Origin of the sequence: Sinomicrobium sp., from assembly GCA_029266035.1 — a bacterium.
Taxonomy (GTDB): domain Bacteria; phylum Bacteroidota; class Bacteroidia; order Flavobacteriales; family Flavobacteriaceae; genus Sinomicrobium.
Genome location: JAJUFH010000011.1, coordinates 1 through 57,671 on the forward strand (window position 1 = coordinate 1; position 57,671 = coordinate 57,671).

49 protein-coding genes, 1 tRNA gene and 1 pseudogene (1 of these 51 running past the window's edge) are annotated in these 57,671 nt (G+C 43.0%); 24 read left to right on the plus strand and 27 right to left on the minus strand.

Annotated features, from left to right (window positions below; genetic code table 11):
- Together ACYZZR_RS06930 and lnu(I) are read left to right on the plus strand one after the other, a co-directional pair.
- A pseudogene (locus ACYZZR_RS06930) lies at positions 1-132 on the plus strand (IS1595 family transposase); the annotation flags it as partial.
- A 19-nt stretch (positions 133-151) separates the two neighbouring features.
- A complete protein-coding gene (gene lnu(I), locus ACYZZR_RS06935; protein WP_461533274.1) occupies positions 152-922 on the plus strand; it encodes a lincosamide nucleotidyltransferase Lnu(I) in 771 nt (256 codons plus the stop codon).
- 225 nt (positions 923-1,147) lie between these two features.
- On the opposite strand, the gene ACYZZR_RS06940 is transcribed toward lnu(I), so the two are convergent.
- From ACYZZR_RS06940 to ACYZZR_RS06955, 4 genes are all read right to left on the minus strand, one after another.
- Positions 1,148-2,257 (minus strand): IS91 family transposase, encoded by a 1,110-nt coding sequence (locus tag ACYZZR_RS06940; RefSeq protein WP_461533275.1) that lies wholly within the window; start codon positions 2,255-2,257, stop codon positions 1,148-1,150.
- On the minus strand, positions 2,236-3,111 hold the full coding sequence (locus tag ACYZZR_RS06945) for a tyrosine-type recombinase/integrase (protein ID WP_461533276.1): 876 nt from the start codon (positions 3,109-3,111) through the stop codon (positions 2,236-2,238). The genes ACYZZR_RS06940 and ACYZZR_RS06945 overlap by 22 nt, the downstream gene beginning before the upstream one ends.
- Positions 3,112-3,639: 528 nt before the next feature.
- Positions 3,640-3,721, minus strand: a tRNA-Leu gene (locus ACYZZR_RS06950).
- A gap of 453 nt (positions 3,722-4,174) precedes the next feature.
- Positions 4,175-7,624: a methylmalonyl-CoA mutase family protein gene (locus ACYZZR_RS06955; protein WP_461533277.1), complete on the minus strand. Its 3,450-nt coding sequence runs from the start codon at positions 7,622-7,624 to the stop codon at positions 4,175-4,177.
- Between the two features lie 250 nt (positions 7,625-7,874).
- On the opposite strand from ACYZZR_RS06955, the gene purU reads away from it, so the two are divergent.
- The 7 genes from purU to ACYZZR_RS06990 all read left to right on the plus strand — a co-directional run bounded on the left by purU (position 7,875) and on the right by ACYZZR_RS06990 (position 13,313).
- Entirely contained in the window at positions 7,875-8,729 is an 855-nt protein-coding gene (gene purU, locus ACYZZR_RS06960; protein ID WP_461533278.1) for a formyltetrahydrofolate deformylase, read from the plus strand.
- Positions 8,730-8,877: 148 nt separating this feature from the next.
- Positions 8,878-9,687: an AraC family transcriptional regulator gene (locus ACYZZR_RS06965; RefSeq protein ID WP_161554537.1), complete on the plus strand. Its 810-nt coding sequence runs from the start codon at positions 8,878-8,880 to the stop codon at positions 9,685-9,687.
- Between the two features lie 257 nt (positions 9,688-9,944).
- On the plus strand, positions 9,945-10,325 hold the full coding sequence (locus tag ACYZZR_RS06970; protein ID WP_112371771.1) for a hypothetical protein: 381 nt from the start codon (positions 9,945-9,947) through the stop codon (positions 10,323-10,325).
- Positions 10,326-10,431: 106 nt separating this feature from the next.
- Positions 10,432-11,508 carry a Kelch repeat-containing protein gene (locus ACYZZR_RS06975; protein ID WP_112371772.1) on the plus strand — a complete coding sequence of 359 codons (1,077 nt, stop codon included), beginning with the start codon at positions 10,432-10,434 and terminating at the stop codon, positions 11,506-11,508.
- Positions 11,509-11,521: 13 nt separating this feature from the next.
- Positions 11,522-11,998: a hypothetical protein gene (locus ACYZZR_RS06980; RefSeq protein WP_112371773.1), complete on the plus strand. Its 477-nt coding sequence runs from the start codon at positions 11,522-11,524 to the stop codon at positions 11,996-11,998.
- Positions 11,999-12,075: 77 nt separating this feature from the next.
- Complete coding sequence (locus ACYZZR_RS06985) at positions 12,076-12,516, plus strand: lipocalin-like domain-containing protein (protein WP_161554538.1); 441 nt, start codon at positions 12,076-12,078, stop codon at positions 12,514-12,516.
- A gap of 80 nt (positions 12,517-12,596) precedes the next feature.
- Positions 12,597-13,313, plus strand: a complete 717-nt coding sequence (locus tag ACYZZR_RS06990; RefSeq protein WP_461533279.1) for a DUF4197 domain-containing protein — start codon at positions 12,597-12,599, stop codon at positions 13,311-13,313.
- A 260-nt stretch (positions 13,314-13,573) separates the two neighbouring features.
- On the opposite strand, the gene ACYZZR_RS06995 is transcribed toward ACYZZR_RS06990, so the two are convergent.
- The 6 genes from ACYZZR_RS06995 to ACYZZR_RS07020 form a co-directional block, all read right to left on the minus strand.
- The gene (locus tag ACYZZR_RS06995; protein WP_461533280.1) at positions 13,574-14,374 is read right to left on the minus strand and encodes an ABC transporter substrate-binding protein; all 801 of its coding nucleotides are present in this window, start codon (positions 14,372-14,374) and stop codon (positions 13,574-13,576) included.
- A gap of 33 nt (positions 14,375-14,407) precedes the next feature.
- Complete coding sequence (gene pyrF / locus ACYZZR_RS07000; RefSeq protein ID WP_461533281.1) at positions 14,408-15,223, minus strand: orotidine-5'-phosphate decarboxylase; 816 nt, start codon at positions 15,221-15,223, stop codon at positions 14,408-14,410.
- Between the two features lie 53 nt (positions 15,224-15,276).
- Complete coding sequence (gene prfA / locus ACYZZR_RS07005) at positions 15,277-16,350, minus strand: peptide chain release factor 1 (RefSeq protein WP_461533282.1); 1,074 nt, start codon at positions 16,348-16,350, stop codon at positions 15,277-15,279.
- A gap of 59 nt (positions 16,351-16,409) precedes the next feature.
- Positions 16,410-17,588, minus strand: coding sequence for an AIR synthase related protein (locus ACYZZR_RS07010; protein ID WP_461533283.1), 1,179 nt, complete (start codon positions 17,586-17,588; stop codon positions 16,410-16,412).
- Positions 17,589-17,729: 141 nt separating this feature from the next.
- Complete coding sequence (locus ACYZZR_RS07015; protein WP_461533284.1) at positions 17,730-18,314, minus strand: DUF3332 domain-containing protein; 585 nt, start codon at positions 18,312-18,314, stop codon at positions 17,730-17,732.
- A gap of 198 nt (positions 18,315-18,512) precedes the next feature.
- Positions 18,513-20,699, minus strand: a complete 2,187-nt coding sequence (locus tag ACYZZR_RS07020) for a glutamine synthetase III family protein (protein WP_461533285.1) — start codon at positions 20,697-20,699, stop codon at positions 18,513-18,515.
- 361 nt (positions 20,700-21,060) lie between these two features.
- Here ACYZZR_RS07020 and ACYZZR_RS07025 point away from each other — a divergent pair, with 361 nt between their 5' ends.
- Positions 21,061-22,041: a bile acid:sodium symporter family protein gene (locus ACYZZR_RS07025; protein WP_461533286.1), complete on the plus strand. Its 981-nt coding sequence runs from the start codon at positions 21,061-21,063 to the stop codon at positions 22,039-22,041.
- A 29-nt stretch (positions 22,042-22,070) separates the two neighbouring features.
- Positions 22,071-22,940: a hypothetical protein gene (locus ACYZZR_RS07030; protein WP_461533287.1), complete on the plus strand. Its 870-nt coding sequence runs from the start codon at positions 22,071-22,073 to the stop codon at positions 22,938-22,940.
- Here the strand turns inward: ACYZZR_RS07030 and ACYZZR_RS07035 are convergent.
- Positions 22,930-26,619, minus strand: coding sequence for a ShlB/FhaC/HecB family hemolysin secretion/activation protein (locus tag ACYZZR_RS07035; RefSeq protein ID WP_461533288.1), 3,690 nt, complete (start codon positions 26,617-26,619; stop codon positions 22,930-22,932). The two genes, ACYZZR_RS07030 and ACYZZR_RS07035, sit on opposite strands and share 11 nt — an antisense overlap.
- Before the next feature lie 50 nt (positions 26,620-26,669).
- Between ACYZZR_RS07035 and ACYZZR_RS07040 the strand changes: the two genes are divergently transcribed.
- A complete protein-coding gene (locus ACYZZR_RS07040) occupies positions 26,670-27,875 on the plus strand; it encodes a Pycsar system effector family protein (protein ID WP_461533289.1) in 1,206 nt (401 codons plus the stop codon).
- Positions 27,876-27,901: 26 nt separating this feature from the next.
- Here the strand turns inward: ACYZZR_RS07040 and ACYZZR_RS07045 are convergent, their stop codons facing one another.
- On the minus strand, positions 27,902-30,280 hold the full coding sequence (locus ACYZZR_RS07045) for a GAF domain-containing protein (RefSeq protein ID WP_461533290.1): 2,379 nt from the start codon (positions 30,278-30,280) through the stop codon (positions 27,902-27,904).
- Positions 30,281-30,416: 136 nt separating this feature from the next.
- Between ACYZZR_RS07045 and ACYZZR_RS07050 the strand changes: the two genes are divergently transcribed.
- Positions 30,417-31,217, plus strand: a complete 801-nt coding sequence (locus ACYZZR_RS07050; protein ID WP_461533291.1) for a DUF3050 domain-containing protein — start codon at positions 30,417-30,419, stop codon at positions 31,215-31,217.
- A 9-nt stretch (positions 31,218-31,226) separates the two neighbouring features.
- Here ACYZZR_RS07050 and ACYZZR_RS07055 read toward each other — a convergent pair whose 3' ends face one another.
- The 6 genes from ACYZZR_RS07055 to ACYZZR_RS07080 form a co-directional block, all read right to left on the minus strand.
- Positions 31,227-31,547 carry a 2Fe-2S iron-sulfur cluster-binding family protein gene (locus ACYZZR_RS07055; RefSeq protein WP_461533292.1) on the minus strand — a complete coding sequence of 107 codons (321 nt, stop codon included), beginning with the start codon at positions 31,545-31,547 and terminating at the stop codon, positions 31,227-31,229.
- Between the two features lie 148 nt (positions 31,548-31,695).
- Positions 31,696-32,757: a pectinesterase family protein gene (locus ACYZZR_RS07060; RefSeq protein ID WP_461533293.1), complete on the minus strand. Its 1,062-nt coding sequence runs from the start codon at positions 32,755-32,757 to the stop codon at positions 31,696-31,698.
- Between the two features lie 415 nt (positions 32,758-33,172).
- On the minus strand, positions 33,173-34,540 hold the full coding sequence (locus ACYZZR_RS07065; protein ID WP_461533294.1) for a M20/M25/M40 family metallo-hydrolase: 1,368 nt from the start codon (positions 34,538-34,540) through the stop codon (positions 33,173-33,175).
- Positions 34,541-34,626: 86 nt separating this feature from the next.
- A complete protein-coding gene (locus ACYZZR_RS07070; RefSeq protein WP_461533295.1) occupies positions 34,627-35,520 on the minus strand; it encodes a PPK2 family polyphosphate kinase in 894 nt (297 codons plus the stop codon).
- 93 nt (positions 35,521-35,613) lie between these two features.
- Positions 35,614-36,894, minus strand: coding sequence for an alkaline phosphatase family protein (locus ACYZZR_RS07075; protein WP_461533296.1), 1,281 nt, complete (start codon positions 36,892-36,894; stop codon positions 35,614-35,616).
- A 110-nt stretch (positions 36,895-37,004) separates the two neighbouring features.
- On the minus strand, positions 37,005-38,141 hold the full coding sequence (locus ACYZZR_RS07080; protein WP_461533297.1) for a retropepsin-like aspartic protease: 1,137 nt from the start codon (positions 38,139-38,141) through the stop codon (positions 37,005-37,007).
- Positions 38,142-38,690: 549 nt separating this feature from the next.
- Here ACYZZR_RS07080 and map point away from each other — a divergent pair.
- The 4 genes from map to ACYZZR_RS07100 all read left to right on the plus strand — a co-directional run bounded on the left by map (position 38,691) and on the right by ACYZZR_RS07100 (position 41,027).
- On the plus strand, positions 38,691-39,509 hold the full coding sequence (gene map, locus ACYZZR_RS07085) for a type I methionyl aminopeptidase (RefSeq protein ID WP_461533298.1): 819 nt from the start codon (positions 38,691-38,693) through the stop codon (positions 39,507-39,509).
- Positions 39,510-40,274 (plus strand): class I SAM-dependent methyltransferase, encoded by a 765-nt coding sequence (locus tag ACYZZR_RS07090; RefSeq protein ID WP_461533299.1) that lies wholly within the window; start codon positions 39,510-39,512, stop codon positions 40,272-40,274.
- 94 nt (positions 40,275-40,368) lie between these two features.
- Positions 40,369-40,665, plus strand: coding sequence for a type II toxin-antitoxin system HigB family toxin (locus ACYZZR_RS07095; RefSeq protein ID WP_461533300.1), 297 nt, complete (start codon positions 40,369-40,371; stop codon positions 40,663-40,665).
- Between the two features lie 2 nt (positions 40,666-40,667).
- Complete coding sequence (locus ACYZZR_RS07100) at positions 40,668-41,027, plus strand: helix-turn-helix domain-containing protein (protein ID WP_461533301.1); 360 nt, start codon at positions 40,668-40,670, stop codon at positions 41,025-41,027.
- A gap of 31 nt (positions 41,028-41,058) precedes the next feature.
- On the opposite strand, the gene ACYZZR_RS07105 is transcribed toward ACYZZR_RS07100, so the two are convergent.
- On the minus strand, positions 41,059-42,093 hold the full coding sequence (locus tag ACYZZR_RS07105; protein ID WP_461533302.1) for an FAD:protein FMN transferase: 1,035 nt from the start codon (positions 42,091-42,093) through the stop codon (positions 41,059-41,061).
- Entirely contained in the window at positions 42,071-42,430 is a 360-nt protein-coding gene (locus ACYZZR_RS07110; protein ID WP_461533303.1) for a Na(+)-translocating NADH-quinone reductase subunit F, read from the minus strand. Before ACYZZR_RS07110 ends, ACYZZR_RS07105 begins: the two co-directional genes overlap by 23 nt.
- 181 nt (positions 42,431-42,611) lie before the next feature.
- Between ACYZZR_RS07110 and ACYZZR_RS07115 the strand changes: the two genes are divergently transcribed.
- Complete coding sequence (locus ACYZZR_RS07115; protein WP_461533304.1) at positions 42,612-43,169, plus strand: YeeE/YedE family protein; 558 nt, start codon at positions 42,612-42,614, stop codon at positions 43,167-43,169.
- Positions 43,170-43,211: 42 nt separating this feature from the next.
- On the plus strand, positions 43,212-43,625 hold the full coding sequence (locus ACYZZR_RS07120; protein WP_461533305.1) for a DUF6691 family protein: 414 nt from the start codon (positions 43,212-43,214) through the stop codon (positions 43,623-43,625).
- Here the strand turns inward: ACYZZR_RS07120 and ACYZZR_RS07125 are convergent.
- The 7 genes from ACYZZR_RS07125 to ACYZZR_RS07155 form a co-directional block, all read right to left on the minus strand.
- Positions 43,622-45,658, minus strand: coding sequence for a dipeptidyl-peptidase 3 family protein (locus ACYZZR_RS07125; RefSeq protein WP_461533306.1), 2,037 nt, complete (start codon positions 45,656-45,658; stop codon positions 43,622-43,624). The two genes, ACYZZR_RS07120 and ACYZZR_RS07125, sit on opposite strands and share 4 nt — an antisense overlap.
- Before the next feature lie 143 nt (positions 45,659-45,801).
- A complete protein-coding gene (gene nqrF / locus ACYZZR_RS07130) occupies positions 45,802-47,100 on the minus strand; it encodes an NADH:ubiquinone reductase (Na(+)-transporting) subunit F (RefSeq protein ID WP_461533307.1) in 1,299 nt (432 codons plus the stop codon).
- Positions 47,101-47,118: 18 nt separating this feature from the next.
- Positions 47,119-47,733: an NADH:ubiquinone reductase (Na(+)-transporting) subunit E gene (nqrE, locus tag ACYZZR_RS07135; RefSeq protein ID WP_461533308.1), complete on the minus strand. Its 615-nt coding sequence runs from the start codon at positions 47,731-47,733 to the stop codon at positions 47,119-47,121.
- 31 nt (positions 47,734-47,764) lie between these two features.
- Entirely contained in the window at positions 47,765-48,478 is a 714-nt protein-coding gene (locus ACYZZR_RS07140; protein WP_461533309.1) for an NADH:ubiquinone reductase (Na(+)-transporting) subunit D, read from the minus strand.
- Positions 48,479-48,484: 6 nt separating this feature from the next.
- Positions 48,485-49,204, minus strand: coding sequence for an NADH:ubiquinone reductase (Na(+)-transporting) subunit C (gene nqrC / locus ACYZZR_RS07145; RefSeq protein ID WP_461533310.1), 720 nt, complete (start codon positions 49,202-49,204; stop codon positions 48,485-48,487).
- Positions 49,205-49,206: 2 nt separating this feature from the next.
- Complete coding sequence (locus tag ACYZZR_RS07150) at positions 49,207-50,370, minus strand: NADH:ubiquinone reductase (Na(+)-transporting) subunit B (RefSeq protein WP_461533311.1); 1,164 nt, start codon at positions 50,368-50,370, stop codon at positions 49,207-49,209.
- Between the two features lie 10 nt (positions 50,371-50,380).
- Entirely contained in the window at positions 50,381-51,724 is a 1,344-nt protein-coding gene (locus ACYZZR_RS07155; protein WP_461533312.1) for a Na(+)-translocating NADH-quinone reductase subunit A, read from the minus strand.
- A gap of 265 nt (positions 51,725-51,989) precedes the next feature.
- Between ACYZZR_RS07155 and ACYZZR_RS07160 the strand changes: the two genes are divergently transcribed.
- From ACYZZR_RS07160 to ACYZZR_RS07180, 5 genes are all read left to right on the plus strand, one after another.
- Positions 51,990-53,270 carry a type IX secretion system plug protein gene (locus tag ACYZZR_RS07160; protein WP_461533313.1) on the plus strand — a complete coding sequence of 427 codons (1,281 nt, stop codon included), beginning with the start codon at positions 51,990-51,992 and terminating at the stop codon, positions 53,268-53,270.
- A 156-nt stretch (positions 53,271-53,426) separates the two neighbouring features.
- Positions 53,427-53,813: a Co2+/Mg2+ efflux protein ApaG gene (gene apaG / locus ACYZZR_RS07165; protein ID WP_461533314.1), complete on the plus strand. Its 387-nt coding sequence runs from the start codon at positions 53,427-53,429 to the stop codon at positions 53,811-53,813.
- 606 nt (positions 53,814-54,419) lie between these two features.
- Positions 54,420-54,998, plus strand: a complete 579-nt coding sequence (locus ACYZZR_RS07170; RefSeq protein ID WP_461533335.1) for an RNA polymerase sigma-70 factor — start codon at positions 54,420-54,422, stop codon at positions 54,996-54,998.
- A gap of 66 nt (positions 54,999-55,064) precedes the next feature.
- On the plus strand, positions 55,065-56,027 hold the full coding sequence (locus ACYZZR_RS07175) for a FecR family protein (protein ID WP_461533315.1): 963 nt from the start codon (positions 55,065-55,067) through the stop codon (positions 56,025-56,027).
- Between the two features lie 91 nt (positions 56,028-56,118).
- A protein-coding gene (locus tag ACYZZR_RS07180; protein WP_461533316.1) for a TonB-dependent receptor crosses the window boundary here: on the plus strand, positions 56,119-57,671 show its start. It continues 1,837 nt past the right edge of the window; only the first 1,553 of its 3,390 coding nucleotides appear in the window; it begins with the start codon at positions 56,119-56,121; its stop codon lies off the right edge, out of view.

Genomic DNA, 57,671 nt, shown 5'->3' on the forward strand with positions numbered 1-57,671 from the left:
TACCTCAACGAGTTTGCTTTTAGGTTAAATCGTTCACAATCCAAACAGACCATTTTTCATAAAGCTATTGAAAGGATGGTAAAACATCAACCCATATATCAATATCAAATTACACAGAACTTAAATACATAACTCAATAAAAAATTAGAAAATGACACAGTTACAAATGATTGACAAAACAAAGTCAATAGCTCAAAATGATAAAAATATTTCTGCCGTATTTATGTACGGGTCATTTACCAAAAATGAAGGGGACAAATATTCAGATATTGAATTCTACATCTTCTTGAAGGATAAAGAAAATTTTTCCGCTGAAAATTGGGTAAGCCAAATTCATCCTTTGGCATTATATTTTACCAACGAGTATGGAAGTGAAGTTGCCATTTTTGAAAATATGATAAGGGGGGAGTTTCATTTTTTGACAAACGACCAAATGGAAGTTATCAAATCGTGGGACGGTTTGGTAGAGTTTAGCGACTTTGACAAGATGACTTTAGTAGATAAAGAAGATTTATTGACTAACACGCTCAAAGAAATAAAAACTAAAGTACCTGATCGAACAACAAATGAAAATATCCTGTGGTTGAGCCAATCATTGTTGAATGTTTTACTTACAACAAGCAACTTAATTAAACGACAGGAATTTGCTCACGCTTACCAAAGCTTATCAAATGTTCAAAAATATTTACTTTGGTTAATAAGAATTGAAACATACCAAACCAAACATTGGGAAAGTCCAACAAAAAGCTTGGAAAAAGACATAGACCCAGATTGGTATTCGTTATTTCAGGAGACAACATCAGAATTAGATCCGACAGATATTAAAACAGCTTTCAAGAAGACATTAACATTGACTGAAAAACTTTTTGATAATCTTGGAGTTGAAGCAAAGTTAAAGGGGGTATTAAGGAGAATTGAATAAAAAAAACTACCGCCAACAGCTAAGGCTTCGTTGCGTCCGCAGGACGAACAATGAAGCCTATGTTGAACGGGACCTTCGGTAGCGTTATGTTATGGAGATGGCGTTAAAAGCCGTAGGGAGTTATGTTCCGGTTTGTTTTAGCGACGTGGCTTTCCGGTGACGTTGTGAAGGTATTTTAACCGGTATTTATTGGCTATTGGACATACCTTCCCTTACCCGTGATTCTCACTGTGCATTGACGGGGTCTTTCTTTAATAGCCGTATGAAGGCTGGAGGCGGGCCACGGACGTCGAAGACCAGTATGGTATGCAGGTTGCCTTGTTTGCAGCAGGGGCATCGCCTGTGTTTGATGGCGGTTGTGTCTTTTCCAGGATTATGTTCAGGGAACGTTTCCCGGATTTTTTTGAATTTTAGGCGTTTCCAAGTCGAGCTCAAAAAACCATAATGACGGATGCGTACAAAGCGTTTGGGCAATATGTGCAATGCAAATCGTTTGGTAAACGCTTCCAAGGATAACTGCATCGATCTTTTCTTGGCCTGGTGGCGATAGTCTTTGTATGAGAAGCATACCCCATCTTCATCCACGCTTTGCAGTCGGTGGTTACTAATGGCGATCTTGTGGGTGTACTTGCCAAGATATTCCACCACAGACTTTGGCCCACCAAAAGATCGCTTGGCATAGACCACCCAGGGAGTGCCAAACAAGGATTGAACAGCCTCTTCTCCTATAGATTGTTCGCGCATCAGGGCTACGTACTTTGCCCGGAAGACCTTACCAAGGGCCTTTACCGGGAAAAGAAACTTCCCGTTGGTACGCACATTTTTCCATTGACCGCTTTTGGAGACTCCCCCACCAGGGACGATGCAGTGCAGGTGGGGATGCAAACTTAGGTTTTGTCCCCAGGTGTGCAGTACAGCAATCATCCCCATTTGCAGTCCGCGGTTTTCACCGAAGGTATGGAGCGTTTGCCAGGCGGCCTTAAAAAGCATTCCGTACACCTCCCGGGGCCTGTGCACCGCCAGAACATTCAATGCCGATGGAAGCGTAAACACCACGTGGAAGTATGGAACGGGCAGTAGTTCATCCCTACGTGCATGAATCCACTGTTCACGCTTATGGCCCTGGCACTTGGGACAGTGGCGGTTCCGGCAACTGTTGTAACTGATACTGATATTCCCGCACTCATCGCAGGCATCGATATGGCCCCCAAGCGCCGCTGTCCTGCATCGCCTGATGGCCGATAGTGTGCGGAGCTGCCACGTGTTCAACCCCAGTTTTTCAATATCATCCCCTAAGCGGTCTATTACATCGGCTACTTCGTGCCGGGGCTGCACTGGGCAAAGAGGGTATCGATGGGACTAAAGGGTTTTACCCGGGAGTATTGGGCCACATGGAGATAATCCAATGTTGTCTCAATACGTTCGTGACCAAGCAGGTTCTTCAAGGTTACGATGTCCATCCCGTCTTCCAGTAAGTGCGTAGCATAAGAATGCCGGAGCGTATGTGCGCTAACCTGTTTTTTGATCCCGGCCTGCTTAGATGCCTGCCGGATGGCCCAGTTAACACCCCGCTTGCTGTAACGCCCATCGAAATCGCCCCCGGCCCTGCCACGGGGCTGTCCGTTAAAAATCCAGTCCTCCGGCTTTTCAGCAGCGATGTAGGCCTTCAGCCCGCGAACTAAATGCTCAGAAAGGGGTACATACCGGTCTTTTTTGCCTTTGCCCCGTACAATGCGGAGTTGCATCCGGTCAAAGTCAAGGTCTCCTAACCGGACGTTCCTTGCCTCCATGCACCGAAGTCCACAGCCGTACATCAACCCAATAAGAATACGATGCTTGAGTAGTGTGCAGCCGATTAGCATACGCCAGACCTCCTGCTTGCTTAACACGACAGGGAGCTTTTTCTCTCGCTTAATCGGAGGTAAGCTCAGGTGAGAATAAGGTCGCCCTTCTGTTTTCAGTAAGGAGCGAAGGCCGTACACACAGTGCTTAAAGGAAGTTTGTGACGGCATTTTTGCCTTTTGTTGGAGCATATATAGGTAATCCTGTACCTGATCAGGTTCTAACTCCGTAGGTAGTTCATTGAAATACAAAGCAATGGCTGCAATATGCCGTGTATAATTGGTAAAGGTGAGCTCACTTCTGCCCAGAATGGACAAATTGCGCCTAACGGTTGTGGAGTTCTTCAAATCCTTCTACTTCACGCAGTGCACGCTTTACGATGGTGTTTCCCGAGGATCTCTGGGACGCTTTTTTTTATCATGATAAAATGAATTTTGATTACTTTAGCTAAGTTAGCCCAAGAGCCGGAAAAGCTACCGAAGGTTTAGTTCAACATCGGCTATGCGCAATAGCGGTTAAGTGCTAAACCGAAAGTTTTTGCATATATTTATCGTCCGTGCCAAACTGAAAAATTCGGTTTCAAAATCCGCTACTGCGCATAGCCGCGGAACGTTAGCCACAAGCTAAAAATCGAAAAATGACCAAAAAGAGATTTATTGAATATACTTTAAGAATAGTCATTTATGCTATTGTGACTCTGACCTTAGATGCAGATATTGAATTTAAAACTTATGATTGAAACTCTTGTGTTGATGGTGGAATGTCGGGAAAATATCGGAATACATATTAATCAATAAGACAATATGCAACAGTGTAATGTGGTGATTTTTAAAAAAGTAAAAGGGAGCAGTGCTCCCTTTATCTAACTTAATTTGTGCGCTCGAGAGGATTCGAACCTCCACACCTTGCGGCACTGCCGCCTGAAGACAGCGTGTCTACCAATTTCACCACGAGCGCAATTCAATAAATCATCCCTTAAAAAGGTAGGCAAAACTACATAAACTTCAGGAATCTGCAAAGACTATTTTTTAAAACTTTTTGCCGGTTTTTTATACTTTTGTTTTTTGTTTTGTTATATGTAGGCACTCTGACTTCTACGCACTATTCCTCAAATAAATTGGAGCACTTCACAACTCCTCCCTTTAGACAAAGGGAGGTACCCGAGCAAAGCGATGGGGAAGGGTTCTGACAGCCAGAGTCCCTGGAGTAGCTTTCAGAACCTGTGATATCGGAATGGTTTGGGCTTTCATACCTCCGGTATGCCACCGACTGGAAGAGGCAACAACAAATCGCACCACATTAATTCGTCAATGGGGGTGGACGCAAAATTTTGCGTCTCTACAGCGTCTGACACATATAAAATTGTAATTGCTCCTAACAACTACGAACTAACAACCAATCAACTCCCCACTACATATTCCTCCTGTACTGCCCTCCTACTTCAAAGAGTGCTTCGGTGATCTGACCCAGAGAACATACTTTGGTGGCTTCCATAAGCTGTTCGAAAATATTTTTGTTGGCTATGGCGGCCTCTCTCAGCTTTTGCAATTGGTGTTCTACTTCTTTCGGGTAGGCTTTTTTAAGGTTTTCTACCGTTTGTATCTGCTGTTGTTTTTCCTCTTCGGTTGCACGAATAACCTCTCCGGGAATCACTGTAGGTGATCCTTTCGAACTCAGAAAGGTATTCACTCCGATTATGGGAAACTCGCCATTGTGTTTCAGATTTTCGTAATACAGGCTCTCTTCCTGTATTCGGCTTCGCTGATACATGGTCTCCATAGCACCCAGCACCCCTCCCCTTTCGGTCAGACGGTCGAATTCGGCCAGTACGGCTTCCTCTACTAAGTCGGTCAGCTCTTCGATGATAAAGGCTCCTTGTATGGGATTTTCGTTTTTGGCCAATCCGAGTTCTTTATTGATAATGAGCTGTATGGCCATAGCCCTGCGCACACTTTCTTCGGTGGGTGTGGTTATCGCTTCGTCGTAGGCATTGGTATGCAGCGAATTACAATTGTCATATATGGCATATAGGGCTTGTAATGTAGTACGGATATCATTAAAATCGATCTCCTGTGCGTGCAGCGACCGTCCGGAAGTCTGTATATGATATTTTAACATCTGTGCCCTTTCGTTAGCTCCGTATTTGTACTTCAGTGCCTTGGCCCATATTCTACGGGCTACACGACCTATTACGGCGTACTCAGGGTCTATGCCGTTGGAAAAGAAAAACGACAGACTCGGACCAAATTTATTGATATCCATACCCCTACTCAGGTAGTATTCCACATAAGTAAATCCGTTGGCCAGTGTAAAGGCTAATTGAGTAATGGGGTTGGCCCCTGCCTCGGCGATATGATATCCGGAGATGGAAACGGAATAAAAATTCCGAACGCTCTTGTCTATAAAGTACTCTTGCACATCTCCCATCAGTCGCAATGCGAATTCTGTAGAGAAAATACAGGTGTTTTGCGCCTGGTCTTCTTTGAGGATATCGGCCTGTACCGTCCCCCTCACCTGAGCGAGGGTGCGGTGTTTGATCTCTTCATAGACTTCTTTGGGAAGTACTTGGTCGCCGGTGATTCCCAGCAATAGCAATCCCAAACCGTCATTCCCTTCGGGCAACTGCTTTGCACCCGAGGGCGAATGGTATTCCGGACGCGGCAGTCCCTTGTCGTCGTACAGCGCTTTGAGTTTTTTCTCCACCTCTGCTTCCAGTCCTTGTTCCCTGATATAGCGTTCACATTGCTGATCTATAGCTGCATTCATAAAGAAGCCGAGCAGCATGGGTGCGGGTCCGTTGATGGTCATACTCACCGAAGTCTTAGGATCGGCAAGGTCGAAGCCGGAATAGAGCTTTTTGGCATCGTCTAAGCAACATACGGAAACCCCGGCATTACCTATTTTACCGTAAATATCTGGTCGTCTCCCGGGATCGTTACCATAGAGGGTAACCGAATCGAATGCGGTAGACAATCTCTTGGCTTCCATACCCAGACTTACATAGTGAAAACGCCGGTTGGTTCGCTCCGGTCCGCCCTCTCCTGCAAACATACGCGTAGGGTCTTCTCCCTCTCTTTTAAAAGGGTATAGCCCGGAGGTAAAAGGAAATTCTCCCGGCACATTTTCCTGTAGTGACCAACGGAGTATATCGTCCCAGCCTCTGTACTTGGGCAATGCTACTTTTGGGATTTCTGTATGCGAGAGCGATTGGGTATGGGTTTTGATACGGATTTCTCTATCTCTTACTTTAAACAGAAATTCCGGGTTTTTATAACGGGTGATTTTGTTTTTCCACTCGCATATCGTTTGCCAATGATGCGGATCGAGCTCTATTTTTACCCGGTCGAACTCTGCCAACAACAGCTTTAGAAACGGATGTTGTTTCTCACTGCAAGCTGCAATGAGTTTATCTCCGTCTACTCCGTTTTTATCTATAATTGTATCCGGATCTTTTATCCCGCTAATACTGCACATCGTCAAGCAAATACCGTACAACTGTCTGGCCACATCGAGTTGTTTTGTGACCACCTCGTCATAATTTCTGTTGCTGTCGGCAATTTCGGATAGATAGCGAACGCGTTTAGGCGGAATCACAAAGATCTTTTCGCTCATCTCATCGTGTCGCTCAAAAGAAGATTGTAGCTCAGCTCCGGTCTTTTCCGCTACTTTGTCCATTACACAGCGGTACAACCTATTCATCCCCGGATCGTTAAACTGCGATGCTATAGTGCCGTATACCGGCAGGCTATCGGTATCGGCATCCCACAGCAAGTGATTTCGCTGATATTGTTTTTTCACGTCTCGAAGCGCGTCCAATGCCCCTCTTTTGTCGAATTTATTGATGGCTACCAGATCGGCAAAATCGAGCATATCTATTTTTTCGAGTTGGGTAGCTGCTCCGAATTCGGGTGTCATCACATAAAGAGAAACATCGGAATGATCGAGAATCTCGGTATCCGACTGTCCGATGCCTGAGGTTTCGAGTATTACCAAATCGAAGGCTGCACTTCGGAGCACTTCTACCGCTTCAGCTATATGTCGCGACAGGGCGAGATTGGACTGTCTGGTGGCCAGTGATCGCATATACACCCTTTCGTTATTGATAGCATTCATACGAATACGATCGCCCAACAGGGCTCCCCCTGTCTTTCTCTTAGAGGGGTCGACCGAGAGGATACCGATGGTTTTTTCCGGAAAATCGGTGAGAAAACGGCGTACCAGCTCGTCTACAAGACTCGATTTACCGGCACCTCCTGTTCCGGTGATTCCCAGTACCGGGACGGTTTTCCCTTTGTCCGGGGCCCGGAAGTGCTTTTCGAAAGCCCGATGGTCATTTTCCGCCAGTGTAATAAGCCGGGCTATGGTATTTACATCCTTCTCCCGAAGCTTCCCGCTGATATCCAGGCCCTCCTCAAACGCCGGAAGCTGGAAATCGGAGCGCTCCACCAGGTCGTTGATCATGCCCTGCAATCCCATTTCCCGGCCGTCATCCGGGGAGTATATCCTCGTGATCCCGTATTCGTGAAGTTCCCGTATCTCTTCGTGCAGAATGACGCCACCGCCACCGCCAAAGATGCGGATATGCCCTGCGCCCCTTTCCCGGAGCAGGTCGTACATATACCTGAAATATTCGTTATGCCCGCCCTGATAAGAAGTCATCGCAATGGCATTGGCATCTTCCTGTATGGCCGTGTTGACGACCTCTTCCACACTGCGGTCGTGCCCCAGGTGGATCACTTCCACTCCTGTAGCCTGTATGATACGGCGCATGATGTTAATGGCCGCATCATGCCCGTCGAAAAGCGATGCGGCAGTTACGATCCTTACCTTGTGTTCGGGTTTATAGGGTTGTGTATTCACTGGTCTGAATTTTGTGTAGTTGCGGAATGTCCCGTTTTCGTCCCATTCCGGAAAAATCCTGTTTAAAAACCCGGTAATGATGTTTTATTTACAACAAAACCTCGTTTACGCGGGTGCAATTTAATGAATTATCAAAAATAATAAGATTTTAGTTCATATTTGTAATTTTTATAAAATATCGGGACACCTCTGAAATTACCGTTCTTTTTTCACTTAATTTTAGGCCGGACAGTATCCAACCTGAAACAGCATGAACAACATTACTTTACTGATATCCTGTAAGGATGCCGAAGGGATCATAGCTTCGGTGACGCGTTTTATTTTTGAAAAGAACGGCAATATCGTATATATCGATCAGCACGTCGATGCAGAGCACGGCATTTTCTTTATGCGGCTGGAAAGCCAGTTTGCCATAAGTCCGGGTACCCCGGAAGCCTTCCGCAGTGAATTTGCCGAAAACATTGCTTCCCGTTACGGCATGACCTGGGAACTGTATACCGACCGGAAGAAACCCGGAATGGCCCTTTTTGTTTCCAGGTATGATCACTGTCTTTACGACTTGCTGGGCCGGTATAATTCGGGAGAACTTCACACAGAGATTCCGTTTATCATCAGTAATCACAACGACCTGCGGTCCGTAGCCGACCGTTTCGATATCCCCTTTCACCATATCCCGGTGACACGCGACAACAAGGAGCAGGCGGAATCAGAGCAACTGCGCCTCCTGCAGGAAGCCGGGGTAGATTTTATCGTCCTGGCGCGCTATATGCAGATCGTATCTCCCCGTATCATAGACCACTACCCCGGCAGGATTATCAACATTCACCATTCCTTTCTCCCGGCTTTCCCGGGTGCCAGGCCCTATCATTCCGCTTTCCGGCGGGGTGTCAAGATCATAGGGGCTACCAGCCATTATGTGACGGAAGAGCTCGATGCCGGGCCCATCATAGAGCAGGATATCGCACGGGTCACACATGCCCATTCCATCAATGACATGGTCATGAAAGGGCGCGACCTCGAAAAGATCGTACTGGCCCGGGCCGTAAAGCTCCATATTTCGAGAAAAGTGATGGTCTATAACAACAAGACTATCGTTTTTTCGTAGAAGGATAAACTCTCCCAAAAAAACTATATCTGTTCACTGTCAGTCCTGACTTCTTTGAAGCCAAAACGGAATACACTGAAATACATGGGGCTAACTTCGGATGATACCGCTAAATATTTACATATATTTGTTCTTTATACTGACGAACATGCTGATTTCTTTTACACTTCCTGATCCTGCATTACGTCCTTATGTAAAGGGGTATTTTTATATTGAATTGGAGGCCAAACCCAACGCCGCTCCTCTGGATATACATCCGGTTGGCTACAATACTATTGCTTTTACGTTAAACCCAAAGGTATTTAGCTCCAATGATAATGATTATGACTTTAGCTTGAGCTATCACGGTTATATATGCAAGCACATTTCACTTCTGCCGTTGACACCGCTTATCAAAATGATCGTCGTTTCTTTTACGGCTACGGGAGCAGCACAATTGTTCCGCATTCCACAACACGAATTGCTAAATCAGATCGTACCTTTTACTGATGTTTTTTCCGCCTCAAAAACACTGAACGCTCAATTGGAAGAAACAGATCCCTGCCAAAAACAAGCCTTGGTTCATATAGAAAAATGGCTGTTGCAGCAAATACCTGCTAAAGCTCCGTTTCTTTATTCCCCTAATATTGATGAGGCGTGTAAGATTATTCAATCCTGTGAAGGACATATCCGCATTGATGAACTCTGCCAAAAAGTCGGAATGTCCCAAAGATATCTGGAAAGTCATTTTAAAGAAATGATAGGCGTTTCTCCAAAACTATACTGCCGCATTTCCCGTTTTATTGCCGTATATCAGTCTATACTTCAAAACAGTCATGTCGAATGGGGTGAATTGGTTTACCGTTACCGCTTTTTTGACCAGGCTCATTTTATACGAGACTTTAAAGCCTTTTTTGGGTATTCTCCTTCCAAAATCCATTTGGCAAATAGCCATCTTACCAGGAAAATTATCTTGTAATTCCCTTTTTTCGAATTTTTACAATCTCCGCATTTTTTACTGACCTATATTCGCCTTACTGATTAAATTCCTTCAGGCAGGACTGAAAATTCCCTGCCTGGCCGGCAGGCAGGATTACTCTGTGCTCGTGGGGCAGACTGCTGTACGGACAGACATTGATCTATGGTATAGAAACCAATAGCCATCGGGATTGATATCATCCTGCTTGTATATACTGTTAACCCAAAAATATTCGAATGAACGCAAAATATTGTTTTTTGATCATTTTTTTGTTTGCCGGTGAATTGTCGATCTCCTGCTCAGGCCGATCTGAGGGTACAAAAAAGCAGCTCAAAAATGAAGCGTTTCCCATTCCTTATCCCGAAGAAGGTGATGTTATTACCGATAAATGGGATGGTACTTCCGGGCACCGGACTGTAAAATATCCGGACAAACAACATCGGGAACTCATCGACTTTTACAATGACTATACCTCCGGAAGCGACTGGAAACGTACAACATCAGGAAAGGGGGCTATACCCGCTGTTATTTACGTTCATCTCCACAAAGGATATACCATAGATATTGGCCCTCCGGACACACAGATGGCAAATGCCGTATTGATTTCGCTTTATGTGGCCGATTATTCCGATCTCTAAAAAACTTGATTGTGATGAAACATCCATGACTATGTTTTTAATCACGCAAAGGAATGATAATATGGATGTTCCATATGACCTTTGAAAAAACAATAAATATTAACACATGAAAATTTTACAATGGTTAACGGTTAAACAAAAACGGAGACTGCGGTGGTTTCCGGTATTGTCTGTACTCTCTTTATGGATAATGGGCTGTAGTAATGACGACGACAATCCCGGGTCCGAGCCACAATATCGGACCGATATATACGTGTGCGGAAGTGAATTCAATGGCAGTCACGATGTTGCAAAATACTGGAAAAACGGCGAAGGTATTGAACTGAGCGACGGTACCCACAGTGCAGATGCACATGCTATTACCGTGTCCGACAGCACGGTCTATGTGGCCGGGGCCGAAAAACACGACGGTTCTTATCGCGTCGCCAAATACTGGAAAAACAGTACCGCCGTACCGCTTAGCGACGGTTCCAGCCCCGCCGAAGCCTATTCCATTTTTGTGGACGGGAAAGACGTTTATGTAGCCGGCAGAGAAAAACCGGGATCAAATTACAGAGCTGTATACTGGAAAAATGGTGCTCAGGTAGCCCTGACCAATGGGGCTTATGATGCAAGTGCAACATCTATTACCGTACACAACGGCGACGTCTATGTAGCCGGTACCGAATCCAACGGCACGCGCGATGTGGCGAAGTACTGGAAGAACGGCACACCGGTGGTCTTAAGTGACGGTTCCATTCACGGTGATGCGAGTGACATTTTCCTTTCTGAAAACGACATCTATGTGGCGGGAAGAGGAACCTCTGGTTCCCGATACTGGAAAAACGGGGAGCCCGTGCCCCTTATACAGGAAGGTACCGAGGATCAATACGCCGCCGGCATTTATGTTTCCGAAGGCAATGTGCATGTTGTGGGAGGCGGGTATGGCGCTTCAAAGGAGATCGTATATTATTGGAAGAACGGCGATCCGGAGATTATAAGTAAACCTAAGGATGTTACGACCATGGCATCGTCCATTTTCGTACAGGAAAATGATGTGTATATATCAGGAACAGTGTACAACGGCAGTACAAGTTCTTACAGCGCTCAATACTGGAAAAACGGCGAAGTTATACCATTAGGAGAAGGCAAATATTCATCCTTTTCCTCTTCCATCTTTGTGACGAAAACCTTAATCGAATAAAAATTATAACAACATGAAGCAATTTTTACTTTTAGCTGTTTGCACACTGGGTTTTCTGTACAGTTGCCAGGACGACGATACCAATACAGACCCACAGATCGATCTGGCAGTAACATCTTTTGATTTTGAGATTGAAAAAACCTCGGAATTTGAGGGAAACATCCATTTTACAGCCGTCATAAAAAACGTGGCAGACGACTTCCGCTCCGGGGAAGGACAACAGTCGGTCTATCTGACTGAAAAACCGGCTGCCGGAAAATCAATTACACTGATCAGTAAGAAATTTAAAGACCTGGATGCCGGCGAGACCGTAGAACTGCAGTTTACCCATCAGGGATGGCGCGTTTCTAAAGAGTTTCCTCCCAGTTTTAAAGTACAGATCAGTTTTGATCCGGACTTGTATATAGACGACAACCCCCTGAACAACGATAGCAATTCGAATAACAACTTTAAAGAAATAACAGGACAGCAAATAAATACACGATTCTAAAAGAAATGATTATTACGTCTTTTAACTCGATGTCTGAACCAGAGTACCTGCAACTGAGAACAAAAACTTTAAACGTTATGAACAAACCAGTTTTCCATATTCTAAAAACAGGAATTGTCTTTTTACTGATTTGTGTGCTGACAGCGTGCAGCAGCGATGATGACAATACCGCCGAACCCGAACCAGCCCCGGAGGAGCTTATTCTCGGAAAGTGGTATTTTATCAAGATTATGGCTGCCGACGGTACGATACAATTTCCGGAAAACGATTGTGAAAAGCAGACCTATTATGAATTTGAAGCGGACGGAACGGTCTTGCAAGGCACCTATGTATTGGACGGGACGGAATGTAAGGGCAATACCGTCACGGCATCCTATGAATTGATTTCCGGCGGCGAAAAACTGCTGGTGACAACATCAGACGGCACAGCAAATATTATCGAAATTAGCACTCTGAATGGAAAGATATTAGAAATTATCAATACCGGAGGAATGAAAGGTACTTTCGAAAAAAGGTAGCCCTGTCATAAAAGACGAACCTTGAAGTAACTATTGAAAACTACGGACAACTTCAGTACCTTTACCAAAAAAATGTTCGTATGAAAAAAATAGCTTGCATCCTTACCGTATTCCTGTTGTTCTCCTGTGCCGAACTGCAACAGGTCGTCAACCAGATCCCTTCGTCTTCCGGTACCGGGACGGTCAGCAATACCGATATAGCCGCCGGTCTCCGGCAGGCCCTTGATATGGGAATAAAGAAACAGGTGAGCAAGCTCACACAGAAGGATGGCTTTTTTAAAAATGAAATGGTAAAGATCATGCTTCCGGCAGAATTGCAGAAGGTAGACAAGACACTTCGCGATGTAGGGCTGGGCAAGCTGGCCGACGAAGGGCTGAAAGTGCTGAACAGGGCTGCCGAAGATGCCGTAAAGGAAGCTACTCCTATTTTTGTCAATGCGGTTAAAGGGATTACTTTTGCCGATGCCCGGGACATTTTACTGGGGGCAGACAATGCGGCCACCTCTTACCTGCAGCGCACTACCGAAAAACAGTTGTACGACAAGTTTTCCCCGGTTATCAATAATTCCCTCTCCAAGGTGGGAGCTACGGATGTCTGGGCCAACCTCATCAATAAATACAACACCCTGCCCCTCACCAGCAATGTAAATCCGGACCTGACCGACTATGTCACCGAACAGGCGCTAAAAGGGGTGTTTACCATGATTTCGGTAGAGGAAAAAGAAATACGCAGTAAGGTTTCATCGCGGTCGACAGATCTGCTGAAGAAGGTTTTTGCTCTTCAGGATAAAAAGTGATATTGACCAGCTTTAAAACGGTCAGCGCAACGGATAATTGGGGTTGGTGGTTGGTGGTTTGTGGTTTTTTAGTTCGTAGTTGGTAGTTGGTAGTTCGTAGTAAAGTTCGTAGTTCGTAGTTTGTAATAACTCAATAACCCATTAACTTAATAACCCAATAACCCATTAACTCAATAACCCATTAACTCAATAACCCATTAACTTAATAACCCAATAACTTATTAACCCAATAATAGTTTTTTGTTTCTCCATTTCTCCGCTTATCGAAGGCGTTCTCTCAGCTGTTTGAAGTAATCGAAGGCTCTGACCAGGCGCGAACCGTACCAGCTGAACATTTCGCCGTCTACAAAAACGGTTTTTGCGTGGTGGGTAAACCTCCCTACTTCAAAGGCGTGCTCTTCTTTAAACGGATAGGGTTCTGATGAGAGCAATACGAGATCGGGATCTCCTTCCAACCGCATGCGCTTGAGGGAGATTTCGGGGTAACGCTCGCGGTTTCCGTATATGTTGAGGAAGTTGTTTAAGCCGAGTAAGTGGTCAATAAAGGTATTCCCTCCGGCTACCATCCAAGGCTCTCGCCAGATAAAATACGCCACTTTCAACACCGGTTTGTCTTGCATAAACAATTTAAATTCTCGCAGTCGACTGTCTATTTTGGCTGTGATTCGCGAAGCTTCGGTACGGCAAGCGAACAATTGTCCGTACTGCTCTATCAAGGCGAGGGTATCGGCTATGGTACAGACATCGGAAACGTGAACAGGGGCTATACTGTTTAGCTCAGCTACCATTTCGCGGGTATTCTCTTCCTTGTTGCACAGTATGATATCAGGATCGAGCGATTGGATGCGGTCGAGATTCACCTTTTTTGTTCCCCCGACAATAGTTTTAACCGATTTAAAATGATAGGGATGCACACAAAATTTTGTGATCCCCACTACCTGATCTTCCAGTCCCAAATCGTAAAGCAATTCGGTTTGTGAGGGTACCAGCGACACTATGCGCAAGGGTCGATCGCGTCTCAGTTGTAGTGTATTTCCCAACTGGTCTTTAAAAACCTCCATAGTATTATTTTTAGGAGATGAGGCTTGGGCAACTTAGCGACTCAGTATATCCTTCATCTGCTGTTGCAGCTCAGATGCGGCATTGCGGGCCTGCTCGGCAAAATCTCTGTCTTTTGAGGCGTAGATAATGCCCCGGGCAGAATTGACCAACAATCCCACATCGGGGGTCATCCCGTATTTACACACTTCTTTCAAACTTCCCCCTTGTGCCCCCACTCCCGGTACCAGAAGGAAGCTATCGGGAATGATGTTTCGTATTTCAGTGAGATATTCGGCCTTTGTAGCACCTACCACATACATCAACCGACTACTGTTAGTCCACCCTTTAGAGGTTTCCAACACCTGTTTGTAAAGTTCTGTACCTTCCAGTTGTTTGGTTTGAAAATCGAATGCACCGCCGTTGGAAGTCAGTGCCAGTAAGATGGTGTGCTTATCTTTAAAAGAGAGAAAAGGCTCTACAGAATCCTTTCCCATATAGGGAGCCACCGTGATAGAATCGAAACCGAGATCTTCAAAAAATGCCTTTGCATACATGGAAGATGTATTACCGATATCACCGCGTTTGGCATCGGCTATAGTAAAAATATCAGGGTGATTCTCGCTGAGATAGCTCACGGTTTTTTTCAAAGCCTGCCAACCTTTCACCCCATAGGCTTCGTAAAAAGCTATATTGGGTTTATAGGCCACTGCAAGATCGCAGGTAGCATCTATAATCGCCTTGTTAAAAGCAAAGATAGGATCATCCTCTTCCAGTAAATGAGGGGGTATTTTGTTCAGATCTACATCCAGCCCCACACAAAGAAATGACTGCTTGCGACGGATGTTTGCAATGAGCTCCTCGGTTGTCATAATATAGTATTGTTATTCGCTATCTCACTGTAATTTAAAGGCAAACCTCAGATTTAGAGCACATCTCCTTCTTTCAATTTTTCGGTATTTTCTACCAGTTTGAGCTCTTCGATTATCTTTTCTATATCCCCGTTAATAATATTTTGAAGATCGTAGAGTGTAAGCCCTATCCGGTGATCGGTAACCCTTCCTTGCGGATAGTTGTAGGTGCGGATTTTAGCACTTCTGTCGCCACTAGACACCATACTTTTACGTCTAGCCGCATCCTCTTCCTGCTTTTTAGCCAATTCTCTTTCGTAGAGGCGAGAACGCAGTACTTTAATCGCCTTTTCCAGGTTCTTGTGCTGTGATTTTTCGTCCTGACAACGCACCTCTATGCCGGTAGGAATGTGCTGCAGTTGTATGGCCGAATAGGTAGTGTTTACCGATTGCCCTCCAGGGCCGGTAGATGTGGTACGAATGATTTTGACATCGCTCATATCGAGCTCCACATCAAATTCTTCGGCTTCGGGCAGTACCATTACAGTTGCTGCAGAAGTGTGTACCCTACCTTGCGTTTCGGTTTGAGGTACTCGTTGTACACGGTGTACTCCGGCTTCAAACTTCAAGGTTCCGTATACATCTTCTCCGTTTACCTCAAAAATAATCTCCTTAAATCCTCCCGAAGTCCCCTCGTTAAAATCTACTGTATTGACACGCCAACCCTTGCTTTCGCAATATTTGGTATACATCCGGTATAAATCTCCTGCAAATATAGAGGCTTCATCTCCTCCGGTACCGGCGCGGATTTCTACCATTGCATTCTTGGCATCTTCCGGATCTTTAGGAATCAACAAGTATTTGATCTCTTCTTCCAGTGCAGGTAGTTGTTCTTTTGCTTCTTCCAGTTGCATTTTGGCCATTTCGACCATTTCCGTATCACTTCCGTCTTCTATAATCTCTTCGGCTTCAGCGATATTATCGGTCAGCAATTTGTACTCTTCCCTCTTTTCTACAATGACGCGAAGGTCTTTATACTCTTTATTGAGCTGTACATAACGCTTCTGATCGGCAATGACATCGGGTTGTATGATGAGGTCTGAAATCTCATCAAAACGTTGTTTTACTATATTTAATCTATCTAACATATACTGTGATTCATTCGGTTTGCGAAATTAAGATTTTTTTGTCGGTTTTAAACCGTTCCCTAATATTCAAAGGTTCCGAATTCACTTTTTACAGTAAGTTTTTTGCGATCTGAAGACTCCACGCGTCCCACAACCTGAGCAGCGATACCAAAAGATTCAGAAATTGCGATGATATCGGTAGCGATAGCCTCATCGACGTAGAGTTCCATTCGATGACCGCAGTTGAATACCTGATACATCTCTTTCCAATCGGTACCCGACTGTTCCTGAATAAGTCTGAACAGCGGCGGTATCTCGAAGAGATTGTCTTTAACCACGTGTAGGTTATCTATGAAATGAAGAATTTTGGTTTGGGCTCCGCCACTGCAGTGTACCATTCCACAAATATCACTCGAATCGTATTTGTCTAATATCTTTTTAATCACCGGAGCATAGGTTCTGGTAGGCGAAAGCACCAGTTTTCCCGCATCTATCGGACTGTCTTCCACGGCGTCGGTGAGCTTTACCCCACCCGAATACACTAGGTCTGCGGGCACAGAGGGGTCGTAACTTTCCGGATATTTTTCTGCGAGGTATTTGGCAAACACATCGTGTCGAGCCGAGGTAAGTCCGTTGCTCCCCATACCACCGTTGTATGTCTTCTCATAAGTCGCCTGTCCGAAAGATGCCAGCCCGACAATTACATTCCCCGCCTTGATATTGGCGTTGTCTATCACGTCTTTACGACGCATTCTCGCCGTCACCGTAGAGTCTACTATAATAGTGCGCACCAGGTCTCCCACATCTGCGGTCTCACCTCCGGTGGCGTGAATTTTAACCCCAAAGTCCGCCAATTCAGAGATGAGTTCTTCGGTACCGTTGATAATAGCAGAAATAACTTCACCCGGCACCAAATTTTTATTGCGTCCTATGGTAGACGACAAGAGTATATTGTCGGTTGCCCCTACACACAGCAAGTCGTCTATATTCATAATAAGGGCGTCTTGGGCAATGCCTTTCCACACCGAGAGATCTCCGGTTTCTTTCCAGTACATATATGCAAGAGACGATTTAGTGCCCGCTCCGTCGGCGTGCATCAGTATGCAGTATTCTTCATCTCCGGTAAGGTAATCGGGTACCACTTTGCAGAACGCTTTTGGGAAAAGTCCCTTATCTATATTTTTAATGGCATTGTGCACATCTTCTTTAGAGGCCGAAACCCCTCTTTGTGAATATCTCTTGCTTACCGAAGAACTCATAATTTATGTTGTTTGCCGCAAAAATACGATGTTATTTTGAATTTGCGGTGCTTCAACTTTAGTCAGCATAACTTTGGCTTTAAAAAAAAATCCCAAACTCCAACAGCTTGGAATTTGGGATTTTTAGGTTATAGAGAATCGTTACTTCATCTCGGCTAACATGCCTTCTCCGTTGTACTCAGAAATCGCTTGGTTTATAACTGCCAAACCTTCGTCGCGCGTAGCATTTGCGTCTATTTTAACTTTTTCTCCATTTGGCATATACACATAGTAAAAACCTTCCTCAAAAGAAGACAATTTAATCATCTCTCCACTAGGCTTAATCGCATTCCAGGATTTTTCGTTCTCTTTGTAAAACAATTCCAATTTTTCTCCTTTTTTCGGACCTTCTACTACTTTTATAAACATTCTGTTTTTAGTGGCAGTCATCTCGATAGTGTTTCCATCCTTCTCTACCATCTGAGTTTCCACCTCGCCTTCTTTCATGGCAACTGGGTTGGATCCTGACCAAAACTCGATAACGTTAAAAATAATAACGTCACCTAAGAAAAACAGTCCGTAAACTGGGATAATATTTAGTCCCCAAAACACTAAGTTATTTACAAACTTACTGTCGCTAACGGTGTGGTTCCAGTCTTTTAAATTGTTAAAGGCACTAAATGACCCTAAACAACTTGTACACAAAAGTGATAAAGACAATGCAGAACACAATAATAACTTTTTCATAATGTATAAATTAATAATTAGTAGTTAAATATATATAAAAAAAATCATACGGAATTGAGAATTAAAGTCTTTTTAGAGCAAGTCTTTATTCCTCATTCTTTTGATGAGACTACCTCATAGGGGCTATGTGGCTCATACATAGTCACAAAGACGAAAAAGCATCACTCGAACATTTTTAATCAAGCAAATTCTTTCTCATCATCTCATAAACAACAACTCCCTGTATTTGGTAAGCGTCCACAATTCGTCATCTACCAATAACTCCAACTTATCACAGTGATAGCGTATTTCGTCAAAATAAGGTTTTACCTTGTCGCAATAAGCCTCAGCTCTCAGACTTGCACTCTTTATTACATTGGCTTTTTTACGCTCTTCGGTCATGGCTGTAACCTTAGAATTGATCTCGGCGATATGCTCGGAAATTTCTTCGATAAGATCGAGTTGCTCAGAAGCAAGCTTTTTGAAATTGGTTCCAAAAACCTCCTTGAGTCCCTTCACGTTTTCAATGAGAATATTCTGGTATCTAATCGCTGTAGGTATTACGTGATTTCGCGCAATATCTCCTAGCACGCGTCCTTCAATCTGCAACTTCTTGGTGTATTCTTCCAGTTCGATCTCATATCTCGCATTGACTTCTACCTTGTTCAGCACCTTCATCTCTTCAAAAACAGCAATCGATTTTTTAGAGATGAGCGCCTTGAGGGCAGCGGGGGTGTTTTTGTGATTGCTGAGTCCTCTTCTCGCGGCCTCTTTTTCCCAAGCCTCACTATAGCCATCTCCTTCAAAACGGATGCGACGGGAAGATTTTATATACTCTCTCAACACATTAAAAATCGCTTCGTCCTTTTTGAGTTTTTTCTTGTTGATCAAATGGTCAACCTCTTTCTTAAATTCGACGAGTTGCTTGGCCACTATAGTGTTGAGCAGTGTCATCGGTTTTCCGCAGTTTGCTTTAGACCCGACTGCTCTGAATTCAAACTTATTTCCGGTAAAAGCAAAAGAAGAGGTTCTGTTTCTGTCGGTATTGTCGAGCAAAATCTCCGGAATTTTACCTACTACATTCAGTTTGAGGTCTGTTTTTTCCTGAGGCGATAATTTGCCATTAGACACATCTTCTAGTTCTTCCAAAACTCGGGTGAGCTGTTCACCTATAAAAATTGACATAATTGCCGGTGGCGCCTCATTAGCACCGAGCCTATGGTCGTTGGTAGCCGATGCTACGGATGCACGCATCAACTCCTCATACTCGTCAAAAGCCTTAATAGTGTTGATAAAAAAGGTGAGAAACTGCAAGTTTTTTGTCGGTGTTTTTCCCGGACTCAAAAGGTTAACTCCAGTATTAGTAGCTAGAGACCAGTTGTTGTGTTTTCCCGAACCGTTAACGCCTGCAAAGGGTTTCTCGTGAAAAAGGACCCTAAAGTTGTGCCTCTCTGCAATCTTGTCCATTATATCCATCAACAGTGAATTGTGGTCTACGGCAAGACTGGCTTCCTCAAAGATAGGTGCCAATTCAAACTGATTAGGGGCCACCTCATTGTGTCTTGTTTTTACCGGTATACCGAGTTTCATACACTCTATTTCGAGATCGCGCATATAGTGGAGTACCCTGCTCGGAATGGATCCAAAATAGTGATCGTCTAACTGTTGCCCCTTGGCAGAGACATGCCCGAGTAACATACGCCCGGCCTGCATAAGGTCTGGACGTGTATAAGCAAGAGTCTTGTCGACTAAGAAATACTCTTGTTCCCACCCCAAGGTTGCCGTCACCTTAGTAACGCTTTTATCAAAATATCGAGCCACATCAGTAGCCGCAACATCAATAGCCTGAAGTGCTCGCAAGAGTGGTGCTTTATTGTCTAAGGCTTCTCCTGTATACGAGACAAACACTGTGGGAATACACAGTGTATCGGCATAGATATAAGCTGGTGAAGTCGGATCCCAAGCTGTGTATCCACGAGCTTCAAAGGTGTTTCTAATCCCTCCATTCGGAAAGCTCGAAGCATCGGGCTCCTGCTGTACCAACTGCCCACCGTCAAATTTCTCTATGGCCATCCCTCCACCTATGGGCTCAAAAAAAGCGTCGTGCTTTTCCGCCGTAGAACCGGTAAGAGGCTGAAACCAGTGTGTGTAGTGCGTAGCCCCTTTAGAAAGTGCCCAGTCTTTCATAGCCGCCGCAACCTGATTGGCGACCTTTCTGTCTATCTTCTCTCCAAACTCTATCGCCCTCGTCACACTTACGAAAGCCTCCTTAGTCATAAACTGCCGCATGGATGCCTCGTTGAATACGTTCACTCCGAAAAGCTCGGAACGCCTAACTACTTCCTGTACAGGAACTGGGCTTCTCCCGAAATTTTCCTCAATTGCTCTGAATCTAATTGTCGCCATCTTGTTTATATGGGTTATGGTTTATAAAACAAAAATAATTAAAAATATGCTTTTTCGACGAACACCCCCCTAAAAAATGCAACTTAATACTTAAAAATATCATTTTACACATAACACCCCTATAAAAACACACTGTGTTATATTTTTTTTTATATCATTAATTCCATATCTAAACAAATGGCATCCGATCTGAAGATAATGTGAGATGGAGAGGTGGAGATGGGGAGAAGTGGTGAAACAAAAAACTACTACGAATTATTATTGAGTTAATTGGTTATTGGGTTGTTAGTATTGAGGGGTTTTGATAAACCATAAACTCCAAACCACTTTACCTATCTTTGCGGGATTTAAAAAGAACTTTATGCGTTTAAAAATCGATCCTTTTGTACTCGCTCTTGCAGGAAGTGTAGTTTTAGCCGCTCTTTTTCCGGAAGCGGGAACTGATGAAAGTCCTATCCCACTAGGCACAATCAGCAGTGTTGGGGTATCGTTGATTTTCTTTTTTTACGGACTCAAACTCAGTCCAGATAAGCTTAAAAGGGGACTTTCAAACTGGAAGCTTCACCTCATTGTACAGCTATCTACCTTTGTCATTTTCCCAGTATTGGTACTCCTCGCCTATCCCTTTATTAGAGATGAAGAGCAACACACGCTTTGGCTTGCCATCTTTTTCTTGGCTGCCCTTCCTTCTACGGTTTCCTCTTCGGTGGTTATGGTCTCTATGGCTAAGGGAAATATACCTGCCGCCATCTTCAACGCCAGCCTTTCAGGTATCTTGGGCATCGTACTGACTCCGCTATGGGTTTCTCCCTTTATCGAACAAACACAGGGGGCACAGGATTTCGGACATATATATTCTCAATTGGCTTTTGAAGTGATACTTCCTGTGTTAATAGGTATTTTGCTACAGCGATATGCCGGCCATTTTGCCGAACGCTACAGTCGTCAACTCAGCCTTTTCGACAAGACGATTATCTTGATTATAGTTTACAGGAGTTTTGCTACATCCTTTCACTCTGGAATTTTCGAGCAGATACAGTGGGTAGATATCGGGCTATTGGTAATTATATCTACAGTGCTGTTTGGAGTACTATACAAGGGGATTGGGCTTATTTGCACATGGCTGGGCTTTAATCGCGAAGACCGTATCACCGCTGTGTTTTGCGGATCGAAAAAATCGCTTGTTCACGGTACGGTATTGTCTAAAGTACTCTTCTCCGGCCTCGGTATTTCTGGGATAATACTATTGCCATTGATGCTGTATCACGCCTTACAGATATTTTTAGTGAGTATTATTGCCAGTAAAATGGCAAAAGAAGTAGCTGCAGAAACAGAAGGTTGAAATTTAAAAATTTACTCTAAATTTAGGGTATGAAAAGACTTCTCATATTATTTCTGTGTATTTCCGGTATAGGTTGTACTCAAAATTACGGGCAACTCACTCTTGTTACAAGACTGCCCAAAGAACTCAAAGAAAATTCGGGTATAGAATGTACCGGAGAAAACAGCTTGTGGGTGATTAACGACTCGGGTAATAAAAACGCCTTGTACCGAGTGGGATGGGACGGATCGTTGCTACAGGAAATAAAAGTGTGGAAGTCGAAAAACATAGACTGGGAAGAACTGACCAAAGACAGCGACAACAATTTGTATATCGGAGATTTTGGGAATAACGACAACGAGAGAAAAAATCTCGTCATCTACAAAATTTCCGTTGTCAACCGAGTGCAGGACAAAGAGGTTAAGGCTGAAAAAATAAGCTTTGAATATCCGGAACAAAAGGATTTTCCACCAAAAAAGAAGCATCGATACTTTGATGCGGAAGCTTTTTTTTACCGCGATGGCTACTTCTACCTCTTTACAAAGAATCGCAGCAAACCCTTTGACGGAATATGTTTTCTCTATAAAATACCTGCTATTCCCGGACATCACAAGGCCGAGCGTATCGGGTCGTATACCTTTTGTACCGATAAAGACCGTTGCCGTATAACAGCAGCAGCCCTATCGCCCGACGGAAAGACGGTCGCCTTATTGGGACATGAAAATGTGTGGTTGTTTACCGACTTTGATCGGGATCATTTTTTTGAGGCTCGACAAAAAGAAACCATAGCCCTAAACCACAACTCCCAAAAAGAAGGGCTTTGCTTTGCCGGCAATCGCAGTCTGCTGATCAGCGATGAAGAAAAGGGAAGTTCAGGTCGTAATCTCTATCGATTGGACCTCGATTCACTTAAAAATTAAATCCCATACCAAACATTACCCTATTGCCGTCTTTGGAATTAAAGAAAGAGACATTGGCTGTAAACATATCGATGGCGTTGAGATACAATCCGCCGCCAGCTGCGTTATGCCATCGAGTGGAACGATCGTCTTCTGTCCACACTCTCCCGTAGTCAAAACCGGCGTAGGTTCCGAGAGTAACGGGAAATAGTCCTGTTCGAAATCGGGTTATATTTACTCTCAGGTCGTTATTGTTGTAAAAGGATGTTCGTCCCGTAAATCTCTGATTTCGGTAACCTCTTAATCCGTCTACTCCACCAATGCTAGCGCCTTGATAAAACTCAAACTCCCTCCCGGTGTTAAATCGCGCCTTGAATTTGGTAGCAAAAACCACATTTCCCTTAACGTCTACCGGAAGTGTCAAGCGCAACTGGGGAATAAAATAGAAGAAATCTCTACTGTTTGCCAGATTAGAACGATATCCGGCAGTAATATCTAAGTGCATACCCAATGTAGGCAGAGAAGTATTGTCAAAATTGCTGTACCCGTATGACATTTCAGCTCCAAAGAATTTTTGCCAGTCGAACAATTCTGCATTTTCTGCAAAACCACTGATATACCTGCCCGAGGTTCTGTCTATTTCCACGGTTTCAAATACGGGCCCCACCTCAAAGTAAGCTCCTCTATACCCCTTCCACATCATTTTAGGAGATATACCTATACTACTCATACGCACCCGATTGTAATCCATTCCCAATTCGTCTTCAGGATTCAGACTTTCGTTTCCGTATCCGAAATAATTCACGGAAAAAAGCGGACTGGTAAAACGGGCATCGGCTCCGAAACTCCAGTTGGAGGTCAGTCCTACTATTTCACCTGAATAGTCCAAATCAAAACCCTGTGTTGCAAAGTAATACCCTCCTTTAATGCTGTGCTGGGAGTTGTACGGATTCTGGCGCAATCCCTTTACGGTATAAGTGTATTTCAGTCCGAGTTTAACTCCGTCGTCGGGATTATACCCAACATCGGGAAACAATTGCCCTGTAGTAGTTCTCACCTTTTTGTAATCGTAGACATTGAGGTCGTATTTATCAGAAATACGAGATTTTACCCTAGTCTCAAAGGTGTTGGGTTTAGACTTGTAGTCGTAAACCGTAATTCGCTTAGTATTTTCTATTCTGTATATATCGTTGTTCTGACCGCCAAGTATTTTTATCGGTATCTCCTTATCTCCCTCTCCTTTCACCTCAAACACATCGTCGTCGTCCAGTCCGTAAAGCCATATTTCTTTAGTTTCATCACGAGTAAAAGTAAGGTCTATAAACTTTTCTGCCTTCTCTCCTTTAATGATTCTATACGCCTCTACCACCGTGATTCCCCCGGCTTTTCTCGTGATTACAAAGTGATCGTCTTTATCCGTGCCATACACTATCGGGTATCGCTTCAGCATCCCGTAATAGGTCTCTGCCATTTCTTGCAGATACTCCTTGCGTTGCAGCATCACATCTGCAATCTGCTTAAGGTTTTCCCTATCCATTTCAGGAGGTAGCAATGCAAAGGCTCGGTCTACAACATCTCGATCAATACGGTCGTAAATATATTTGGCTTCTTCCTTCCAGTCTTTCAGGTTGTGATCGTTTAACACAGCCATATCCAAAGGAAAGGGTTCAAAGTTAAACCACTTGAGGTCTCTGATCTTCGGGCTATAATTCTGCATCAGCCTAGTGGCAGGAACCATTCGGGTAACGAGTCCTAAAATGGGACCGTCGAAATCGGAAAATACTTGGTCGCGATCTCTCGGTATCGGTTTGTACAGGGTTTTTCCGTCTTCTTCACCGCTCTTTGCCCATCGCCATTGGTCGCCGTGCCTGTCCCAGTCGCCCAACAACATATCGAAGAGACGCGAACGGATATACAAACGCTCATCTATCTCGTTCTCATCCTTTCTCCTGAGCTTTTTTATCATATCGGTAGTGCTGATAATCTTGTCGGAATAGGCAAAACTCTCCACGCTTCCATGCCCATCGGTCACTCTCTCCTCTATGAGATAGAGGGCGTCGCCGTAGCGGTCGTTGTATTTCCCCAAGGCTTTTTGCTTGGGCACGTAATACAATTGCGGATTGGCGTGCAACACTCCTATAGCATCCGACAATTCTCCCACTGCAAGTGCGGCATAGGGAAGTGCTGTGGTGTAAAAATCCATCAACAGCGATTCGGTATACGAGTCGCGAAGGTCTTCTTCTATGTACTGATCTTTAAAAGCTACGGCTTGCAAAAACCTAATAGCTCCTTTTCTCACCTCGCGCATCATATACTGTCTGCCATCCTTGTCCTCTAGTCGCAGCGAATTGGTCTGATGTCCGCCACCCGCTCTCAACGGTGTGAGTCCGCCGTAAAGAGTGTCCAATAAAACCGTTTTGGCTTCTACTTCTACAGCGTATTCTTTACGATAGTGGTCGCCCCACAAGGCTTGGTACAATTTGCCTTTCTCCACTTCCTCTTTATCGTAAATGGCCGATTTTACCGTTTTCGGGTATGTTTCCGGCCATACTCTATATTCACCACCCCTTTCGCCTGGTTTGACAAGCGTAGAAAACAGCGGTTCTGAAAAATTGTTTTTCTCTCCGTAAAACCGAGCTACTGCCCTGCCGTCTGTAGCCACTTCTAGCTTTACATAGCCCTGACCTCCATAGGAAAAAAGACCGTCCTTTTTTATTCCTGCAGGGGCTATCTTAGATCCGGAACCACTGATAATCATCGGAATCCCTTCACGCTCCATATACTGCATATTGTGCTCGTGTCCTGATACAAACACAACATTATCTGCCTGCCGTGCCAAGGTAAAAAGCCTCTTGGTCAACTCTCGGTATGGTTTGCTCTGAATATCTTGAGGTGAAACACCTCCAGTCATACGAACCAGGTTCATCAGTGTTCCCAAACCCGGCAAGGGTATGCTATTTCCCACCGGAAAAAGCTGTTTGTCTAAAGAAAACTGCCCTCCATGACCTCCATTGCTCATCAGAGGGTGGTGTATAGCGATGAGCAATAATTTTCCCTGCGACTTAGTGATATATCCTTCCACTTCTTCAAAAAACTGTTCTCTGCTGCGTATATCACAATCGTCATTTATGGTAGGATGACGGTCCCAGTCTTCTAGAAACCACTGGGAGTCTATCACTAGAAGGTCTACCTCATCATTGATTTTTTCACGTTTTAGCGGACAACCGTCTTCCGGGAGGAAAGAATTTTTCCCTAGTTTTTCCTCCACTCGTTTTTCCTGGCGTTTAAGTCCTTTTAGTCCGTCGGAATACCAGTCGTGATTTCCAGGAATAACGATAACTTTCCCCTTAAATCTCGATGCTACTTCGGTTTGTATATCGATGCGGTACTCTGCCAGTTTCCTGCCTTTGTGATCTTTATCAGGCATACCGGAAGGATATATATTATCACCGAGAAAAACGGCTGTACTGTGTTTAGGAGCATTGGACAATTCGCTCTTAAAAGCGCTCAAGGCTCTCGATCTTTCCCCTAAAGGTGAGTTTCCGGCATCTCCTATCAGATAGAAAATATGAGATATGCTGTCGGGACTGTGTACCGCTTGATTGTGATCTGGCGTTTTATAACGCGCTTTATATGTGGTACATGAGCCGATAAACAATATCAGCATCCCTAAAAATGCAAGTGTTTTAATTTTTATCATACGAATAAAAGTACTACTTTTAATTTTGAACTAAAATAATTAAAATATAAATGACAGACGCAACGCTTCAGCGGGTTAGGGACTATGTGTTGAAAATAATGGGGCAGCAACTCCCAAGCCATTATCTGTACCACAATTTTACTCATGCCCAACGCGTCGTAAAACACATAGACGAACTGGCTGCAGCAGAAGGTCTCGAAGAGAGAGAACACCGTTTGCTACAGATTGCCGGATGGCTGCACGATATAGGATATATACAAGGCTATAAGGATCACGAAAAGAACGGCGCCGAAATTGCCGGGGATTTTTTGAGAAGTGAAGGTGTATCGGAAAACGATATCGATGCAGTAAAACAGTACATCCTAGTCACCAAAAAGCACAGCATACCCTCTACCCTTGCCGAAAAGATTATGTGCGATGCCGACTTTTCCCATCTGGCTTCACGAAACTATATGGATGTTTCAGAACTGCTTCGCGAAGAGATACGATTGGTTCACGGAAAGGAATTCTCGGATATGGAGTGGACAGAGGAAAACATAAAAATGTTTGAAGACCACCATCAGTACTACACTTCGCACGCTATAGCTCATTGGCAGCCGGAAAAGAGTAGCAACCTGTTGAAGCTCAAAAAGAAAGCGCATAAAATAGAAGAGAAGTACAACAAAGAAAAGTGGAAAAAAGCCGATCAGAAACGAAAAAAACACAAAGCTGAGACCCCCGAGAGAGGAATAGAAACCCTCTTTAGAGTTACCTTGAGAAATCACACCAATCTGAGTAATATTGCTGACAGCAAAGCAAACATACTGCTTTCTGTAAACGCCATCATTATATCTCTGGCACTATCTACTCTTATTCCTAAACTGGATAAAGCCAGTAACTCATACCTGCTTATCCCCACCATTATCTTTATGATATTTAGCGTGGCTTCTATCGCTTGTTCTGTATTGGCCACTCGTCCTAATGTAACCAGGGGTAAATTTACCAGAAAGGATGTAGAGAACAAGAAAGTGAACCTGCTGTTTTTCGGGAATTTCCACCAAATGGATCTACAAGCCTATGAAGAGGCCATGCGGGAAATGCGCAACGACAAGGAATACCTATACAATTCGCTCACAAAAGACCTGTATTATCTGGGAAAGGTACTCGATAAAAAATACAGGTTATTGCGAATCACCTATATGATATTTTTAATTGGAATCATTGTTTCGGTACTCTCCTTCGGTATTGCTACCTATTATGTAAATTACGGGTATTAAGTTTAGTACCAACTCCTTTACACTCCCTATGAAGAAGCCTCTATTTCTTTCATCAAGTCTTCGTAAGTATAGGTAGTCGCTGTTTTGTCTTCATCTCTCCTATAGAGCACTTCTACCCGAAGAGCTTTAAGACCTATAACTCCTTGCAGTTCTTCCAACTCCAGTATTTCGACATTCTCGCTAAAGTAATTTCTCGACTGTAGGAAACGTATATATCTCAGGTATTCTTCTTCGTCTTTAAGGCTTGAATACACTATGGTAATCTTACCTTTTTGAGTAATTCTCTCTTCGCTTCCCTTTACCAAAGCCTTGTCGAGACGCTTTTTGATAATCTCATAACGCGCGTTGTAGGTGCCGTCTACATCAAATTGTTTTTCGTCCATTCTAAATCGAATAGAGAGCGGAGAATTGTAAACCAACAACAGCGAGGCCACATCGAGTTTTACCGGTAACTCCTGTTTGAGGTGATAATAGGCATTTTCCATTTCCCACATCACTTGAAGTTGCCACAAGCGAAGATTGTAGAGATAAATATCACTGTACTCTCTACTGTGACCTATAGAAGCCCCGATATACATATTGTGCTCTACTCCGTCAGTTTTATAGCGCTCGAAATAGTGTGGAAACATCTTCTGGGCATCTGATTGTTTTTTATCGATCAGAGATGCTAGTTTTTTATTTATGAGATTTACCGATTTATCATAATTCTTTCTATGATCGTAAACCATCTGATAATGAGCATTAATAGTGCTATTATATTCAGCAATACTTTCACCTACAGCAGTATCCAATTTTTGCAAGTGACCAAAGAAAGGGTGAATTTCTTCCTTGAGAAAATCCAATACAATCTGTTCACTTCCCGCGTGGAGATCATTAAGGATATCATTGAGGTGTCCATTCAACCGGAACAGTATTTCCTCGTAGACAGGAAGGGGCTCGAAAAGTATGGCTTTTTCCAAAATAGTCTTGACGAAAGACAGCTGAATAATAAGGTCTTTACGTATAGCCTCATTCCGCGCCTGAGAAGAATCTCTGATATCGATCTGTCCGTACAAGGGATATACATCTTCAAATACGATTTCTCCCAATGAAGAGGCTTCTCCCTGCAATTGTTGTCTCAAGTAGTGGCGCACCTCATTTTCAAACTTCCACTTCACACTGGGGTGAATTGCAGTGTATTCCTGTTGGATTACAGCCTCGATCTGGTTGGCTTCCTCCACTTTGGCTCGGGTAATGGCAGCGACGAGATAGGGCATCACATTATCCAATTTCTGCACGTTGATACTATTCAGTTCATGTGTACGGGGTGATCCCAATTCTATAATCCCAAACAATCCAAAATCTTCTAAGATTATAGGTGCGAGAATTACGCTTTTGATTCCCTGTTTCCTTATATTGACAAAGGAGAAATCCTCTGAACTGAGCAGGTATTTGTCGATATCGGCCACGGCAAAATATTTTCTATCTTCTAAGAGGTGCTTGCAAGTTCCGTGGCACAGCATTTCTTCCTCGGGAAGCTCTGTAATATCACCTAACATAAAACTGGTAAAAGGTCCTCCTTTTTTGTGTTCAAATTTTCCTTGTGTCTTATCGTAAACACAAAAGCCAACCTTTATATCAGGAATACTGTAGAGGGTGCTAAATATATTTCTAAAATCACTGACAAAATCTTCGTGATTACCTGTACCTATTCCCAACAGAGCACTTTTGAGATCGGAGATCACGTTCTCAGTGGTGGCATCATACATATTGCAGATACCAAACCCTCTGAGCTTCCAGCTTCCAGGTGGAAATTTTGATTTCCACAGTGCTATATCGTCAAAATTATTCAGCAATTGATCGATGTCTTCCGGAGTGATTTCTACGGCTTTTTCGGTGGGAGAGATTTCCAGATAATCGGCGTTGTACAGCACTCTGTAATTTCTCATAATTCCACTAGCGTCGGGAATATCGTAAAAAACAGATTGCTGGAAATTGGTATTTACACCGTAATAGGTTTTGAGTATAACCGAGCAAGCCATGATATACTTGTACTCATCGCTGATATCCCTCAATTTGAGATCGAAGTCCTGCCCAGCTTCGCGCACAATTTTGAGAAAGCGTTCCGAAGCGTTGAAAATAATATTCTCGAAAGGAATGGCTGCCATTTTGATCTCATTATGAGTAAGTGCGGGAGAAAAAGTATCTCGAAGCAACAATGCGATCACCTCAGCGTACTTTTCCAGCAGTCTTACATCGGTAAAACCATCGCGTAATTCAGGATACGGACGCTGTGCCTCTAGTACTTTCTTAGCCCTTGCTGCGAGAAATTCGTCCTCTCCACAAGCCTGTTCTTCATAAAAGTCCAATAGCTTGTGAAAACCTATCTCTATCAAAAACGGCGAATCTTCAATCAATCCTTTCATAGTACAAATTTACTAAATTTATCACTTCAGTGTTTACCTATCTGTTTTTTCAACTCCTCCATCCCTTTTTTTACTGCGTTAAAAAAATAGTTAAATCGTCCTCCATCACTATGCCATACCAAAGAGTTTATTATTTTTGAAGAAAAACATCATGCTGGAAGATATTGAGACCGAGATTGCCCCACTGCGTGACAAGCTGCTTAAACACTCTTTGTACCAGAACATTCACACCCCTGAAGACCTCAGGCTTTTTCTGGAGTACCACGTCTTTGCAGTATGGGATTTTATGTCGCTCTTAAAGGCACTACAGCAACACCTCACTTGTACAACCATCCCCTGGATACCCACAAAAAACCCGGAACTACGGCATCTTATCAATGAAATCGTACTCTCGGAAGAAACTGATATAACACGAGACGGCAAGTACCTGAGTCATTACGAGATGTACATAGAGGCGATGCAAGAGTGTGGAGCAGATACCTCGCGAATAGAAACTTTTATAAGCGATCTGCTCTCCTTAAAAAACGTGCTGGTAGACATCAAACTCAGCCAATTACCGGAAGCTATCAAAGAGTTTCTAAATTTCACTTTCTTTCTTATCGAAGAAGGAAAGCCTCATAAAATTGCCGCTGCATTTACATTTGGACGGGAAGACTTTGTCCCTGAAACTTTCACCTCCCTGCTCCACAAAATGCAACAGTACTTCCCCGAACTCTGCACCGACAAACTGCAATACTATTTAGAAAGGCATATTGAACTCAAGGCAAATCAATATTGCCCAAAGGCCTTGCAGATGGTCTCGGCATTGTGCGGAGACAGCGACAAAAAATGGAAAGAAGCTGAAGAAACCGCTATTTTAGCGATAGAAAAGCATATAGCATTTTGGGACACCATAGAACAGGAAATCATCAAGGCTAGAACAGAATCTCTAGCCTGACAAGATTACCTATACCTCAGGAGCCAACTCCAATTCCAGTCCGTCCATATCTTCGGTTATAGCGAGCTGACAGCCCAATCTACTGTTTTCCTTTACATGGAAGGCTTCAAACAACATTGCTTCTTCATCAGGTCCCACTTCGGGAAGTTGGTGATCTGAAATCACATAACACTGACAGGAAGCACACATAGCCATTCCTCCACAGGTTCCTTCTACCGGGAGTTCGTAGGCCTTGCACAGTTCCATGATATTCATGGCCATATCGGTAGGAGCGTCCAACTCATGTACTACTCCTTCCCTATCTTTGATCTTGATTTTTATATCAGACATTAGCGCTGTTTGTTTCGAAAGGGGCAAATTTACAAAATATAGTACAACTAGGCTATTAAAATTGACTTCGGGCAACAGCTAAATTATCGTCCGAAATCCCCGCGTCTCAGAGGAAGAGAAGGCTTTTATGTCACCTTCTTTCTGCGAGCTATAATGCCGGAACCCAATTGTCGTCGCCCGCCAATATATTTTGCAAGGTATAAGTCTCTGCTTCTTCCTCGCTCAACACTCGCGACCAAGGCACTCTGCGTTTAATTTCACAGTCTTTATCCTCACCTGTGTACTGTAGTGTTTCCAAGTTTTTTTCAGTTGTAACCCCCGTACTCGTTTCCGTCACCTCTTCTTCCAGTATTGCTCCAGGTCCGGTAGAATTGTATTCGGCGTAAAACACGGTCTCTTCCACCTCCGGTTTACCCCAATTATTCCAGCCATCGGGGGCTAGGTGTCGACTCAGATAACAATTTAGAAATACAGTTTTTGCGTATTGCCGCAATGGTCTACCGAGATAAAACTTGTTGTCCCCGCGCCCTGTAATTCGGCAGTTGAGAAATACCATACCGTATTCGGCTAGTTCGGGGGTAGAAGCGGCTGTTACATACCCCTTGCCCTTACAATTGATTACACAACTCTCGAACACAGCGGTAGACGATCCGAAAATAAAATCTACAGTTCCTTCTATATAGCAGTTCTTGTAGTATTGTCGGCTCTTCTTTCCCTTCAGATACAGCGTATTCTGGTTGCCGAGGAACTTGCAGTTTTCAAAGACTACTCGGTCTCCAGCAACCCAAACTGCCACTGCAGCACCAACATGACCTGCACTATTTTCAAAAGTCAGGTTTTTAGCCTTGAAGTTATCGGCAAACACAAAAAAAGACGCCGACGCATTACGCCCCATCTCCTCATCGAAGATATTCTTCTTAGAAGCGTAATAATCGTAGGTCAATACAGTATAGGTCATGCTTTCACCGATAAGGCTGACATGTGTTTTAGAAGCCGGAAGCACTAGTTTCTCCTTGTACTTACCGTTTTTGATAAAGATTCTCGTTTCATTCTTCCTAAAATCAGGAACCGCATTGATGGCTTCCTGTACTGTAGTAAAATCGCCCGAACCTCCTTGGTCGACCACAAAATCATACTTCTGCTCTTTGGTCTGTCCAAAAACAGAAAACGACACAATACACAGTAATACCGTAATGCTTATAATCTTCATACTGCAAGAATTCTTTACCATCGAGAAAATATTCGTAAATCAACTCGCTCGGAAATACTTTAATCCGAGTAGAAACCATTGTTCTGAAATTCACAGAAAAGGTCGATAGCGACTGAAAAATCACCCGTGCAAGATACATATTTTTTTCTGCAGATAAAGAACGATATCAAGCGGTGAAAAGAGTGTTAGGTTTTTTAGTTAACAAAAATTAACATTTATTCTTACAAGAAATAAAAATAAAACACATCTAACTTGATTTCAGCAAACTAAATAGCATTATATAAACCTTTAAATTAAATAATTCATCCGATTTACTCTGTTTTAAACTCCTGTATTGGCTAAATTTCTAATCGTTTACACTTCTTTGAGCCCGGAGATATTGTCTCTACCTCTTCCTCTTTTACCTCCTCAAATACTACAAATATTTATCCACGAGATAGACCAACGACGCCATAGTAGCAGCCCCGAGTTGCAGCTCTCGCTGATTGACGTGTTCAAAGGTATCGTTGGCTGCGTGGTGGTGATCGAAGTACCGCTGAGAATCCGGTCGGAGTCCTGCCAAGATTACATCGCTTCCTTTTAACGGACGAATATCGGCACCGCTATACCCTTTTTCAAACAGGTGGATCAGATAAGGTTCGAACAGAGATTTCCAGCTCGTAATCATTTTGTATTGAGCGTCGTTACACTCAAACGTAAAACCTCTTGGAGTAAACCCTCCCGAATCACTTTCCAGTGCAAAAACGTGTTTCTCGTTTTTATCACGGGCTATTTGGGCGTATTTTTTTCCTCCTCTCAAACCATTTTCCTCATTCATAAAAAGCACGACGCGAAGCGTTCTCTTAGGCTTATACCCTGTTTCGCGGAGCAATCGGAGTACTTCCATACTCTGTACACAGCCCGCTCCGTCGTCGTGAGCACCATCACCTAGATCCCATGAATCCAAATGTCCTCCTACCACCATAACCTCTTCGGGATGTGTGCTCCCTTTTATTTCGCCTATCACATTGTACGACTGTACATCGGGCAATTGTCTGCAGTTTTGCTTAAAATAAAATTTGATCTTCGGGTTGAGCGCCAGCATACTGCTCAGCAGTTCTGCTCCGTTGGTACTAATAGCCGCTGCGGGAATGCGCTGATTTAGCGATAGCTCCCCATAGCTCATATTCCCCGCATGTGGCAAATCGTCCATTCTAAAGGTCATAGAGCGTACTATAACTCCAACGGCACCGTATTTTGCAGCTTCTTCCGCTCCGGAATAACGCTGATCCACACATCCGCTATAAGCCTTGTTGGCCTGGATGATATTGGCCTGCATAGGTCGGTTGTAAAATACAATTTTTCCTTCTATTTTCTCTTTTCCAAGAGCTGCTAGATCTTCCAGCCCCTGTACTTCCACCACCTCAGCTTTCAGTCCGCCAGCCGGAGTGGCTACCGACCCTCCCAGGGCACATATAGGCACATTGTTGGTCATTCCAGGCGAAGTTTCTATATAAGCCACTTCTGCAATACCTCTCACCCATTTAGGCACCATAACAGGCTGTAACCACACCCTGTCGAGCCCAAGTGAATCTAGTTGTTCGCGCATATAAGTAACCGCTCGTTCGGCATTGAGCGAACCCGAGAGTCTCGGACCGATTTGATTGGATAAATAATCGAGCCAATCGTATCCCTTTGCTTCCAACAATGCCTTGTCGTAAATTGCTTTGAGTTGCTTTTCGTCTTGGGTTTGCCCGAAGGCACAAAAAGAGAATAGAAGTCCTAGAAAGAGTAGTTTTTTCATTCGAGTGAATTCAAGTTAGTGTTTTAGACCACCAGCCAAACCGCAGTATTCGATTTGCTTGCAATACTTCTGGTCAAATATATTCATTAATCTTTGATCTCGTCTTCTTCTTCCAACTGCTTTTTGTAATCGTCTATATGAGCCTTGACTTCATCGTCTAATTCGGGCTCTTTGACATCTTTGTACTCCTTGAGCTCGTCGTAAAGAATATCGGCCAGAATCAGCCTCGACGCCTCTTTGCTGTCTGCCGGAATTACAAACCACGGCGCATGCGGAGTAGATGTGTGGTTTATAGCTTCTTCGTAACACTTTTGGTAATTGTCCCAAAGCTTTCGCTCTTCCAGATCTCCTGGAGAGAACTTCCAGTTTTTCTCTTCTTTATTGAGTCGGCGAAGCAGTCGGTGTCGCTGCTCTTCTTTAGACAGATGGAGGAAAAATTTAAAGATAATGGTTCCGTTTGCCGCAGCGTGCTTCTCAAAATTGTTGATCTGCTCAAATCGCTGTTCCCAGAAGTCGGGACTTATATCGTCTACACTTTCAATACCGGGAATATTCTCATTCAGCAGATATTCGGGATGCACCCTGGTAACCAATACATTTTCGTAATGAGTACGGTTAAAAACACTAAACTTCCCCCTTTCGGGCAGGGCGATATAATGCCGCCACAAGTAATCGTGACGAAGTTCTATTGCAGAAGGGGTTTTAAAGCTGTGTACCACCACCCCTCGGGCGTTGAGATCTTTAAAAACTTCGCGAATCAGACTGTCTTTCCCCGCCGTATCCATACCCTGTATACAAATCAACACCCCGTATTTCCCGTGGGCGTACATTTTGTTTTGGAATTTAGCCAGCTTTTTGCGCTCCTTGCCCAACGCCTTTTCCAACTCCTCTTCTGTAGCGTTTAGGGTGTTTAAGGTTGGAATATCTTTTAAGCTTATCACCTTGTCAACCCTGTAATGTGAAGTCTTTATCTTGTCCATATTCTGCTGTTTGCTGATAAAGATAAAAAAGAATATTTAGTTTGAATAACTCTTCACATTCACAGTCTTTACACAGCTTGAGCAGTATACCATCTACTCAAAACCATCAGAATTCAAAAAGATAGAATTCGTAGTGCTCAAGGCTCCATCGATTTCAGAGATTATTTTTATGCCCAGTAATTTGGCTACCAAGGGGTAGATGTTGACATTTTCTATGGGTGGCAAACTGTAATTCTTTTTGATACCGGGGCCTTCGATATAAAAAATCCCACCCATATTTTTATTTTCAAAGGGATCGTAGCCGTGCATTCCACCCAATTTTTGCAAGGATGGCAGTTCGGTGAGATTGACGATAGTGTATGGAGCATCGGCAATCAAGACCAGATCCCCAATTTTATCGTTATCGCTATAATTCAAATAATTGGGGACATTCTCTCTTCTATATACCGCAAAAAGGCTTTGTTGACTCAACTGCTCGTAGAGCCTTTCAGTTTCCGCCTCGCTTTCGGTATAGATCATCGCTACCGGTCCGCCGTAAAAATGATCGTTATCTACCTCTGCATAATCGCGGATATTGATGAGCTGAGACAGCTCGTCCATCCCGTGGTCTGAAGTGACAATTAAGTATACCGGCAAATCCAGTTTTTCTAAGCCAGTCCTCAAGGCACCAATCTGCTGGTCTACATATGCCACGGCATCTCGGGTTTCCTCAGCGTCCGGTCCGAATCGATGCCCTTGGGTATCTACCTCAGAAAAGTAAAGGGTAATGAGATGCGGACGAAGTTTTTCCGGCAACTGCAACCATTCCAAAACTCGTTTTACACGGTATTCGTAAGGAGTTTGCTTGTTGTAAGGGTAGTAATACTTAGGGTGCATACCGTTTACATCGGCTTCAGAGCCCACCCAAAAATAGGATGCTGCACATATTCCCTGGAGTTGTGCCAGATTCCACAGCGGGATTCCCTGATACCAATCTCCGTTCTCCACCGCATCCTTATTGCCGATACTATATCTTTTTTTAGTGTTCGGATCGTAAAAAACATTGGAGACAATACCGTGATGCTCCGGATAAAGCCCCGTAATCAGGCTGTAGTGATTAGGAAAGGTTTTAGAAGGAAAGGAAGGGATAAGTCTGCGGGTACTACTCCCGTTCTTCTGCAGTTCGAGAATATGCTGTGCCCTGTATTTTTCGGCGTAATCGTGGCGAAAACCATCGATAGACACCATAACCACATAGGGCTTTTGTATGGCTTTGTCTGTGTTTTCCACCGCGTTGGAAACTACCTCGTTCTTCAGTACATCTTTATAAGACATTTGCTGAGCACCGCCTTGCAAACCGAATAAAAAAACGGCAATAACTAAAAATCTTTTCATGGAAGTCTGTGTGATATGCCACAAAATTACAAAACTTATACGGCTGTTTTGGAAGTTCGGCGAGGAGCTTATCACTTTTAAAGATTATTTAACGGAGTGGCAATGGTCTGTCATTTTTCAATTATCGATGGAGCTGTCTTTTTTTGAATCACAATCTCAAAAACATTCCCTTCTTCTTTATCTTTTACTTCAAGTTTTAAAGTATCCCTCTTATTATCAGAAAATGGTTTTCGCCTTACTATATCACAAATATTTACGGCACTATCGTCAATTGAGACAATCTCATCTCCGTATTTCAGCTTTCCTTTGAGTTCTGTATCCCAGACGAAACCAACAATGAGTTTTCTTTTATTCAGGGTAGCATTTAATCCAAAATCGGCTCTATCAGCCCTTACTTTTTCAGACTCTGGATCTATGTAAAACCTTTTGTTTACATAATCTATGGTTACAAATCCGTATTTTAGTAGCTCTGAGCCTATTTTGGAGTAATCGTCATTATTGGTAATCACCGTATAATCTGCAACTTGTAATCGATTAATTTTCAAAGATGGCAGGTGTAGCTTAAAATGCTTTGACAGCTCAGCACTTCCAAACATACCAATGGTAGATGCTCCTGTACTCTCCCCAATCTCTCCAAAAATATCCTCATCCCTGAATTTGAGAAAACTACCTAATGCCAAATCGTAAAGACCATCTGCTCCTGTATCTATCAACACCTGCTCTTTTCCCCTTTCCTCACCGGCGATATCAATCCAAACAAACGGACTACTTTGAATACCCATCAATTCGATTTTTGAAGAATATTTTCTGTTGAGATTTAGCTTTTTTCTATTGTCTGTCAATCGTATTTTCCTGTTTTTCAAATCGATTTGAACGATAGAGTTCCGAAGCATATTGCTACCGATAAAGCCATCTACCTCAAAACACCCCCATACAGGAGAATTTTTAAAATCGTATACCAAAGTGTAGGTGTCCTCAAAAATCACATTCCCAAATTTGAGTTTATCAACAGACACCACTTTAAGTGAATCTTGGGTATTATTAGTGTCAAAAACCGACATTGTACTTATCATTGTCGGTCTTAACTGCTTATCGAGTTCTTTGGAAATTATGTTTGAAGCCCCGGTGTCGAGAATAAATCTATAGGGCTTATTTGCCAATTCTACAACAACTACAATTTTATTGTTAACCCACTCAAAGTCGAGTTCCTCATAGTAGTTTGATGATTGTACTGTTCCGTGATTCAAATCTACTTTTTGACCAAAAGAACAGAGTGAAAGAACAAGGAATAAACAGCTGAGATATTGTTTCATTAACATTTGGGTTATTTGCCTGTAGTTTTCGAACCTAAGCACTATGATGAAAGCTCTTGTAGCACCCTTAATTTACATAGGTTTCTGCTTTGAAATCTTTCATCAGTATAGAATTTATACCTTCTCTAAATAAAAGTATTCCTCATTTAAAATTTAAATAGCTAATTTAAATAAAAAACTATCATTTTAAAAAGCAGGTATTTTTTTAATAAGGTAGTATATAATAAAATACCCACTCCTTAATTTATCAAGTGACTTTATCTCATCGCTCCATTAGATCGTCGAAGTATACCACAAAACTTTTTGAATATTTATTTTCAATAGAATGCCATTATATGCTCGACCCCCTCATTCAAACGCTTATTTATTACTCTGTACTCCATCTCCTCCTATCAAACCAAACTAATGTGCAGATTAATTCTTACTTTTGCAGCCTAATACCATCTGCTATAAGTACTGCGGATTACCATAAATAACAATAAGATGATACATATAAAATCGCCGGAACAGATTGAGTTAATGCGTCAAAGTGCCCTGATTGTCTCCAAGACACTGGGGATGCTGGCCAAAGAGCTAAAACCCGGTGTGACTACAATACAACTGGACAAACTCGCAGAGCAATTTATCCGGGACCACGGAGCCATTCCTGGCTTTTTGGGATTATACGACTGCCCTTCTACCCTACTCACCAGCGTAAACACGGCAGTAGTACACGGACTCCCCAACGATACTCCTCTGGAAGAAGGCGATATAGTTTCTATAGACTGTGGGGCTCTGATGAACGGATTTTACGGTGATCACGCCTATACTTTTGAGATTGGAGAAATAGCTCCCGAGACCAAAAAACTGCTGGAAGTAACCAAAGAGTCGCTCTATATAGGTATTAGAGAATTTAAAGCCGGTAATCGCGTGGGTGATGTGGGTTTTGCCATTCAACAATACTGCGAACAGCGCGGCTATGGCGTAGTTAGAGAACTGGTAGGCCACGGCCTAGGAGAAAAAATGCACGAGGATCCGGAAATGCCTAACTACGGTAAAAGAGGACGTGGGAAAAAATTTGTAGAAGGGATGGTAGTCGCTATAGAACCTATGATAAATATGGGAACCCAACGTATTAAACAACTGAAAGACGGCTGGACCATAGTGACAGCCGACAACAAACCGAGTGCGCATTTTGAACACGATGTCGCCTTGGTTGATGGCAAACCCGAACTCCTCTCCACTTATGCGTACATTTACGAAGCCTTGGGGATAACGAGCAATGAAGAAGAAGAATTCAGAAAAGAGGCTTTGGTTTTATAAGTGAAAAAACTGTTTAAAGCCATACTGAATCTGATACCCAGGCCTTTCCTAATCCGAATAAGTTATTGGGTAAGGCCGGTACTCGCTTTCGCCATGCGGGGAAACACCTATACCGATCCTATTGACGGCAAGAGCTATCGCTCCTTTCTACCTTACGGTTACCAAAAGCAGCGAGACAATGTGCTCGCACCTGGAACACTCTCATTGGAAAGACACAGATTGCTATGGCTCTATCTGAAAAACGAAACCGATTTCTTTACCAATCCGAAAAAGGTTTTGCACTTTGCTCCGGAACAGGCTTTTTACAAACGCTTCCGAAAGCAGACAAACTTAGACTACACCACCACCGACCTCAAATCGCCCTTAGCGGACATCAAGGCAGATATCTGCAAGCTGCCCTTCGAAGACAACAGCTTCGATTTTATTTTGTGTAATCACGTATTGGAGCACATTCCCGACGATACCAAAGCTATGCAGGAACTGTATCGCATACTGAAACCGGGGGGAATGGGAATCTTTCAAATTCCGCAGGACTTACAGCGGGAAACTACTTTTGAAGACAACGCTATTACCGACCCCAAAGAAAGGGCTGCCGTATTCGGGCAGTACGATCACGTACGCGTGTACGGACGGGATTATTTTGACAAACTGCGCAGTATCGGCTTTAAAGTAGAAGAGGCCGACTACACCAAAAAACTCACCGCCGAACAGATAAAACGCTACGCTCTCGCCCCAGGCGAAATTATCCCCGTCTGCTATAAGTAAAGCATATTTTCCCTTTTAAAATACTAATTTTGTTTTTCAAAATTAAATTACAAAAAATGGTATTGTCTTTGTTGTACCCTTATACGAAGATAATATGCGCATCATAACCTACAAGAGAATAAAGGAATTTGCAGAAAAACACGCCGCTGCTGAAATTGCCTTAAACTCCTGGTTCCATGCCGTAACATCAAAAAATTGGAAACACATCAACGAGCTAAAAGCAGATTTTAACAGCGTCGATTATGTTGGGAACCACCGTTTTGTATTCAATATTAAAGGCAATACTTACCAGTTGATTGCCATTATTTCGTTCAACGCCAAAAAAGTGTACATAAGGTTTATCGGTACCCATACCGAATACGACAAAATCAAGGACATTAAAAATATTTAGCAATGATACGTACAGATAGAGAATACAACATCATAGTTGAAAGAATAGAAACACTTTTACAAAACCCTGACCACATTGAAAACGAAAACAGCCCGGGTTATGTAGAGTTAAACCTCTTGTCTGATCTCGTGGCAGATTATGAAGAACAAAACTATCCGGTAAAAAAGCCCTCACTTATAGATGTAGTAAAGCTGAGAATGTACGAGCGTGGCTTAAATCAAAAGCGACTGTCTGAACTCTTAGGGGTCAGCACCTCAAGAGTGAGTGAGTACCTGACAGGAAAAAGTGAGCCCACTCTAAAAATAGCGAGAGAAATCAGTATTAAATTGGATATCGACCCGACAATCGTTCTCGGGGTGTAACGCTCTAATCCTCTGCTTTTCCCTATCTTTCCTATTCTACCAACAAAGCGCTAAAGCCCTCGGTAGCATATTGCTGCATCTCGTTGTTTGCGTCTGTATAGAGCATCAAGACGTGAAGTTCGGGTTTTGTCTTTAAAAACTCCTTAGTTCGCTCCAGTCCCATTACCATAAAAGTAGTGGCGTAGCCATCGGCTTCCATAGCAGTTTTAGCGAGTACGGTAACACTCAGTAAATTACTCTTTTTGGTGTATCCGCTAATGGGGTCTACGGTGTGTACATATCGTTCTCCCGTGATAGAATCGGTTACTGTTTTTCTGTAGTTTCCCGAGGTGGCCATACCAAGGTTTTCCAGTTTTACCTTAGCGATAAAACGCCTTTCCATCTCGTCCTGTAAGGGGTCGTCTATGGCGATAAGCCAGTTCCGATCTTGCAGTGTATTTCTGCCGTGTGCTGCCAGCTCACCTCCCACCTCTACTACATAGTCTTCTATGCCTTTACTCCTCAAAAAATCACCTATCACATCTACAGTATATCCCTGGGCTATGGCATTGAAATCGAATGTAATTTCAGCCTTTTCTTTGTAAATGGTGTTATCTGGGTTAAGCCTTACCTTGTCGAAGCCACAATACTGCAAAAGGCTGTCTACTTTGGCACTGTCTAAGGCTATTCGGTTGTGATCCGGACCAAAACCCCAGGCGCGCACCAGTTTGCCTATGGTGGGGTCAAAGCTCCCGTCAGACTCTCGCCATATCACTTGCGACATTTCATAGACCTTGCGAAAATTTTCGTCCACAACTACAGTGCTATCTCCCGTATTGATCTTAGAAATATCAGAATCGGGACGATAGGCAGACATCGACATATCTATAGATAGCAATATAGAGTCTACTGCCGGTTTCAAGTTGTCGCTAAGCTCTGAAATATAACGCACCGCATAGGTGCTGCCCTGAGCCTCCCCTGCGATCAAACGGAGCTCTCGCTCCCCTTTTCTATTCTGACATCCGGAGACAATTGCTCCTACAAAAAACAGTACTGTAACCCAATTAAATAATCTCCTGTATTCCATCGTAATTTACAACATAATTTTCTCCTCTTATCACCGGTTTTTCATAGTCGTCGGCATTGGCGATTCCCACTCCGGCATAATAGGTTTTGGCTTTAAATTTTAAGGCGTGCTCTTTGATCGTTTCCATAAATACGAGATCGTAATTGACCGGATTGTCTGGATAGAGCACTGCTTTGACCACTACAAAGTGTAGTTTTTTATTCTTGAGACACACAAACTGAGGGTTTACTCCAAGTTTGCTGTTTACTCCGAGAAACTCAAAACCGTCAGATTCCAGCTGTTTCCCTACAACATTCATGGCCAGACGGTGTAATTCCTGTTCACTTAGAATTTCCATAGAGGCAAAGATACTTAATTGTCAGTAGGAAGCTGACTCTAAAAGCATAGTTTCTCACATCTCAATACTAACATCTCAATACTAACCTCTCAATACTAACATCTACTCCAAATATGTAACCGGGGTTACAGAGTACTTTAAAAGATGTGTGTACATTTGTGCTGTTTAAAGCAAACTTGTTATGGATTTTATCTTTAAGCCTTTTCCCTGGTACATTTCTGGGATATTAATTGGAGTGGCTATGCTACTTCTCATCTACATGGGCAGAAGTTTTGGAATGTCGTCTAACCTTCGCAACCTGTGCTCTGCTTTCGGGGCGGGTAAGTTTGCCGAATTTTTCCGTTTCGACTGGAAGGCTCAGGGCTGGAACCTCGCGGTTATGCTGGGGACTATGATTGGAGGCTTTATAGCCGTTCATTTGCTCTCTGACGGAAGCGGAGTCAACCTCAATCCGGACACCGTAGCACAATTGGCCCAAATGAATATCGACGCCCCTCAGGGCAAACTGTTGCCAGACGCTATTTTTGACATGGAAAACGCTCTCAGTCTGAAAGGTCTGGCCATACTTCTCGGCGGCGGATTTTTGGTAGGCTTTGGTGCGAGATATGCCGGGGGTTGTACCTCAGGACACGCCATCAGTGGAATTAGCAATTTACAGCTTCCGTCTATCATAGCAGTAATAGGCTTTTTTATAGGCGGATTGTTGATGTCCCACTTCATCCTACCGCTTATTTTCTAAAGCCAAACTACGAACTAACAACTAAGAACTAACAACTCTAGTATGAAACACTTCAAATTTCTCCTTATAGGCATATTTTTCGGTATTGTACTCACCAAATCAGAAGCCGTTTCCTGGTATCGAATATACGAGATGTTCCACTTTCAGGCTTTCCACATGTACGGTATTATCGGTGTAGCCATAGCTACCGGCATTATCGGTATACAATTCTTCAAACGCAGAAAGATAAAAGACGTAGAAGGAAACCCCATCGCCATAAAAGACAAAGACAAGGGTGTAGTGCGCTATCTTGCGGGTGGTATTCTTTTCGGATTGGGTTGGGCCTTGGCCGGAGCCTGCCCCGGCCCCATGTACATATTGTTTGGAGCCGGGTTTTGGAGCATGGGCATAGTCATTGCAGGTGCTCTGGCCGGAACTTTCGTCTACGGTCTTATAAAGGATAAATTACCTCATTAATTCACTTCCGGAAGAAAACCGTACTGATCTGAATAATACAGCATCTGCTCTGCTAAACTTGCAGGCTGTTTCACAGCTATGGCAGTAATTTCACCATTTTCGTCCGTTTCCGGTGTGAGTACGGGATTTACAAAACCGCTGTAAGGAGGAGTGTCGAAGGCCTCGTTGCGAACGAGTACTTCCCGGTGTATTTCTTGGTCTACCTTCACTCCATATCCTTCTACTAAAGCTTTAGCGGCTTCATAATCTCCTTCCGACTTGATGCGTTGGGTTTCTCTGAGTAGCTTTCCAAAAAGCGTTCGCAGTTTGTCGTAATCGTTAATATTGTAATAGGTCTTGCCGTCTCTGTTCAGCTTTTCTATCACATTGTCTTTTTGTCCTTGTTCAAAAACCCAAGCCGATACCCACTGACGGTTACGCATATGAGCTTCTTCTACATCGCTACCGGGCTCAAGACGTATCAACTGAGTGAGCAGACCGTTCCTTATATAACCGTCATACTCTGCCATGGCTACTTTCTTATAATCGTCTACCAAACCGAGTTCCTGAATCTTGGGATCCATAATAAAATAAAGACCTACCAAATCAGCTCTACCTTCTTCCAGAGTAGAAGCATAGCTTTTAAGTGTCTCCTTGGTTTCTCCTACACCAGGGTTAAGTTTTCCCGAGGCATGCCCCACCACTTCGTGCAGAGCTGTGTGCAGTTTACCACCGAGTTCGGCATATTGCTGAGCGAGTTTCAACTCTTCTTCATCGTTTACAAACTCCTTTAATCTGTCACCACTTCCCGCCTGGCCGTATGCTTCTATGATATTGCCGAGTGAGACCGATTTCGACCCGTGTGCGGCTCTTATCCAGTTGGCATTGGGAAGGTTTACCCCAATAGGAGTACTGGGAGAAGCATCACCTGCCTCACCGGCAACTATAACGGTTTTATACGATACTCCAACCACATTTTCCTTCTTGTGCTCTTCCATCAGAGGAGAGTGATCTTCAAACCACTGCGCATTGTGAGCGAGCACTTCCATTTTCTTGGACATTTCAAAATCCTTGATCTGTACAATGGTCTCATACGAGCCTCTATAGCCTTTGGGGTCGTTGTACACTTCGATAAAGCTATTGATGTAGTCTATATTACCTTCCGTAGCTCCTGTCCACGCCACATTGTAATCGTCCCAAGTTTTGAGGTCTCCTGTTTTGTAGTATTCTACAAGCAACTTTAAGGCCTCTCCTTGTTTCTCATTCTCAGCTACCTCTACAGCCTTTTCCAACCAGTAAATAATCTTGTCGATAGCCTCACCGTACATTCCTCCACTCTTCCAAACCTTTTCTACCAGCTTACCGTTTTCTTTGACTAGTTTCGAATTGAGTCCGAATGAAAGTGGTTTTTTAGGGTCGGGAGATTTCATACCTGCGTAAAAAGCATCCACTTCTTCCGCGGTAATTCCCTCACCGTAAAAATTCACAGCCGATCCCTCGATCAGCCCTTTAGAAGCATCGAGGTTTACCTTCTTGGCATCCTCATCATTAAAAAGTACATCCACTATAGCCCCATCTAAATCTGTAGAGGTCTCTTTAAGTAATGTTTCGAAAAAGTCTCTGTCAAATCCTGGTTTTATCTTGTCGTTGGAATAGTGATGGTGTATCCCATTTGAAAACCACACTCTCTTGAGGTATACTTCGAAGGCTTTCCAGGAATCGGATGACTTATCTCCGTTATAAGTCTTGTAAATATTCTCTAGGGCATTTCTTATCGCAAGATTATACCTGTAGTTCTGATCCCACATAATATCTCTTCCCGAAAGTCCGGCCTGTACGAGATAATACACCAGTTTTTGTTCTTTCAAACTCAGGTTTTCCCATCCGGGTACTTGATAACGAAGTATACGGAGATCTGCAAACTCCTCTACGACGTATTCAAATGTGTTTTCGTCTTTTTGTGCTGTTTCGCCTTTAGTCTTTTTATCGCTCTGTTCTCCACAAGAAAACAGTACCGTAGCCAAAAGGAAAAGACCTAATATGTTTTTTTTCATCTGAACTGTGATTAGTGATAATTCACAAAGATACTATTTTTTGTTAAGGAGGTTATCTCAGGATGGTCTGGCTTGGAGATGGATAATAAAAAAACCGGTAATACCAAAGGCATACCGGTTTTTAATAGCAAATTATATATTCATTATCCTCCGAAGTCGTCGAATCGGACATTTTCAGGTGGTACTCCAAAGTCGTCACACATTTTCTCTACCGCCTTGTTCATCAGGGGAGGTCCGCAGAAATAGAATTCGATATCTTCGGGTGCCTCGTGATGGTTCAGGTATTTGTCGATTACTGCCTGGTGTACAAACCCGAGGAAACCATCTCCTTCTTCGTCGTTTATATCTTTCTTTTCCGTCCAATTATCTTCTGGAAGCGGTTCAGAAAGCACTACGTAAAATTTAAAGTTAGGGAACTCTTGTTCCAGCTCTCTAAAGTGTTCTAGGTAGAACAATTCTCTTTTAGATCGACCTCCGTACCAGTAGCTTACTTTACGTCCGGTTTTTAAGGTTTTAAAGAGGTGATACAAGTGAGATCTCATCGGAGCCATACCGGCTCCTCCACCTACATAGAGCATTTCAGCATCGGAAGGGTTGATAAAGAATTCACCGTAAGGACCTGAAATTACTACTTTATCTCCCTGTTTTTTAGAAAAGATATAAGAGGATGCAATACCCGGATTTACGTCCATCCAGTTATTTTTTGCTCTGTCCCAGGGTGGAGTAGCGATACGTACATTGAGCATAATCTCGCGACCTTCGGCGGGGAAGGAAGCCATAGAATAAGCGCGCTCTACGGTTTCGTCGTTCTTCATAGTCAACGGCCACAGGTTGAACTTGTCCCACTCCATTTTAAATTTATCCGGCTCTCCCGGGTGTTCTTTAGGGTGAGCGGTAATATCGATATCCTTGTAGTTTACCACACATTTAGGGATTTCAATCTGGATATACCCACCAGGTTGATAGTCCATATCTTCAGGTATCTCTACCACAAATTCTTTAATAAAGGAGGCCACGTTGTAATTTCTAACTACGGTAGCTTCCCATTTCTTGATACCGAATACCTCTTCGGGTACTTCGATAGTCATATCTTGTTTTACCTTTACCTGGCATCCCAAACGCCATCCTTCGGCTATTTCCTTTCGTGTAAAATGAGGTTCTTCTGTAGGCAGAATATTTCCGCCTCCTTCCAAAACTCGGCACTTACACTGAATACAGGTACCCCCACCACCACAAGCAGAAGGCAAAAATATCTTGTTATTTCCCAGTGTAGACAGCAAGCTATTTCCAGAAGAGACTTCTACATCCTTTTCTCCGTTGATGTGCAAAGTTACGGGACCAGATGGCAACAATTTGGCCTTAGCTGTAAGCAAAATAGCTACGAGCACCAGAATAACCAACAAAAAGACGACAACACTTGCCAGTATGATTGAATAATCCATGTTCTAAAGTCTAACTATTTATAATGATATTCCCATAAAACTCATAAAACCAATGGCCATGAGTCCTGTTATGATAAATGTAATTCCCAATCCTCTGAGAGGTGCAGGAACGTTTGAATAAGCAATTTTTTCGCGGATAGCAGCTATAGCCAAAATAGCGAGGAACCATCCTATTCCTGAACCGAGTCCGTAAACAGCAGATTCACCCACACTGGCAAAGTCTTTCGTCTGCATAAACAAGGATCCTCCGAGGATGGCACAATTTACGGCGATGAGCGGGAGGAAGATACCGAGAGCACCATACAGGCTAGGAGCAAACTTCTCTACAACCATTTCTACCAATTGTACCATTGAAGCGACCACCGCAATAAACATAATTAAGCTAAGAAAGCTGAGATCAACATCGGCATATCCTTCACCTAACCACGACAATGCTCCTGGTTTTAGGAGGTAGTTGTCTATCATATAGTTTGCAGGCACGGTTACCAGAAGTACAAAGATCACCGCTGCACCAAGTCCAACCGCAGTCTTTACAGTTTTAGAAACCGCGAGATAAGAACACATCCCCAAAAAGTATGCGAAGATCATGTTCTCAATAAATATACTCTTTACAAAAAGATTTATATAATCCATTTCTACAGGTTTTTACTTTGAGGCACTTGCCCTATTCCTTTTCAATTAGTTTTCTATTTCGAGAACGCTGTACCCAAATAATGATACCCACAATAATCAGAGCCATAGGTGGAAGCAGCATAAAGCCGTTGTTTTCATACCCCAAGGCATACAAACCAGTAGACTCTGCCAAAGTCACTCCTTTATGCCCCAGTATCTCCATACCAAATAATTTTCCTGAACCGAGCAACTCTCTAAAAAACGCGACAATGATGAGTATAATACCATAACCTGCGGCATTACCTATACCGTCTAAGAAAGATTTCCAAGGACCATTACCCAAGGCAAAGGCCTCGAGGCGTCCCATCACAATACAGTTAGTAATGATAAGTCCGACAAAAACGGAGAGTTGCTTGCTCACCTCGTAAGAATAGGCTTTGAGCACTTGGTCTACCAAAATTACCAAAGCCGCAACTACTACAAGTTGTACTATAATACGAATACGGTTAGGAATAATGTTTCGAATAAGCGATACCACTACGTTACTAAGAGCAACTACTGCCATTACTGCCAAGGCCATCACCAAAGCGGGTTTTAGCTGTACCGTAATCGCGAGTGCCGAACAAATACCCAGCACTTGTACAGTAATGGGGTTGTCGTCGTTAAGAGGATCGGTAACTAATTTTCGATTCTTTTTCGAAAACAGCGGTTCTTTCTCTTCAGACACAAAAAGAAATATCGGTGATTTTTTAGCTTTTTTACTCATAACGTCCTATTGATTTAGTGCTACTTGAGTTCTGTGTTTTTCAAAATACGGCAGATAATGAGAAAGGCGTTCCTTTATCATAACTGTAACTCCATCTCCGGTAATTGTAGCTCCCGAAATGGCATCTACTTCGTTGTCTCCTTTGGTTCCACTACCTTTGGAAACCGTTACTCCTACGAGTTCATGAGTACCGTCAAATATCTTCTTCCCTTCAAACTGAGCTTGAAACCAAGGTTGAACTATCTCAGCTCCTAATCCGGGTGTTTCACCGGCGTGACCAAAACTGACACCTTTAATCGTATTGAGATCTTCCTCCAAAGAAATATATCCCCAGATTGCATTCCACAATCCGGCACCTCTCAGAGGTATCACATAGAGTTTCTCTCCGTTTACTTCTGCCACAAACAGCGGAAAGTGCTGCTCGTCTACTGCAAGTTTTAGCTCTCTACTCAAATCGACATCAAAGGCCGATGACTGCTCGTCTACTGAACCATCTGAAATGAGTGATAATTCTTCTTTGACACTCTCATTGTATTTTGCTTCTACATCTTCTCCCTCTGCTACTTCTATTCCAATGGTCCCCAAAATATTTTCCATCTTCTCTTTCTTCGCATTCTCATCCTGTCGGGGTTTTAGGGATGTCGCTGTAAATGCGAGTAAAAATGCTACAATTACAACCATCACTACAGCAAAGATAAATGTATATGAATTACTCTCTCTGTTCATCACTAAGCAGTTTTAAGTTTTTTAGACGCCTCTAGCCTTTTCTTTCTTCTCTTTATATTGGCTTCTACCACATAAAAATCTATGGTGGGCGCAAAGACGTTCATCAGCAATATCCCCAGCATCACCCCTTCAGGATATGCAGGGTTGAACAATCGTATCATCAAGCAGAAAAAGCCTATGAGAATTCCGTATATCCACTTTCCTTTATTGGTTTGTGCAGCAGATACAGGATCGGTTGCCATAAACACTATACCGAAAGCAAAACCTCCAACAATCAGATGCCCATACCAAGGGAAGCTCATCAGGGCATTAGCTCCCCAAAGATTAAACAACAAACCTGTTAGAGAAGCTCCAATAAGTCCTCCCAGCATAATTCTCCAACTTCCTACACCGGTAGCGATAAGTATCAATGCTCCTACGAGAATACACAGTGTAGAAGTCTCTCCTATCGATCCCGGAATGGCTCCGTAGAACATATCCATCATGCTAAAGTGTACATCGTGACCAGTAGCGAGGCTACCGAGTATGGTTTCTCCTGAAACAGCATCTATATGAGAAGCCTCTGAAACCCATACCTTATTACCCGACATATAAGTAGGATAGGCAAAAAAAGCAAAAGCCCTGGCGAGCAATGCGGGATTCAATATATTCATTCCCGTTCCTCCAAAGGCTTCTTTTCCTATTAAAACTGCAAAAGCTACAGAAAGTCCTACCATCCACAGCGGAATATCTACCGGCATAATCATAGGGACGAGCAATCCAGTAACGAGGAATCCCTCATTCACCTCATGCCCTCTGTAAACCGCAAAGGCAAATTCTATAGCCAGACCTACTCCGTAGGAAACCACAATCATAGGTAATATCTTGCCTAATCCGTGTAAAAAGGCTTCCATAAAAGCTACCTCTCCACCGTTTACTTGATACAGGTATTGGTATCCCGTATTGTATATTCCGTATATCAACGCGGGAAGGAGCGCGACTACAACAGTAATCATCGTTCTCTTCAAATCTACCGCATCCCTGATGTGCGCTCCTCTCTTTGTAACGTGATTAGGTACGTAGAGAAACGTATCCAGGGCATTGATAGCAGGGGCAAACTTCTCCCACTTCTCCCCTTTTCCAAAGGGTTTTTTCAGTTGATCTATCTTTGTTCTTAAAAATTTCATATCTTACCGATTAACCTACTTCTTTAATCATTAAATCGAGTCCCTCTCTGATAATCTCCTGTGCTTCAATTTTGGAGGTACACGCATAATCAATCAAGGCAAAGTCTTCAGGAGCTACCTCATAAATACCGAGATTTTCCATTTTCTCAATATCGTTTACCATACACGCCTTGAGCAATTGCATGGGGTATACATCCATAGGAAGCACCTTTTCCATTTCTCCGGTAACCACCAATGCGCGTTCTTCACCATTTAAGTTGGTGTTTACCACGTATTTCTTTTTGGGGAACAACCACGATAAAGAAGTGTGGTGCATACTAGGGATATTATTATCTTTAAAGGGCAACCAACCAAACATTCTATACTGATTTCCTTCCGGAATCACCGTTACAGTATTAGCATAAAATCCGAGAAAGCCTTCGGCAGACACCTGCACGCCGGTAAGCACATCTCCGCTTATAATACGAACATCGGAAGTCGCTTTAGGCACCAATGAACTGATAGCACTACCAATTTTCACCCTGTAATACTGAGGAGTTTCTACTTCCGATCCGACAAGTGCTACAGTACGTGTAGCATCGAACTCACCTGTGCGAAAAACTTTTCCGATAATCGCTACATCTTCCGGATTGAGCACCCACACTCTTTCCCCGGCGTTGATAGGATCGATATGATGTATTTGCACACCTACATTCCCTGCGGGATGCGGACCGGAAACACGGTGAAGCTCTACGCCTTTTACTCCGCTTAAGAAAGAAGATGAGTTTTTACCAACAGACAGATGCACCTTACCTTCAGTAAGTTTGGAAACAGCATCTATACCAGCCTGAAAGTCCTCTTCCTTCCCTTCCAGCAACACATCTACATCTGCGGCAAGAGGAGCCGTAGCATAGGCCGAAATAAAAATAGCCTTGGGAGACTCCTCCGGATTGGCTATTACATCATAAGGCCGTTGCCTAACAAAAGGCCAACAACCACTGTCGAGAAGAAACTCTTTTACCTCCTCAGAAGAGAGCTCTTTCGGATTTTTTGCATCCAACCCTCTAAAAGTGTCTTGCCCATCGGCGGCAATCACAATCTCGAGAATTCGGCGCTTTGCTCCTCGCCTAATCTCTGAAATTGTACCACTTACTGGAGATACAAATCTTATCTTCTCGTTGTTCTTGGAATAAAAAACCGAATCTCCGGCTTTCACCTGATCTCCTTCCTTTACTACCATTTTTGGAGTAACCCCATGAAAATCAGTAGGTTTTAACACAAAGGTCCCGGAGCGGGGGGCATCGGATATTTTCTTCTCCGCTTCCCCTTTCAAATTGATATTCAGACCTTTTCTGATGCGAATGTCATTGGACATATTACAATTGGATTGTTTTGAAAAATACTACGTCATTCAAAAATTCACGCAAATTTATAAATTTAAACCGTATTTACTACGCTTGTTGGAAGAGTGTTTCTCTTATTTATACCCATTCTAAACAATTAAACTACACTCCTCTTTTCACCACCAAAAACTGACAGCTTTCATTGGCTGTCTATTTTAGTTTTTTATACTACACATCCTTAAGCTATAGCAAATTCAAAAGGCTGCCCATTTTCTTTTTTATAATTATATTTACCCCATGATGACTATTATAAAAAATAAACGCACCCGCTTGCTTTTGTTGGGAGTATTTACACAAATTTCCTTTTTAGCTACATCGCAGGTACTCATCGAAGAAGAACCTCCTTCTCACATCCGATCCATCGTTTTTAAAAATAATAGCGAAAACGCAGTTGGTCAGTTTCCCATAGTTCGGGAGGGAGAATCTTTTACACTCTCTTTTGACGACCTCAACGCCAGGGAAAGCGATTATTACTATCGTATTGTTCACTGCAATCACGACTGGACCCCATCCGATCTGCTCAGATCGCAATATATGAGAGGCATGGACAACCAGCGCATTAGCAATTACCGAAATTCGGTGACTACATTACAGCCTTATTCTCATTACGAACTCAGTCTTCCCAACAGCAGAACAGGACTAAAGTTGTCTGGCAACTATATTTTAAGCATATACAACAATAAAGACGAACTGCAATTTTCCAGAAGATTTGTGGTCTACAAAGAACAGGTACTGGTGGGTGTGACAATCAAGCGCTCCCGAGAGCTATCGGTCATCGATAAAAAACAAGTAGTACAATTCACGATAAAAAACAACAACTCACCACTGGTAAACCCACAACAGGAGGTGAAAGTAGTTATCCTTCAAAATTACAACTGGAACACAGCTATTACCGGTTTAAAACCACAATTCTATTCCGGCAATGAGTTGATTTATAAATACGATAAAGAAACTACCTTCGACGGAGGAAATGAATACTTCTATTTTGACAACAAGGATATCCGCGCCTCGACCAATACCATATCGAGAACCGAAATGGAAGACCTGTATCACAATTACCTCTTCACCAACACTGTACAAGAGGGAAAACCCTATACCTACAACCCCGATATCAACGGTGATTTTCAGATTAGAACCACCGATGGCAATGCGAGAGACAGCGATACCGAGGCCGATTATGCAGATGTTCACTTTAGCCTGGAATATCAAAACGAAATTGGGCTGAACGAGGTATACGTCTACGGAAAGTTCAACAATTATCAGCTGAATGAAAGCAACAGGATGACACTAAACGACCAAAGCGGTAATCTGGAGACTACAATTAGACTAAAACAGGGGTTTTACAATTATAAATACGTAATGAAAGGCACCGATGGCACAGACTACACCTACATCAACGGAAATCATTTTGAAACGGAAAACAACTACCTCGTTCTGGTGTATTATCGCAATTTCGGAGATATGTACGACAGTCTGATTGGAATGGGAAGTACCTCTTCTGTCAATATCTCCAATTAAATTTGACTGGCATTACAGCTCCGTTTTTTCTACTTTCAAAGGCAAAATTGACATGAAATCTTTTTTTGTATAAGAGGAAATGCTGTTTAAATTAATTTCATATATTTGTTACAAGGCCTCTGTGTTATAATTTCCACTAAAAGTTTTAATTTTCCCATGCTTTCACAAATTACCAAAGGAATTAAAATTACAGTTATCACTAGTTTTGAAGGTACATTTTTCAAAAACTACAGGATGCATTTTGCTTTTGGATACAGGGTCACCATAGAAAATCAGAGCAACGACTCTGTACAGCTCACCTCTCGACACTGGCATATTATCGACTCTCTCAACCATCCGGAATACGTAGAAGGTGAAGGTGTGATAGGTAAAAAACCTGTTTTGAAACCGGGAGAATCGCATTCCTATAGCTCGGGATGTTTGCTCACTTCTCCCATAGGCGCTATGCGCGGGCACTACAGCATGGTAAACTTTACTTCTACCCGTAAATTTCGAGTCTATATCCCCACTTTTAAGCTATGTGCTCCCTTTGCCATTAATTAAAATGATATAGACATAAAACATAATCTGACTTGAATACCCACATCCCCTCGTCTTCACATCTCCAAGTCTCCGTGTCAACAAAACCCGTCCTTCATTTTGTCTTGACACAAAACGAAGCAAAAAGTCAAGAAGCCTTTAAGGAAATTTTCCCGGCACACCGGGAAACCAGCTTAATTCCCACTCTCCCGACTTTGGTCGGGATAAGCTATGCTCTTTTCGCTATCGCGAACGCAATTACGCGGGAATTCAGCTTATTTCTGAAAAGACTTCGAACTTAGGAAATATCGAACTGTGATTCGTGCAAAGCAAAAGAACAAAAATGCAAAAACACGAAAAAACATAAACAAATACCCACAGCTCCCCATCTCCAAGTCCCCTCATCTCCAACATTTTTAGTCGGTATGCGGTAAAATATTTGTATTATTGACCCCGTTATATACCGTAAACCGTATCCATAGAAATTGAAAATAGCATTTACACACTAATATAAGAAATTACCTCTCGCGTGTACATAGGTGTTATAAGGTTGGTTTTATAAAATAAGCCGGCAAGGGAAAGAGTTGAAGAAAATTGTTTACCTTGTCCAGCACTAATTTCCAATTGAATTTGCAAACAAACCGCTTAAATAATTTTTTTTTTATCAGTCAGCTGAAAAAGGGAGAAACAGCAGCTTTTGAGACACTATTTCATCTTTACTTTGAAAAGTTGCATTACTTTGCCTCCAGCTATATCGGAAATTCGGAAGATGCCCGCGAAATCGTACAGAATACATTTTACAAACTGTGGAAGAAAAAAAACGAGCTCACCAGTGATACCAATCTGAACTCTTACCTTTTTTCCATAGTCAAAAACGAATGCCTCGACTATTTCAAACACCAAAAAGTGAAACGCCAGTACAGAGAAGAAATAGAAAGGGAACAGATGACTATATTGGAACATTCCCTCAACGACGATCCGAGTATGCTGTATATAGAACAGGAGCTTTCCTTGAAAGTAAACAGGCTTATCGACCAGCTTCCTCCGTCATGTCGACAAATTTTTATCAAAAGTCGGTTTGAAGGACTCAAATATGTTGAGATCGCCCACGAGCTGAACATCTCTCCTAAAACCGTTGAGAATCAGATATCCAAAGCCCTTAGATTTCTCAGAAATGAGCTCAGAGAATACCTCACTATACTGCTCTAAAACAGAATTCGCAAAAAAAAATATTTAACGTAGGGGTAATCATATTCTAAATCGTTCTTAATATATATGGACGAGAAAGATATTTTACAATTCATTGCAGGAAAAGGTGACCGGAACTTCCGGGCAAAGGTTGTTTTATGGATTAAGGCTTCCCGAGAAAATCAGTTATATTTCAATCAACTGAAAGCAAAACAGGTTGCGCATTTTCAATCTAGAACCAAAATCGATATTCCTGTCGAATGGCACAGGTTTATGACTCGAACCAAAAAACACCGAATGAGATATTACGGTATGACCGCTGCCATGATTACCATCCTACTGAGCCTTACAACTTTGCTGGTCACTTCCAAACTGGAAGAAGGTGAACAATATATGGCATATAATACCAGATCAACTGAACAAAAAGATTTTATACTTCCTGATGGTAGTAAGGTAACTTTAAATTCTGAAAGCAGTCTAAAAATAGTGCCAGGTTTTAACGATGCTACCCGCACCGTGAGACTAAACGGAGAAGCATTTTTCGAGGTCACCCACAACAAAACCCGGCCATTTATTGTAGAAACCCAAAATGGTCTCAAAATAAAAGTACTGGGAACGAGTTTTAACGTAAAAGCTTACAAAGAAAATGCTGCGGTAGAAACCACTTTGGTCACCGGAAAAGTGGAACTTTACGAAAAGGATAGTACTACTCCTTCAGCAATACTATCCCCGGAACAACAAGCCATTTTTGATCCTAAAAAACGGAATATAAGTGTGGAACAGGTTTCTACCTCGTCGATTACCTCTTGGAAGGAGGGAATACTCACTTTCGACAATAGTCCGCTACTCAATGTGGTCAAAGATATCGAAAGATGGTACGGGGTTTCCATCCAGATTATTTCTCCGGAACTCAAAAGTTATTCCTTTTCGGGAAAATTTCTCAGGAAATACAGTGTAGAACAAGTTATGAACATTCTAAAAACATCATCACCAATATATTATACTTATGACAGGAAAAAAAATATCATCAGCATAGAACAACGCAGATAAAACTGAAAAAGGGAAGTGCGGTAACACTTCCCTATAAATAAGGATTCGAATTGCTAAAGGACATTTAACAATCAAAAAACCGCTTAAAATTATGAAAAAAAAACAACTCGGTATGCAACGGGCTACCTCATGGTGGTTCCGCCCAAACGCACTATTCCGTATTATGAAGATCTATTCCCTACTTTTATGTCTCACCATCGTCCGAATATCCGCATGGGCTCCATCTGCATACGGGCAACAGGTGAAACTCGAACAAAAGAAGATCTCGCTGAAAGAAGTGTTAAGTAACATTGAAAAACAAACGGATTACATTTTTTTCTACAATAACAAAATAGTAAATGAACAGCTGAAGATAAATGTTTCCATCAACAGCAATGATATTAAAAAAGTACTTAAAACAGTACTACGGAATACAGATATCAAGTTCAGTATTCTCAGTAGAAGTATCGTATTGTACACGGACATGTCTGAAATTCCACCTACAAAAGACGGCTTGCCATACAACGATTCGGACCTCCAAAAAATGATATCTATAAAAACCGTTGGGCAAGACCCGCTCAGCATTACCGGAACGGTACTCGACGATACGGGTGTACCCCTCCCCGGGGTCAATATCCTTGTCCGGGGTACTACCACGGGAACTCAAACCGATTTTGACGGTAATTTCAACATCAATGTCAATAAAGGCGATATACTCGAACTCACATACATTGGTTTTAAAACAGAACTTATTACCATAGACGGAAGCCGCACCCATTTTTCTATTCGTCTGAAACCTGAAGCCGACCAGCTCGGCGAGGTCATTGTGGTAGCTTACAACAGTCAGAGCAAGGCTTCTTATACCGGAGCTGCGGTAAATGTGGATATGGTAAAACTGGAAGAGTCTCCTCTCCCCTCCTTTCAGGAAAGCCTGCAAGGAAATGTAGCCGGGGTGCAGATGTCTACGCAAAGTGGGCAACCAGGTGCCGCCCCCAATGTCCGTATCCGTGGAATAGGCTCCATAAACGCTGGTTCTGACCCGCTATATGTTGTTGACGGGATTCCGGTAATCTCTGGTAATATCGCCCGGATAGCCACCAGTTCCAATACAATAGCCGGACTCAATCCCAAAGATATCGCTTCCGTAACGGTACTGAAAGATGCTTCAGCCACAGCCATCTACGGTTCGAGGGGGGCAAACGGGGTGATCTTGATTACCACCAAAAAAGGTCGTACGGGAAAAACTACCTTCGATTTCAGTACCCAGTACGGGATTAGCAACATGATACTTCCTGATCGGTTAAAACCTCTGCGCACCAACCAGTTATCTGAGTTACTGGTTGAAGCCCGTGTCAATTCCGGCGAAAACCTTACCGATGCAGAAAATTATATCTATAGTCAGATCAACAGGGATGTCAATACCGATTGGGTCGATGTTATCACTAGAAACGGACAGTATAAACAATACAATCTCAGTGCCACCGGAGGAAATGAAAAGACTACTTTTTACTCTTCAATCGGCTTATTTGAACAAGAAGGGGTCATTATAGGTATAGATTATAAGAAACTCAATGCCAAGCTCAACGTAACCCACCAAGCTACCGACAAGCTAAAGATCGATTTCGGGGTATCGGCCAGCCATCAAAAACTTCACACCAATAGCGA

What these genes read in the sequence shown, in the direction of transcription:
- purU (WP_461533278.1), top strand. Translation starts at nt 7,875, where the DNA reads ATGAACAACATTACTTTACTGATATCCTGTAAGGATGCCGAAGGGATC.
- ACYZZR_RS06965 (WP_161554537.1), top strand. Translation starts at nt 8,878, where the DNA reads ATGCTGATTTCTTTTACACTTCCTGATCCTGCATTACGTCCTTATGTA.
- ACYZZR_RS06975 (WP_112371772.1), top strand. Translation starts at nt 10,432, where the DNA reads ATGAAAATTTTACAATGGTTAACGGTTAAACAAAAACGGAGACTGCGG.
- ACYZZR_RS06980 (WP_112371773.1), top strand. Translation starts at nt 11,522, where the DNA reads ATGAAGCAATTTTTACTTTTAGCTGTTTGCACACTGGGTTTTCTGTAC.
- ACYZZR_RS06985 (WP_161554538.1), top strand. Translation starts at nt 12,076, where the DNA reads ATGAACAAACCAGTTTTCCATATTCTAAAAACAGGAATTGTCTTTTTA.
- ACYZZR_RS06990 (WP_461533279.1), top strand. Translation starts at nt 12,597, where the DNA reads ATGAAAAAAATAGCTTGCATCCTTACCGTATTCCTGTTGTTCTCCTGT.
- ACYZZR_RS06995 (WP_461533280.1), bottom strand. Translation starts at nt 14,374, where the DNA reads ATGGAGGTTTTTAAAGACCAGTTGGGAAATACACTACAACTGAGACGC.
- pyrF (WP_461533281.1), bottom strand. Translation starts at nt 15,223, where the DNA reads ATGACAACCGAGGAGCTCATTGCAAACATCCGTCGCAAGCAGTCATTT.
- prfA (WP_461533282.1), bottom strand. Translation starts at nt 16,350, where the DNA reads ATGTTAGATAGATTAAATATAGTAAAACAACGTTTTGATGAGATTTCA.
- ACYZZR_RS07010 (WP_461533283.1), bottom strand. Translation starts at nt 17,588, where the DNA reads ATGAGTTCTTCGGTAAGCAAGAGATATTCACAAAGAGGGGTTTCGGCC.
- ACYZZR_RS07015 (WP_461533284.1), bottom strand. Translation starts at nt 18,314, where the DNA reads ATGAAAAAGTTATTATTGTGTTCTGCATTGTCTTTATCACTTTTGTGT.
- ACYZZR_RS07020 (WP_461533285.1), bottom strand. Translation starts at nt 20,699, where the DNA reads ATGGCGACAATTAGATTCAGAGCAATTGAGGAAAATTTCGGGAGAAGC.
- ACYZZR_RS07025 (WP_461533286.1), top strand. Translation starts at nt 21,061, where the DNA reads ATGCGTTTAAAAATCGATCCTTTTGTACTCGCTCTTGCAGGAAGTGTA.
- ACYZZR_RS07030 (WP_461533287.1), top strand. Translation starts at nt 22,071, where the DNA reads ATGAAAAGACTTCTCATATTATTTCTGTGTATTTCCGGTATAGGTTGT.
- ACYZZR_RS07035 (WP_461533288.1), bottom strand. Translation starts at nt 26,619, where the DNA reads ATGATAAAAATTAAAACACTTGCATTTTTAGGGATGCTGATATTGTTT.
- ACYZZR_RS07040 (WP_461533289.1), top strand. Translation starts at nt 26,670, where the DNA reads ATGACAGACGCAACGCTTCAGCGGGTTAGGGACTATGTGTTGAAAATA.
- ACYZZR_RS07045 (WP_461533290.1), bottom strand. Translation starts at nt 30,280, where the DNA reads ATGAAAGGATTGATTGAAGATTCGCCGTTTTTGATAGAGATAGGTTTT.
- ACYZZR_RS07055 (WP_461533292.1), bottom strand. Translation starts at nt 31,547, where the DNA reads ATGTCTGATATAAAAATCAAGATCAAAGATAGGGAAGGAGTAGTACAT.
- ACYZZR_RS07060 (WP_461533293.1), bottom strand. Translation starts at nt 32,757, where the DNA reads ATGAAGATTATAAGCATTACGGTATTACTGTGTATTGTGTCGTTTTCT.
- ACYZZR_RS07065 (WP_461533294.1), bottom strand. Translation starts at nt 34,540, where the DNA reads ATGAAAAAACTACTCTTTCTAGGACTTCTATTCTCTTTTTGTGCCTTC.
- ACYZZR_RS07070 (WP_461533295.1), bottom strand. Translation starts at nt 35,520, where the DNA reads ATGGACAAGATAAAGACTTCACATTACAGGGTTGACAAGGTGATAAGC.
- ACYZZR_RS07075 (WP_461533296.1), bottom strand. Translation starts at nt 36,894, where the DNA reads ATGAAAAGATTTTTAGTTATTGCCGTTTTTTTATTCGGTTTGCAAGGC.
- map (WP_461533298.1), top strand. Translation starts at nt 38,691, where the DNA reads ATGATACATATAAAATCGCCGGAACAGATTGAGTTAATGCGTCAAAGT.
- ACYZZR_RS07095 (WP_461533300.1), top strand. Translation starts at nt 40,369, where the DNA reads ATGCGCATCATAACCTACAAGAGAATAAAGGAATTTGCAGAAAAACAC.
- ACYZZR_RS07100 (WP_461533301.1), top strand. Translation starts at nt 40,668, where the DNA reads ATGATACGTACAGATAGAGAATACAACATCATAGTTGAAAGAATAGAA.
- ACYZZR_RS07105 (WP_461533302.1), bottom strand. Translation starts at nt 42,093, where the DNA reads ATGGAATACAGGAGATTATTTAATTGGGTTACAGTACTGTTTTTTGTA.
- ACYZZR_RS07110 (WP_461533303.1), bottom strand. Translation starts at nt 42,430, where the DNA reads ATGGAAATTCTAAGTGAACAGGAATTACACCGTCTGGCCATGAATGTT.
- ACYZZR_RS07115 (WP_461533304.1), top strand. Translation starts at nt 42,612, where the DNA reads ATGGATTTTATCTTTAAGCCTTTTCCCTGGTACATTTCTGGGATATTA.
- ACYZZR_RS07120 (WP_461533305.1), top strand. Translation starts at nt 43,212, where the DNA reads ATGAAACACTTCAAATTTCTCCTTATAGGCATATTTTTCGGTATTGTA.
- ACYZZR_RS07125 (WP_461533306.1), bottom strand. Translation starts at nt 45,658, where the DNA reads ATGAAAAAAAACATATTAGGTCTTTTCCTTTTGGCTACGGTACTGTTT.
- nqrF (WP_461533307.1), bottom strand. Translation starts at nt 47,100, where the DNA reads ATGGATTATTCAATCATACTGGCAAGTGTTGTCGTCTTTTTGTTGGTT.
- nqrE (WP_461533308.1), bottom strand. Translation starts at nt 47,733, where the DNA reads ATGGATTATATAAATCTTTTTGTAAAGAGTATATTTATTGAGAACATG.
- ACYZZR_RS07140 (WP_461533309.1), bottom strand. Translation starts at nt 48,478, where the DNA reads ATGAGTAAAAAAGCTAAAAAATCACCGATATTTCTTTTTGTGTCTGAA.
- nqrC (WP_461533310.1), bottom strand. Translation starts at nt 49,204, where the DNA reads ATGAACAGAGAGAGTAATTCATATACATTTATCTTTGCTGTAGTGATG.
- ACYZZR_RS07150 (WP_461533311.1), bottom strand. Translation starts at nt 50,370, where the DNA reads ATGAAATTTTTAAGAACAAAGATAGATCAACTGAAAAAACCCTTTGGA.
- ACYZZR_RS07155 (WP_461533312.1), bottom strand. Translation starts at nt 51,724, where the DNA reads ATGTCCAATGACATTCGCATCAGAAAAGGTCTGAATATCAATTTGAAA.
- ACYZZR_RS07160 (WP_461533313.1), top strand. Translation starts at nt 51,990, where the DNA reads ATGATGACTATTATAAAAAATAAACGCACCCGCTTGCTTTTGTTGGGA.
- apaG (WP_461533314.1), top strand. Translation starts at nt 53,427, where the DNA reads ATGCTTTCACAAATTACCAAAGGAATTAAAATTACAGTTATCACTAGT.
- ACYZZR_RS07175 (WP_461533315.1), top strand. Translation starts at nt 55,065, where the DNA reads ATGGACGAGAAAGATATTTTACAATTCATTGCAGGAAAAGGTGACCGG.